At 52.9% G+C, this 56,394-nt stretch carries 59 protein-coding genes and 1 other annotated feature (2 of these 60 cut by a window edge); of the genes, 35 read left to right on the top strand and 24 right to left on the bottom strand.

From position 1 onward, the window contains the following. Window positions 1-1,799 carry the 3' portion of a DNA topoisomerase III gene (gene topB / locus OGV80_RS11480; RefSeq protein ID WP_043016627.1) on the top strand. 148 nt of this gene lie to the left of the window's left edge, so 1,799 of the gene's 1,947 nt are visible here — the last part of the coding sequence; the start codon falls outside the window, past its left edge; it ends in the stop codon at window positions 1,797-1,799. Window positions 1,800-1,888: 89 nt separating this feature from the next. Here topB and gdhA read toward each other — a convergent pair whose 3' ends face one another. Beyond that, on the bottom strand, window positions 1,889-3,232 hold the full coding sequence (gene gdhA, locus OGV80_RS11475) for an NADP-specific glutamate dehydrogenase (RefSeq protein WP_003832501.1): 1,344 nt from the start codon (window positions 3,230-3,232) through the stop codon (window positions 1,889-1,891). Window positions 3,233-3,469: 237 nt separating this feature from the next. Between gdhA and OGV80_RS11470 the strand changes: the two genes are divergently transcribed. Beyond that, window positions 3,470-3,745, top strand: a complete 276-nt coding sequence (locus OGV80_RS11470; RefSeq protein WP_043016626.1) for a YnjH family protein — start codon at window positions 3,470-3,472, stop codon at window positions 3,743-3,745. Here the strand turns inward: OGV80_RS11470 and OGV80_RS11465 are convergent. Next, a complete protein-coding gene (locus OGV80_RS11465) occupies window positions 3,705-4,118 on the bottom strand; it encodes a pyrimidine (deoxy)nucleoside triphosphate diphosphatase (RefSeq protein WP_087053174.1) in 414 nt (137 codons plus the stop codon). The two genes, OGV80_RS11470 and OGV80_RS11465, sit on opposite strands and share 41 nt — an antisense overlap. Before the next feature lie 79 nt (window positions 4,119-4,197). On the opposite strand from OGV80_RS11465, the gene OGV80_RS11460 reads away from it, so the two are divergent. Both OGV80_RS11460 and OGV80_RS11455 read left to right on the top strand, forming a co-directional pair. Continuing rightward, window positions 4,198-4,767, top strand: coding sequence for a carboxymuconolactone decarboxylase family protein (locus tag OGV80_RS11460; protein ID WP_043016624.1), 570 nt, complete (start codon window positions 4,198-4,200; stop codon window positions 4,765-4,767). Continuing rightward, a complete protein-coding gene (locus tag OGV80_RS11455) occupies window positions 4,760-5,383 on the top strand; it encodes a CDP-alcohol phosphatidyltransferase family protein (RefSeq protein ID WP_087053175.1) in 624 nt (207 codons plus the stop codon). The genes OGV80_RS11460 and OGV80_RS11455 overlap by 8 nt, the downstream gene beginning before the upstream one ends. Before the next feature lie 44 nt (window positions 5,384-5,427). Here OGV80_RS11455 and OGV80_RS11450 read toward each other — a convergent pair whose 3' ends face one another. The 7 genes from OGV80_RS11450 to xthA all read right to left on the bottom strand — a co-directional run bounded on the left by OGV80_RS11450 (window position 5,428) and on the right by xthA (window position 12,557). Continuing rightward, the gene (locus OGV80_RS11450) at window positions 5,428-6,735 is read right to left on the bottom strand and encodes a sulfurtransferase (RefSeq protein WP_087053176.1); all 1,308 of its coding nucleotides are present in this window, start codon (window positions 6,733-6,735) and stop codon (window positions 5,428-5,430) included. Between the two features lie 87 nt (window positions 6,736-6,822). Further along, window positions 6,823-7,455, bottom strand: a complete 633-nt coding sequence (locus OGV80_RS11445) for an ATP-binding cassette domain-containing protein (RefSeq protein ID WP_047411753.1) — start codon at window positions 7,453-7,455, stop codon at window positions 6,823-6,825. After that, the gene (locus OGV80_RS11440) at window positions 7,455-8,990 is read right to left on the bottom strand and encodes an ABC transporter permease family protein (RefSeq protein ID WP_087053177.1); all 1,536 of its coding nucleotides are present in this window, start codon (window positions 8,988-8,990) and stop codon (window positions 7,455-7,457) included. Before OGV80_RS11440 ends, OGV80_RS11445 begins: the two co-directional genes overlap by 1 nt. Next, complete coding sequence (locus tag OGV80_RS11435; protein ID WP_087053178.1) at window positions 8,963-10,132, bottom strand: ABC transporter substrate-binding protein; 1,170 nt, start codon at window positions 10,130-10,132, stop codon at window positions 8,963-8,965. Before OGV80_RS11435 ends, OGV80_RS11440 begins: the two co-directional genes overlap by 28 nt. 31 nt (window positions 10,133-10,163) lie before the next feature. Further along, complete coding sequence (locus tag OGV80_RS11430; RefSeq protein ID WP_087053179.1) at window positions 10,164-10,874, bottom strand: TVP38/TMEM64 family protein; 711 nt, start codon at window positions 10,872-10,874, stop codon at window positions 10,164-10,166. After that, window positions 10,862-11,527, bottom strand: coding sequence for a TVP38/TMEM64 family protein (locus OGV80_RS11425; protein WP_167373451.1), 666 nt, complete (start codon window positions 11,525-11,527; stop codon window positions 10,862-10,864). Before OGV80_RS11425 ends, OGV80_RS11430 begins: the two co-directional genes overlap by 13 nt. A gap of 223 nt (window positions 11,528-11,750) precedes the next feature. Continuing rightward, on the bottom strand, window positions 11,751-12,557 hold the full coding sequence (gene xthA, locus OGV80_RS11420; protein WP_043016615.1) for an exodeoxyribonuclease III: 807 nt from the start codon (window positions 12,555-12,557) through the stop codon (window positions 11,751-11,753). A gap of 444 nt (window positions 12,558-13,001) precedes the next feature. Between xthA and astC the strand changes: the two genes are divergently transcribed. The 7 genes from astC to ves all read left to right on the top strand — a co-directional run bounded on the left by astC (window position 13,002) and on the right by ves (window position 20,783). Further along, the gene (gene astC, locus OGV80_RS11415) at window positions 13,002-14,222 is read left to right on the top strand and encodes a succinylornithine/acetylornithine transaminase (protein WP_003840894.1); all 1,221 of its coding nucleotides are present in this window, start codon (window positions 13,002-13,004) and stop codon (window positions 14,220-14,222) included. Beyond that, on the top strand, window positions 14,219-15,253 hold the full coding sequence (gene astA / locus OGV80_RS11410; RefSeq protein ID WP_043016613.1) for an arginine N-succinyltransferase: 1,035 nt from the start codon (window positions 14,219-14,221) through the stop codon (window positions 15,251-15,253). The genes astC and astA overlap by 4 nt, the downstream gene beginning before the upstream one ends. Continuing rightward, window positions 15,250-16,728, top strand: a complete 1,479-nt coding sequence (gene astD / locus OGV80_RS11405; RefSeq protein WP_043016612.1) for a succinylglutamate-semialdehyde dehydrogenase — start codon at window positions 15,250-15,252, stop codon at window positions 16,726-16,728. Before astA ends, astD begins: the two co-directional genes overlap by 4 nt. Next, entirely contained in the window at window positions 16,725-18,068 is a 1,344-nt protein-coding gene (gene astB, locus OGV80_RS11400; RefSeq protein ID WP_286514920.1) for an N-succinylarginine dihydrolase, read from the top strand. Before astD ends, astB begins: the two co-directional genes overlap by 4 nt. Next, complete coding sequence (astE, locus tag OGV80_RS11395; RefSeq protein WP_087053181.1) at window positions 18,061-19,026, top strand: succinylglutamate desuccinylase; 966 nt, start codon at window positions 18,061-18,063, stop codon at window positions 19,024-19,026. Before astB ends, astE begins: the two co-directional genes overlap by 8 nt. A 348-nt stretch (window positions 19,027-19,374) precedes the next feature. Further along, a complete protein-coding gene (spy, locus tag OGV80_RS11390) occupies window positions 19,375-19,860 on the top strand; it encodes an ATP-independent periplasmic protein-refolding chaperone Spy (protein ID WP_003030629.1) in 486 nt (161 codons plus the stop codon). 347 nt (window positions 19,861-20,207) lie between these two features. Continuing rightward, window positions 20,208-20,783, top strand: coding sequence for an environmental stress-induced protein Ves (ves, locus tag OGV80_RS11385; RefSeq protein WP_003030626.1), 576 nt, complete (start codon window positions 20,208-20,210; stop codon window positions 20,781-20,783). Here ves and cho read toward each other — a convergent pair. Both cho and nadE read right to left on the bottom strand, forming a co-directional pair. Then, window positions 20,743-21,657 (bottom strand): excinuclease Cho, encoded by a 915-nt coding sequence (gene cho / locus OGV80_RS11380; RefSeq protein WP_087053182.1) that lies wholly within the window; start codon window positions 21,655-21,657, stop codon window positions 20,743-20,745. The two genes, ves and cho, sit on opposite strands and share 41 nt — an antisense overlap. Window positions 21,658-21,762: 105 nt before the next feature. Then, window positions 21,763-22,593, bottom strand: coding sequence for an NAD(+) synthase (gene nadE, locus OGV80_RS11375; protein ID WP_043016607.1), 831 nt, complete (start codon window positions 22,591-22,593; stop codon window positions 21,763-21,765). 335 nt (window positions 22,594-22,928) lie between these two features. Here nadE and osmE point away from each other — a divergent pair, with 335 nt between their 5' ends. The 7 genes from osmE to chbG all read left to right on the top strand — a co-directional run bounded on the left by osmE (window position 22,929) and on the right by chbG (window position 28,841). Continuing rightward, window positions 22,929-23,270: an osmotically-inducible lipoprotein OsmE gene (osmE, locus tag OGV80_RS11370; RefSeq protein ID WP_003030621.1), complete on the top strand. Its 342-nt coding sequence runs from the start codon at window positions 22,929-22,931 to the stop codon at window positions 23,268-23,270. Between the two features lie 298 nt (window positions 23,271-23,568). After that, a complete protein-coding gene (gene chbB, locus OGV80_RS11365) occupies window positions 23,569-23,889 on the top strand; it encodes a PTS N,N'-diacetylchitobiose transporter subunit IIB (protein ID WP_003030620.1) in 321 nt (106 codons plus the stop codon). 87 nt (window positions 23,890-23,976) lie between these two features. After that, window positions 23,977-25,335 carry a PTS N,N'-diacetylchitobiose transporter subunit IIC gene (gene chbC, locus OGV80_RS11360; RefSeq protein WP_003030619.1) on the top strand — a complete coding sequence of 453 codons (1,359 nt, stop codon included), beginning with the start codon at window positions 23,977-23,979 and terminating at the stop codon, window positions 25,333-25,335. Between the two features lie 54 nt (window positions 25,336-25,389). Further along, window positions 25,390-25,737 (top strand): PTS N,N'-diacetylchitobiose transporter subunit IIA, encoded by a 348-nt coding sequence (gene chbA / locus OGV80_RS11355; RefSeq protein ID WP_003030618.1) that lies wholly within the window; start codon window positions 25,390-25,392, stop codon window positions 25,735-25,737. Window positions 25,738-25,747: 10 nt separating this feature from the next. Continuing rightward, window positions 25,748-26,590, top strand: coding sequence for a transcriptional regulator ChbR (chbR, locus tag OGV80_RS11350; protein ID WP_087050652.1), 843 nt, complete (start codon window positions 25,748-25,750; stop codon window positions 26,588-26,590). Window positions 26,591-26,714: 124 nt separating this feature from the next. Beyond that, the gene (locus OGV80_RS11345) at window positions 26,715-28,070 is read left to right on the top strand and encodes a 6-phospho-beta-glucosidase (RefSeq protein ID WP_043016604.1); all 1,356 of its coding nucleotides are present in this window, start codon (window positions 26,715-26,717) and stop codon (window positions 28,068-28,070) included. A gap of 12 nt (window positions 28,071-28,082) precedes the next feature. Continuing rightward, window positions 28,083-28,841 (top strand): chitin disaccharide deacetylase, encoded by a 759-nt coding sequence (chbG, locus tag OGV80_RS11340; RefSeq protein WP_172863099.1) that lies wholly within the window; start codon window positions 28,083-28,085, stop codon window positions 28,839-28,841. Between the two features lie 36 nt (window positions 28,842-28,877). Here chbG and katE read toward each other — a convergent pair whose 3' ends face one another. Further along, window positions 28,878-31,136 (bottom strand): catalase HPII, encoded by a 2,259-nt coding sequence (katE, locus tag OGV80_RS11335; protein ID WP_286514917.1) that lies wholly within the window; start codon window positions 31,134-31,136, stop codon window positions 28,878-28,880. Between the two features lie 192 nt (window positions 31,137-31,328). Between katE and cedA the strand changes: the two genes are divergently transcribed. Further along, window positions 31,329-31,592 carry a cell division activator CedA gene (gene cedA / locus OGV80_RS11330; protein WP_072025560.1) on the top strand — a complete coding sequence of 88 codons (264 nt, stop codon included), beginning with the start codon at window positions 31,329-31,331 and terminating at the stop codon, window positions 31,590-31,592. Between the two features lie 65 nt (window positions 31,593-31,657). On the opposite strand, the gene tcyP is transcribed toward cedA, so the two are convergent. The 4 genes from tcyP to hxpB all read right to left on the bottom strand — a co-directional run bounded on the left by tcyP (window position 31,658) and on the right by hxpB (window position 35,444). Beyond that, on the bottom strand, window positions 31,658-33,049 hold the full coding sequence (gene tcyP / locus OGV80_RS11325) for a cystine/sulfocysteine:cation symporter (protein ID WP_043016601.1): 1,392 nt from the start codon (window positions 33,047-33,049) through the stop codon (window positions 31,658-31,660). Between the two features lie 135 nt (window positions 33,050-33,184). Continuing rightward, entirely contained in the window at window positions 33,185-33,784 is a 600-nt protein-coding gene (locus tag OGV80_RS11320) for a metal-dependent hydrolase (protein WP_087050648.1), read from the bottom strand. Between the two features lie 83 nt (window positions 33,785-33,867). After that, on the bottom strand, window positions 33,868-34,629 hold the full coding sequence (gene kduD, locus OGV80_RS11315) for a 2-dehydro-3-deoxy-D-gluconate 5-dehydrogenase KduD (protein ID WP_043017928.1): 762 nt from the start codon (window positions 34,627-34,629) through the stop codon (window positions 33,868-33,870). Window positions 34,630-34,775: 146 nt separating this feature from the next. After that, on the bottom strand, window positions 34,776-35,444 hold the full coding sequence (hxpB, locus tag OGV80_RS11310; protein WP_199995119.1) for a hexitol phosphatase HxpB: 669 nt from the start codon (window positions 35,442-35,444) through the stop codon (window positions 34,776-34,778). Window positions 35,445-35,611: 167 nt separating this feature from the next. Here hxpB and OGV80_RS11305 point away from each other — a divergent pair, with 167 nt between their 5' ends. Further along, window positions 35,612-36,148, top strand: coding sequence for a YniB family protein (locus tag OGV80_RS11305; RefSeq protein WP_043016599.1), 537 nt, complete (start codon window positions 35,612-35,614; stop codon window positions 36,146-36,148). A gap of 53 nt (window positions 36,149-36,201) precedes the next feature. Here the strand turns inward: OGV80_RS11305 and OGV80_RS11300 are convergent, their stop codons facing one another. Both OGV80_RS11300 and pfkB read right to left on the bottom strand, forming a co-directional pair. Then, window positions 36,202-37,062: a fructosamine kinase family protein gene (locus tag OGV80_RS11300; RefSeq protein ID WP_043016598.1), complete on the bottom strand. Its 861-nt coding sequence runs from the start codon at window positions 37,060-37,062 to the stop codon at window positions 36,202-36,204. 270 nt (window positions 37,063-37,332) lie between these two features. Next, window positions 37,333-38,262, bottom strand: a complete 930-nt coding sequence (gene pfkB, locus OGV80_RS11295; RefSeq protein WP_043016597.1) for a 6-phosphofructokinase II — start codon at window positions 38,260-38,262, stop codon at window positions 37,333-37,335. Window positions 38,263-38,549: 287 nt separating this feature from the next. Here pfkB and OGV80_RS11290 point away from each other — a divergent pair, with 287 nt between their 5' ends. Then, on the top strand, window positions 38,550-39,308 hold the full coding sequence (locus tag OGV80_RS11290; RefSeq protein ID WP_003030592.1) for a DUF481 domain-containing protein: 759 nt from the start codon (window positions 38,550-38,552) through the stop codon (window positions 39,306-39,308). A gap of 166 nt (window positions 39,309-39,474) precedes the next feature. Here the strand turns inward: OGV80_RS11290 and yniD are convergent, their stop codons facing one another. Continuing rightward, the gene (yniD, locus tag OGV80_RS11285; RefSeq protein ID WP_003030590.1) at window positions 39,475-39,582 is read right to left on the bottom strand and encodes a small membrane protein YniD; all 108 of its coding nucleotides are present in this window, start codon (window positions 39,580-39,582) and stop codon (window positions 39,475-39,477) included. A 304-nt stretch (window positions 39,583-39,886) separates the two neighbouring features. On the opposite strand from yniD, the gene thrS reads away from it, so the two are divergent. From thrS to selO, 14 genes are all read left to right on the top strand, one after another. Continuing rightward, window positions 39,887-41,815, top strand: coding sequence for a threonine--tRNA ligase (thrS, locus tag OGV80_RS11280; protein WP_003832572.1), 1,929 nt, complete (start codon window positions 39,887-39,889; stop codon window positions 41,813-41,815). Window positions 41,816-41,818: 3 nt separating this feature from the next. Further along, window positions 41,819-42,361 (top strand): translation initiation factor IF-3, encoded by a 543-nt coding sequence (infC, locus tag OGV80_RS11275; RefSeq protein WP_048997935.1) that lies wholly within the window; start codon window positions 41,819-41,821, stop codon window positions 42,359-42,361. Between the two features lie 96 nt (window positions 42,362-42,457). Continuing rightward, on the top strand, window positions 42,458-42,655 hold the full coding sequence (rpmI, locus tag OGV80_RS11270; RefSeq protein ID WP_003030583.1) for a 50S ribosomal protein L35: 198 nt from the start codon (window positions 42,458-42,460) through the stop codon (window positions 42,653-42,655). Between the two features lie 55 nt (window positions 42,656-42,710). Then, the gene (rplT, locus tag OGV80_RS11265; protein ID WP_003030578.1) at window positions 42,711-43,067 is read left to right on the top strand and encodes a 50S ribosomal protein L20; all 357 of its coding nucleotides are present in this window, start codon (window positions 42,711-42,713) and stop codon (window positions 43,065-43,067) included. 122 nt (window positions 43,068-43,189) lie between these two features. Continuing rightward, window positions 43,190-43,314: a sequence feature (Phe leader region), on the top strand. Further along, window positions 43,195-43,239 carry a pheST operon leader peptide PheM gene (gene pheM, locus OGV80_RS11260; protein ID WP_001386830.1) on the top strand — a complete coding sequence of 15 codons (45 nt, stop codon included), beginning with the start codon at window positions 43,195-43,197 and terminating at the stop codon, window positions 43,237-43,239. Its footprint overlaps the feature before it by 45 nt. A gap of 124 nt (window positions 43,315-43,438) precedes the next feature. Continuing rightward, a complete protein-coding gene (pheS, locus tag OGV80_RS11255; RefSeq protein ID WP_043016596.1) occupies window positions 43,439-44,422 on the top strand; it encodes a phenylalanine--tRNA ligase subunit alpha in 984 nt (327 codons plus the stop codon). 15 nt (window positions 44,423-44,437) lie between these two features. Next, window positions 44,438-46,825, top strand: a complete 2,388-nt coding sequence (gene pheT / locus OGV80_RS11250) for a phenylalanine--tRNA ligase subunit beta (protein ID WP_043016595.1) — start codon at window positions 44,438-44,440, stop codon at window positions 46,823-46,825. A 4-nt stretch (window positions 46,826-46,829) separates the two neighbouring features. Further along, window positions 46,830-47,129 (top strand): integration host factor subunit alpha, encoded by a 300-nt coding sequence (ihfA, locus tag OGV80_RS11245; RefSeq protein WP_003030571.1) that lies wholly within the window; start codon window positions 46,830-46,832, stop codon window positions 47,127-47,129. 121 nt (window positions 47,130-47,250) lie between these two features. Beyond that, the gene (btuC, locus tag OGV80_RS11240) at window positions 47,251-48,231 is read left to right on the top strand and encodes a vitamin B12 ABC transporter permease BtuC (RefSeq protein WP_043016594.1); all 981 of its coding nucleotides are present in this window, start codon (window positions 47,251-47,253) and stop codon (window positions 48,229-48,231) included. 60 nt (window positions 48,232-48,291) lie between these two features. Then, window positions 48,292-48,843 (top strand): glutathione peroxidase, encoded by a 552-nt coding sequence (locus OGV80_RS11235; RefSeq protein ID WP_047411703.1) that lies wholly within the window; start codon window positions 48,292-48,294, stop codon window positions 48,841-48,843. Continuing rightward, window positions 48,843-49,592, top strand: coding sequence for a vitamin B12 ABC transporter ATP-binding protein BtuD (btuD, locus tag OGV80_RS11230; protein WP_080625088.1), 750 nt, complete (start codon window positions 48,843-48,845; stop codon window positions 49,590-49,592). The genes OGV80_RS11235 and btuD overlap by 1 nt, the downstream gene beginning before the upstream one ends. A gap of 77 nt (window positions 49,593-49,669) precedes the next feature. After that, complete coding sequence (locus tag OGV80_RS11225) at window positions 49,670-50,134, top strand: NlpC/P60 family protein (protein ID WP_003832591.1); 465 nt, start codon at window positions 49,670-49,672, stop codon at window positions 50,132-50,134. Between the two features lie 318 nt (window positions 50,135-50,452). Beyond that, complete coding sequence (locus OGV80_RS11220; protein ID WP_047411698.1) at window positions 50,453-51,166, top strand: EAL domain-containing protein; 714 nt, start codon at window positions 50,453-50,455, stop codon at window positions 51,164-51,166. Window positions 51,167-51,227: 61 nt separating this feature from the next. Beyond that, window positions 51,228-52,670 carry a protein adenylyltransferase SelO gene (gene selO, locus OGV80_RS11215; protein WP_286514914.1) on the top strand — a complete coding sequence of 481 codons (1,443 nt, stop codon included), beginning with the start codon at window positions 51,228-51,230 and terminating at the stop codon, window positions 52,668-52,670. On the opposite strand, the gene OGV80_RS11210 is transcribed toward selO, so the two are convergent. The 5 genes in view from OGV80_RS11210 to OGV80_RS11190 are tightly spaced (at most 47 nt apart) and all read right to left on the bottom strand, a layout consistent with a single transcriptional unit that may run on beyond the window. Next, a complete protein-coding gene (locus tag OGV80_RS11210; RefSeq protein ID WP_047411693.1) occupies window positions 52,667-53,446 on the bottom strand; it encodes a heme ABC transporter ATP-binding protein in 780 nt (259 codons plus the stop codon). The genes selO and OGV80_RS11210 overlap by 4 nt on opposite strands. Further along, complete coding sequence (locus OGV80_RS11205; protein ID WP_043016588.1) at window positions 53,439-54,431, bottom strand: FecCD family ABC transporter permease; 993 nt, start codon at window positions 54,429-54,431, stop codon at window positions 53,439-53,441. Before OGV80_RS11205 ends, OGV80_RS11210 begins: the two co-directional genes overlap by 8 nt. Continuing rightward, window positions 54,431-55,252 carry a heme/hemin ABC transporter substrate-binding protein gene (locus OGV80_RS11200; RefSeq protein WP_043016587.1) on the bottom strand — a complete coding sequence of 274 codons (822 nt, stop codon included), beginning with the start codon at window positions 55,250-55,252 and terminating at the stop codon, window positions 54,431-54,433. Before OGV80_RS11200 ends, OGV80_RS11205 begins: the two co-directional genes overlap by 1 nt. Continuing rightward, on the bottom strand, window positions 55,249-56,280 hold the full coding sequence (chuS, locus tag OGV80_RS11195) for a hematinate-forming heme oxygenase ChuS (RefSeq protein ID WP_075146067.1): 1,032 nt from the start codon (window positions 56,278-56,280) through the stop codon (window positions 55,249-55,251). Before chuS ends, OGV80_RS11200 begins: the two co-directional genes overlap by 4 nt. A gap of 47 nt (window positions 56,281-56,327) precedes the next feature. Continuing rightward, a protein-coding gene (locus OGV80_RS11190) for a TonB-dependent hemoglobin/transferrin/lactoferrin family receptor (protein WP_075146068.1) crosses the window boundary here: on the bottom strand, window positions 56,328-56,394 show its 3' end. 1,919 nt of this gene lie beyond the right edge of the window; only the last 67 of its 1,986 coding nucleotides appear in the window; its start codon lies beyond the right edge, outside the window; its stop codon occupies window positions 56,328-56,330.

Genomic DNA, 56,394 nt, shown 5'->3' with positions numbered 1-56,394 from the left:
AGCCAGATGCCTACGACAGTCGCTATGCTCGCTGGAGTCTGGTCGATCTGCCGATTGTCCCGGAAAAGTGGCAACTGCAGCCGCGTCCCTCGGTGACCAAACAGCTCAATGTCATTAAGCGCTTTTTACATGAGGCCAGCGAAGTCATTCACGCAGGTGACCCCGACCGTGAAGGACAACTGCTGGTGGATGAGGTACTTGATTACCTGCAACTGGCCCCTGAAAAGCGCCAGCAGGTGCAACGCTGCCTGATTAACGACCTCAACCCGCAGGCCGTCGAGCGGGCTATTGAGCGCCTGCGCGCCAACAGTGAGTTCATTCCGCTGTGCGTGTCGGCACTGGCGCGGGCGCGGGCGGACTGGCTGTACGGTATCAATATGACGCGCGCTTACACCATTCTTGGGCGTAACGCGGGCTATCAGGGCGTACTTTCGGTCGGGCGCGTACAAACGCCGGTGCTCGGCCTGGTTGTGCGTCGCGATGAAGAGATTGAAAACTTCGTCGCCAAAGATTTCTTCGAGGTAAAAGCGCATATCGTGACGCCTGCCGATGAGCGATTTACCGCTATCTGGCAACCGAGCGAAGCGTGTGAGCCGTATCAGGATGAAGAAGGGCGCTTGCTGAATCGTACCCTGGCTGAACACGTGGTAAACCGCATTAACGGCCAGCCGGCGATAGTCACCAGTTATAACGATAAACGGGAATCAGAATCTGCGCCGCTGCCGTTTTCGCTGTCGGCGTTGCAGATTGAAGCGGCGAAACGCTTCGGCTTAAGTGCGCAAAACGTTCTGGATATCTGCCAGAAGCTGTATGAAACCCATAAGCTGATTACCTATCCGCGTTCGGATAGCCGTTATTTGCCGGAAGAACACTTTGCCGGACGTCACGCGGTGTTGAACGCGATTAGCGTTCATGCCCCCGATTTGCTCCCGCAACCAGCGGTCAATCCTGATACGCGAAACCGCTGCTGGGACGATAAAAAAGTGGATGCGCACCACGCCATCATTCCTACCGCACGCAGTTCGTCCATCAACCTGAACGATAACGAAGCGAAAATTTACAACCTGATTGCCCGTCAGTATCTGATGCAGTTCTGTGCGGACGCGGTCTTCAGGAAGTGCGTTATTGAGTTGGATATCGCCAAAGGAAAGTTTGTCGCCAAAGCGCGTTTTCTGGCGGAGGCCGGATGGCGCACGCTGCTTGGCAACAAAGAGCGCGATGAAGATAACGACGGGACGCCGCTGCCGGTGGTGGCAAAAGACGATGAGCTGCTGTGCGAAAAAGGCGAAGTGGTTGAACGTCAGACCCAGCCCCCGCGGCACTTTACTGATGCCACGCTGCTGTCAGCGATGACCGGGATTGCGCGCTTTGTGCAGGATAAAGATCTGAAAAAGATCCTGCGTGCCACGGATGGATTAGGAACGGAAGCGACGCGCGCCGGGATTATCGAGCTGCTGTTTAAACGCGGATTCCTGGTAAAAAAAGGGCGTTATATCCATTCTACCGACGCGGGAAAAGCGCTGTTTCACTCGCTGCCCGAAATGGCGACGCGTCCGGACATGACCGCGCACTGGGAATCTATCCTGACCCAAATCAGTGAAAAGCAGTGTCGTTATCAGGACTTCATGCAGCCGTTGGTGGGAACGCTGTATCAGCTTATCGATCAGGCGCGCAGCACGCCGGTACGACGCTTCCGTGGCATTGCCGCTCCGGGCGGTAGTGGTGGCGATAAGAAAAAGAGCGCGCCGCGTAAACGTACGGCGAAAAAAAGCCCGCCATCCGAAGAGGCAGGCGTGTAAGTCTGTAGGCCTGATAAGCGTAGCGCCATCAGGCTTTGCCGGATGCGGCACTCGCGCCTTATCCGGCCTACGGATCTACAGAGACAATATTAAATCACACCCTGGCCCAACATCGCGTCGGCAACTTTCACGAATCCCGCGATGTTGGCGCCACGTACGTAGTTGGTTTGCTTGCTTTCGCCGCCATACTCGACGCAGGCATGGTGAATATCCAGCATGATGTGATGCAGACGCGCATCCACTTTCTCCGCCTTCCAGCCCAGACGAGCGGCGTTTTGCGCCATTTCCAGACCAGATGTCGCTACGCCACCGGCGTTGGCTGCTTTACCCGGTGCGAACAGGACGCCCGCTTCGAGGAACAGGTCGGTGGCTTCGATGGTGGTCGGCATGTTGGCCCCTTCGGCGACAGCTTTCACACCGTTGGCGATCAGCACGCGCGCCGCATCGACATCCAGTTCGTTCTGAGTGGCGCACGGCAGGGCGATATCAACCGGAACCGACCACGGCTGTTTGCCTTCCAGATAGGTCAGGCCAAACTCACGAGCGTAATCCGCCACGCGACCGTCACGGCTGTCTTTGATCGCGCACAGACGCGCCAGTTTTTCTTTGGTAAAGCCGCTTTCGTCAACCACGGTACCGCTGGAATCGGAGGCGGTAACGACGCGGGCGCCAAACTCCATAGCTTTTTCAATGGCGAATTGCGCCACGTTACCGGAACCAGAGACCGCTACGCGCATGCCTTCAAAGCCCAGACCATGGCGTTTCAGCATTGCTTCGGTGAAGTACACAAGGCCGTAGCCGGTGGCTTCCGGGCGAATCAGGCTGCCGCCAAAAGAGAGACCTTTACCGGTAAAGACACAGGCGCTGTTGTTGGACAGTTTTTTCATCATCCCGGCCATAAAGCCGACTTCACGACCGCCCACCCCGATATCGCCCGCCGGAACGTCGGTATCGGGGCCTAAATGGCGGAACAGTTCGGTCATCAGCGCCTGGCAGAAGCGCATGATTTCGCCTTCGCTTTTCCCTTTCGGATCGAAATCGCTCCCGCCTTTACCACCGCCCATTGGTAACGTGGTGAGGGCGTTCTTAAACGTCTGCTCGAAGCCAAGGAATTTCAGGATCGACAGATTCACGGAAGGGTGAAAACGCATACCGCCTTTGTACGGGCCAATGGCGGAGCTGAACTGCACACGCCACGCGCGGTTAACCTGTACCTGATTGCGATCGTCCAGCCAGACTACGCGGAACTGGATCACGCGCTCCGGTTCAACCAGACGTTCCAGCAATGACATCTGACGATAACGTGGGTTTTGTTCGAGGAAGGGCCACAGTGTCGTCATTACCTCACGAACGGCTTGCGCGAACTCGGTCTGATTCGGGTCGCGCTTTTGCACATGGTTAAGGAATGACTCCAGAGAACATGTCTGATCCATAGATATAAGAACCTCTTATGTATTGATATGGTTATATTTTTGATTTTTGTGTTAAGTGTTTTGCAGTTTTTGACTATAACATCAGCAGTGTGACGGGACGCAAGAAAAAATTAACCCCGCTAAGTAAATTAATATTGCGCCGCGGGTCATAACCAAAAACGATGACGGAAGGGGCTAAAGTTTCTGCCGATTTATACCGTTATACTGAGCATAACTGTCAGTCAAAAAGGAAAGAATATGCGCCGTTTAATCGTGGCAGGAGCGTTGGCAATAATGTCCAGCGCGACGCTGGCAAATCAGCTTTATCGCCCGGACGTGCAGGTGAATGTGCCGCCGGAAGTATTCAGTTCCAGCGGTCAGCGGGCGCAACCCTGTAGTCAGTGCTGTATTTATCAGGATCAAAACTACTCAGAAGGGGCGGTGATTAAGGCGGATGGCGTTCTGTTGCAGTGCCAGCGTGATGATAAAACGATCAGCACGAATCCGCTGGTCTGGCGGCGCGTAAAAGGATAAACGCTTCTAACAACGGGATATCGGCAGGTGCCAGCGGATAACGCAGCGCCTCTTCGGGTGAACACCAGACGATATCCTGATGCTCATACGCCTTCAGTTCTCCCTGATATGACGGCACATGCCAGGCATGTAAGTGAATCAGTCGGCCTGAAACCTCGCGTTGATGGCTGGCAATGTAGTGCCCAACGACCGCCTCGATGCCCAACTCTTCACGCAGTTCACGGACCAGCGCCTCGGGCTGACTTTCGCCAGACTCAACCTTACCGCCGGCAAACTCCCACATACCTGACTGATCCGCATGCTGCGGACGTTGAGCCAGTAAAATTTTGCCATCACGTTCTATGATAGCGGCGACCACGTCGAGGGTTTTCATTATATTCATCAAGATCTAACGGCAGAAAGTGACATACTATCGTTATCTTCGTTTTATCTAAAGTATTCAGGAGCAACCGTTGAACGATCCTCAGTCGTGGGTAAAACCGTTAACGCGTATCCCTTTCAGTTTAAAACCGCTCGTTGCGACGCAGAAAAAGCATTATGGCGATGTGCTGCATCCCACGCGCTGGTGGGGGCGGATGCCATTTCTGTTCTGGCTGGTAGCGCTGTTTGTTGGATTTCTGGAGCGTAAAAAGGCGCGCTTAACGCCGGTGATGCGCGCATTGCTAATGACCCGCGTATCTCAGGTGTGCCACTGCGCTTTCTGCGTTGATGCCAACAGTTTACGGCTGGCTGAACGCTGCGGCGCGCTGGATAAAGTCTTGCAGGTTGCCAACTGGCAAGAATCGACGCTGTTCAGTGCAGAAGAGCGCGTAGCGCTGGCCTATGCGGATGCGGTGACCGCAACGCCTCCACAGGTTGACGATGCGCTGAAAGCGCAGATGAAGCAGTATTTTACCGATACCGCCATCACTGAAATGACCGCGCTGATTGCGTTTCAAAATCTCTCGGCGCGTTTTAATGCCGCACTCGATATCCCCTCCCAGGGACTGTGCGACAGTTATAAAGGACGCCCGCATGCTTGACCGTCATCTTCACCCGCGATTAAAACCGCTTTTGCATCGCTGCGTGGGGGTCATTGATAAACCCGCGATTACTCCGGACGGACTTACGCTTGTCGGTTTTGCCATTGGTGTGCTGGCGTTGCCATTTCTGGCGCTAGGCTGGTATCTGGCGGCGCTGGTGGCCATTGTGCTCAATCGGCTGTTTGATGGGCTGGATGGGGCGCTGGCTCGGCGTAGAGGGCTTACCGATGCGGGAGGATTTCTCGATATCTCGCTTGATTTTCTGTTTTACGCTTTAGTGCCGTTTGGTTTTATTCTTGCCGCACCGGCGCAAAATGCGCTGGCAGGCGGCTGGCTGCTGTTCGCGTTTATTGGCACCGGCAGCAGCTTTCTCGCCTTCGCCGCGCTGGCGGCTAAGCATCAGATAGATAACCCTGGCTACGCGCATAAATCGTTTTATTATCTGGGTGGGCTGACCGAAGGAACCGAGACGATTTTGCTGTTTGTGGTGGGATGTCTGTTCCCGGAATATTTTGCCGTGCTGGCGTGGATCTTTGGCGCGCTGTGCTGGATGACGACGTTCACCCGGATCTGGAGCGGGTATCTGACGCTGAAAGCGGTTCAGCGTCAGGCGTAATGTATTGCGTTGCCGGATGCGCTTATCCGGCAATCGTGACCATTTTACTTGCTGGCGTCCGGACCCCGTTCACCGCGGGCGACCGGGTTTTTCGGATTACTGCTCCACTCATACCAGCCGCCGTCGTAAACAGAGACGTTTTTCCAGCCCATCGCGCGGGCATACATAAACGTTTCTGAAGCACGCCAGCCGGTGCCGCAGTAGAAAGAAACCTGCTGGTCTGGCGTGATATTCCACTGTTTCCACATGGCGGCGATGTCATCCGCGCTGCGCATGGTGCCATCCGGATTATGGAAATCTTCCATATGCGTGGAATCGCTGCCTGCGTGGCCCCAGCGTGCGCCTGCGATCTCACCTTTTGGCTTGATGTAGCTATAGCCGCTGGTAGTACCGATAAACTCCGGCCATGAACGAATGCTCACCAACGACGCATCCTGTCGATGCAGCAGGCCGCGAGCCTGTTCCATATCCAGCATCAACTGCGGCTGGGCAGGAATTTTCACGCCGAAATCAGGTTCTGGCTTCACCGTCGGCGGAGTACCACGTTCGACCGGTAAACCTGAGTCGGACCAGGTTTGCCAGCCGCCGTCGAGTAGACGAACATCTTTCACGCCTGCGTACAGCATAATTTGCGCCACGCGCGCGGCGGCATAAACATCGCGTCCATATAAAATCACCGTGGTGTCGTGGCGGATACCGTGTTTCGCCAGCATCGCTTTGAGCTGCTCGTCGGAAACTTTATTCCACAGTGGTTCGCTTTCGACTTCGTTGGTATCAATATAGCCCGCACCGGGGATATGGCTCAGCAGATACAACTTCGGCGCGCCCCAGGCGGCTTCAATCACTTTCCAGTCACCGGTCGGTTTGGCAGTCACGTCTTTACCCTGCTGCAGGTCGTGCAGCCACTGCGGGTAAACCAGTTGTTCGAAGTGCGGCAGACGTTGCAGACGGGCAGGGTCCGTAAACGCATCGCTGAGGGTTGAGATATGGCTAAAGCCGACTTTCTGCAGGCGGGATTTGACGGCCTGCATGTCGCTATCGCTGCCATACAGCGCCACCGGCGCGTCGGTTTTCAGCTGATGTGACTTAACCCAGGCGCTGAGTTGTGCATCATTCATCGTGTCGAGCCAGGCGGCAGACAGGTTCAGCGCGGAAGGTTCGTGTCCTGAAGGACCATTGAGCGACTGCGGCCAGCCGTTGTAAAAAGCGCTCTGACGGGTATCGATCGCCGCGCCTTGCTTTTGCTGTAACTGGTTGAGGGTGAGCGTTTGTGCTGTTTCAGCAGCCCAGGATGAAGCGCAAGCGAGCCCTAAAGCCAGTGCCAGCGCGGTCATTTGAGAAACACGTTTCATCGAATAGCCCGACGTTGAAAAAAGAGGACGACATTCTGTGCCGCCAGTGAAGTAAAAACCTTGCGTTAACGCAGCATATCGCTACATTCACGCCCAGCTTTCCATCTGTAATACACGGCCTGCGGGCGGAACGTCCTGCGCGTCATGGGTAACCTGGACCACCGGTATACCCAGCTTACGGACTTCAGTGAAGACCCACTGGCGAAAGGTATCGCGCAGTGACGCATCCAGCCTGCTAAAGGGTTCATCGAGTAACAGCGCCTGAGGCTGCGCCAGCAGCGCGCGAAGCAGGGCGACGCGCGAACGCTGCCCACCGGAGAGCGAAGCCGGATCGCGTGAATAAAATCCTGACAGGTCCGCGCGAGCGAGGGCGCTTTCTACCTCATGACGCCTGGCGGGACCTTGCAGGCTGGCGGGTAAGGCCAGCAGTAAATTCTGCCCAACGCTGAAATGGTCAAACAGCAGCGCATCCTGGAACAGGATGCCAATCTGGCGCTGCGCGGTAGGCAGGGTGTCAATGCGTCGTTCGTTGAGCCACAGTTCGCCTGACGCCTGAAACTGAGGAGACAGCGCTCCGATCATCCACGAAAATAGCGAAGACTTTCCGCTGCCGGAAGGCCCCATAATAGTGACAATGTCACTTTTATTTACCTGAAAATTAACGTCCTTCACCAGCGCTGTCGCGCCCTGGTACAACGAAACGTCTCGTACGGTAAGCATTAGCGGAGTCCTTGTCGAAAGCGGCCAATCCACGCAGCGAGAAACGCCGTGAGTGCGAAAACTAACAGTGGTAACAGAAGCTGCCATAATGCCTGGGTCGCCAGAATCGCGGTGCTACCACCGCTGCTTAATGCCACCGCTTCGGTGGTCAGCGTCGGATAGCGTCCGGCACCTAACCACAGCGTCGGCATATACTGGGCAATACTGACTGAGAATCCTACCGCGAAGGCAATCAGCGCCGGGCGCACTAGCAGTGGGCATTTCACCTGCCAGAATATCCGCCCCCGCGTCCAGCCCAGCGTTTGTGCAATCAAAATCAATCGCGGATCAATGCGTTGCCACGCCGGTTTGAGAACAAACAGCATCCATGGCATCACCCACAGCAGGTGGCTCCATACAATGGTCGTCATCAGCCCATCCTGTCCGCCATATAATGCCAACAGGTACTGTCCGGTCACCAGCGGCAGCGCAGGCAAAATGAGCGGTAGCCAGACCCAGCGGTGTCCGGTTTGTGGACCCCATTCCAGCCAGGCAAACAGTATCAGCAGCGCCAGCACGCTGGAAAGGAGTCCCAGTTGCAGGCTGTTGCTGAGCGCCTCGCTGTTTAGCGAGGAATAGTTGGCGAGAAGCGCCAGCACCAGCGCACATACCACACCGCTCAGGGGTAAAAGCTGTACCAGCGGGCGTGCGGCCGTAGCGGATGAAAAACGCAGGCGTTCACCGTTGACTGCCGGAATAGTGCGTCGCCAGATGCGCCAGAACAAATAACCCGCCAGCGCAATAATGAGAAGTAACAACACCAGCAGCAGGCTGGCGAGCGCACCTTTAGCCTGCTGTTCAACATCGCCCTGACTGAGCCATTGCCAGCTCAATACGGCAAGCGTTGGCGGATTGCCGGGGCCAAGAACGATTGCCACATCCACAACGGAGAGTGACCAGGCGACAATCGCCAGCATAGCTTTGCCCAACGCCGGGGCGATAGCGGGCAGAACCAGCCACTTCAGGCATTGCAGTCGGCTGTAACCCAGCGAATCCAGCACGATAACCTGCTGCGAAAGTTGTTTTTCACTTAGCAGGGCCGAGAGGATCCATAACAAAAAGGCGCTCTCTTTCACGGCCAGCGTCACGCCAAGTCCAATGCCGTAGCGATCCGGCTGGGGGCTGAAAAACGCAAGCCATTGCCAGAGCAGGCCGCCTTCGGCAAAAACTAACAGCACGCTGGTGGCAAAGGCAACGTGCGGAATTGCCAGCAGCCAGGGAAGACGCGTATACAGACGTACCCAGCCAGCGCCGGGCCACAGGGCGAGGATTGCCAGCAGAGCGATGAGCAGCGCGCCGCCAGCCGCGAGGATTACGGAAACCAGCGTTGCCAGTAACGCCTGCGGGAATTGAGGATCGGTGACTAACGCCAGCCAGTGTGCGGTGTTAAGCGCCGGTGCTATCAGCGACAATGCCGCTGGCGCCAGCGGCAGATATACTGCCGCCATAATGGCCCAGAGTAGCAGTATTAATGCGTACCGTAGCGGCGTAGCCATTCTTGTTCCAGAGCGTTTACCCAGGCTGCATGCGGTTCTGGCAGTACGGCAGGGAGTCCTTGCGGGATCCGTGCCAGCAGCGCATTACGCTGTTCGACAGGTAATTTTTGTGGATCAAGCACCGAAGGATCCCCCCAGACAGTCGGGTCGGCTTTGCGCAGTTGCGCTTCGGGCGAAAGCAGGTAGTTTGCCACGACTTTCGCTCCGGCGCTGGCGCGCGCATTCGCCGGAATGGTGACAAAATGCACGTTGCCGAGCATGCCCTGTGAGAAACCAAAACTATAGCTGCTTTTGGGCAATTCGCCGCTGGCCACTTTTTGCTGTGCGTGGGCAGGGTTAAAGGTTATTGAGAAACGCAGAACGCCACTATTAAGCAGCGCATCCATTCGCGCAGGCGTGGGCGGAAAGTCTTTGCCTTCGCGCCAGAGTACAGGGTGCAACGCATCAAGATAGTGCCATAACGGGGCAGTAACGTCGGCGAAGGTGGTTGCATCGGGAGCGATTTTCAACGCTTGCGGTTTGGTGGTGAGCGATAGTAACAACTGCTCAAGAAACGCTGTTCCGGTAAAATCTGGCGGGCGCGGATAGGTCACGGTACCGGGGTGCGCCTGCGCGAACTCCAGAAGCGCCTGCGGGGATTGCGGCGGCTGCGCGGTGAGGTCGCGCCTGGCAATAAAGGTTAGCTGGGCGCCGCCCCACGGTGATTCAGCCCCCTCCGTTGGAACGGAGAAATCTTCCGTCACCGGTTTTTGGGTATCAACATAGCGCCAGTTAGGCAGCGTTTGCGCCCACTGAGTTTGCAGCAGTCCGGCTTCTTTCAGCGTACGGAAGTTTTCGCCGTTAACCCACAGTAAATCGACAGAGCCACCGGTTTTTCGCCCGGATGTCGCTTCCGTCTGAATGCGTTTTACGGCGTCGGCAGCATCCGCCAGGCGCACGATTTTTAGGTTAATGGCGTAGTGCGTTTTCATCTCACCGCTAACCCAGTCGAGATACTGATTAACTGCATTGTCGCCACCCCAGGCGTTGAACCACACCGTCTGACCGCGGGCATCTTTTTTGATTTGCTGCCAGGTGGCGTCCTGGGCAAACGTCGCCAGCGGGCAGAGCAACAAACTCAGGCACAATAAGCAGTAACGCATAATATCTCCATTGCTAAAAATGGGGGAAGTCTCAGGTTTTTTTCCGTTGATGCTCAAGATAAAGGCTTCTCGCCACGGATATCACTACGCTCAGGGCGAACAGAATGAACAGGCCGGTAACAAACCAAAATGTGCCGCCGGTTAACAGGCTACCCGCCCACGAATAGACGATAGTGGCAGGTAATTGTCCGATGCCGGTGGCGATGAAAAAATGGCGAAAGCGAATCGAGGTCAGGCCTGCTGCATAACTTACCGGGTCGAAGGGCACAAAAGGTAACAGGCGACAGACCAAAATTGTATGCTTGCCATAGCGCTCGAAAAAAGCGTCCATGCTGTTTAGCACCGTTTTTCCGGTCAGTTTTTCCACCGCGCCGCGACCTAAAACGCGGGCAATAAAAAAGCACAGCGCCGCACCCACCATCGCGCTGCTCCAGGACAGTACGCCGCCCCAAAATGCGCCAAACAGTGAGGCATTGGCAAACGTAATAACAAAGGCAGGAAGGGGCGCGACGATGGCCTGCAGGATCATCAGGAAGAACGACACCACCGCGGCCTGGGTTCCGTAAGAACGAATGAAGTTCTCAACAGCATGCTGATCGAGCGTAGCAAACGCCGCCAGGCTGGCGTGGAGAAAGTCGCTCACGCCTGGTATCCACGCCCATGCGATTAGCGCGAGCAGCAGCAGAGCAAGCAAGCTTACCCGGTAATAGCGTGTCAGCCGCGGTGTATTCATTTTGAACATTTACCCGCGCACTCATGCCGGGACGATGGATCGATATGCTTATACCTAGCCCAGGCTTTGGCGGCCTGAACAAGGGCGAATAACACCAGCCCCGCAATGCTGAGCGTACCGATAAATGCCCAGCTAATCCCTTCGCTGGCCAGTTCGTGCGACATCAGCGTATAAATGAAGATGCCGGGCAAGGTGGTTACCGCAGATATCACGGTAAATGACCAGAACGGAATCGCCGTCAGCCCATAAGCGTAGTTTTGAATGTTATAGGGGAACAGCGGCACGAGCCGGGTCAGGATCAGAAAGTCTACTCCGCTATGGGCAATGCCTTTTTCGATAGCCTGAAACGTCGCTGTGTGCCCAACGTATTTTTGCAGTAGATCCCGACCAAGCCAGCGAGCCAGCAAAAACGACAGCGCCGAGGCAACGGTTGCCGCCACTAACGAGATGAGCGTTCCTGTCACGGGACCAAATAGCACCCCGCCGACGATCACCAGGATACTGCCTGGGATCAGACACAGCGCAGCAACAATAAACAACAGGATATAAAGCGTATAGCCGAACATACCGCTTTGGCGGATGACGTCTCGTAAATGATGGAAATTGGTTATCAGGTCGGTCAGACCATAATGATGGAAAACTCCCGTCAGAACGCAGAACAGGACCGCGACAATCAGCAGCCGGTATTCTGCTTTATGCGAACTTCTTTTTCATGGGGGTTCTCCTGTAAAACCGAGTGCAATGCAGCATTTTCGTCAGCGAAAAGTGCGCGGGAAGATATAATAAATTCCCGGCCGTAACAATGTATTACCGTCGCTTTATTGATTTTGCACAGAATAAACAGACTCTCCAGGCCGGGCCCGGAGAGTGAAAAGACGAAGAAGGTCAGACGCGGAATTTAGCCCATACAGGCGCATGATCGGACGGTTTTTCCATGCTGCGAATTTCATAGTCGATGCCGGTTTCTTCGCAGCGCTCCGCCAGTGGGTTGCTCGCCAGCAGAAGATCGATACGCAGGCCACGGTTATCGTCAAAGCCTTTTGAGCGGTAATCAAACCACGAGAACTGGTCGTTCTTTTCAGGATAAGCGTGGCGATAGGTATCTACCAGACCCCAGCCCAGCAGGCGCTCCATCCACTCGCGCTCTTCCGGCAGGAAGGAACATTTACCGGTCCGCAGCCAGCGTTTACGGTTCTCTTCGCCGATGCCGATATCGAGGTCGGTAGGGCTGATATTCATATCGCCCATGATCAACACCGGATTGTCGCGTTTCAGTTCTGTCTCCAGATAGTTTTGTAGGTTCTGATAAAACGCGGCTTTGGCCGGGAATTTAGTTTCATGGTCACGGCTTTCGCCCTGCGGGAAATAGCCGTTGATCACCGTGATGCTGCCCAGCGGGGATGGAATTTCCGCCATGATGATACGACGCTGCGCTTCCTCGCCATCGCCCGGGAAGCCACGACGCACCGCGATTGGCGTTTCTTTCGTTAACAGCGCCACGCCGTAATGACCTTTCTGTCCATGATAAAAGACGTTGTAACCGAGCTTTGCTACCTCTTCGAGAGGGAACATATCGTCGTGGACCTTTGTCTCCTGTAAGCCAATAACATCCGGTTGGTGTTTTTCGACAATGGCTGCCAGTTGATGGGGACGGGCGCGCAGGCCGTTGATATTAAAAGAGACAAATTTCATAGTCGCTGCCACTTTGCAAGATGAATAGTGCAAGGATGGTAGCAGAATTTCCGCAGGCTGACTGCTTCTTGTCACCTGATTCCAACAATGATTGCTAATGGCGTTAACGATGGAGCAAAAACTGCACCGTTTTGGCGCGAAGCGCGTCGGAATAGGGCAATAATTTCCGATAAATTTCGTATACGATCACAATTTCAGAATTATATTTGGCGACTGAATAAAACTGCGTTTTTTCCTCTGTTTAGTCGCCGGATGCGCAAACATATTCACTTTATATGCACATATAGTGAATATCGCCACGTTGTAACCTGTTGATATTCCGTTACCAACCTCTGTTTATGCACTTTTTTCGCTGGCTGGCACGAACCCTGCAATCTACATTTACACCGCAAACACTATATTTATTAACATACAGATAACTTTTTATTTACCGTTGAGGTCGCTATGTCTCTGTCAATTACGCGTGAAAATTTTGATGAATGGATGATGCCCGTATACGCTCCGGCCCCTTTTATTCCGGTGCGTGGTGAAGGTTCACGTCTGTGGGACCAGCAGGGCAAAGAGTATATCGATTTCGCGGGAGGCATTGCGGTTAACGCGCTGGGTCACGCCCATCCGGCATTGCGCGAGGCATTAAATGACCAGGCGAGCAAATTCTGGCATACGGGAAATGGCTACACCAACGAGCCGGTGCTGCGTCTGGCGAAAAAGTTAATTGACGCCACCTTCGCCGAGCGCATTTTCTTCTGTAACTCTGGCGCAGAGGCCAATGAAGCGGCACTAAAACTGGCGCGTAAATATGCTCACGATCGTTTTGGCAGCCAGAAGAGCGGCATTGTAGCGTTTAAAAATGCTTTCCATGGCCGCACGCTCTTTACCGTCAGCGCCGGAGGACAGCCTGCCTATTCACAGGATTTCGCACCGCTGCCGCCGGATATCCGTCATGCCGTATACAACGATCTCGACTCTGCCAGCCAACTGATTGATGACACCACCTGCGCGGTTATCGTGGAGCCGGTGCAGGGTGAAGGCGGCGTGGTGCCGGCAACGAATGCCTTTTTACAGGGGCTGCGTGAATTATGCGATCGCCATAATGCACTGCTGATATTTGATGAAGTTCAGACCGGCGTTGGCCGTACCGGAGAACTGTATGCCTATATGCATTATGGCGTTACGCCGGATCTACTGACGACAGCAAAAGCGCTGGGCGGTGGTTTCCCCATCGGCGCACTGCTGGCGACAGAGCATTGTGCCAGCGTGATGACGGTCGGTACGCACGGTACAACGTACGGCGGAAACCCGCTGGCCACGGCGGTGGCGGGCAAACTGCTGGAAATTGTTAACACGCCGGAAGTGCTCAACGGAGTGAAACAGCGCCACGACTGGTTTGTGGAGCGTATTAACGCCATTAACGAACGTTTTGGACTGTTTAGTGAAATTCGTGGACTCGGACTGCTGATCGGCTGCGTGCTGAACGCGGAATTTGCCGGGAAAGCGAAACTTATCTCGCAAGAAGCGGCCGTTGCCGGGGTGATGGTACTGATTGCTGGTGCTAACGTGGTGCGTTTTGCCCCTGCGTTAAACGTCAGCGAAGAAGAGGTCGCCACCGGGCTGGATCGCTTTGCGCTGGCCTGCGAACGCATTAAAGCAGGAGGTTCATCATGATGGTGATTCGTCCCATTGAACGCGCGGATATCACTGCGTTGATGCAGCTTGCCAGTAAGACCGGCGGCGGATTGACTTCGCTACCGGCGAATGAAGCTACGCTAATGGCGCGTATCGAACGTTCGCTACAAACCTGGCGCGGTGAGTTGCCAAAAAGTGAGCAAGGATATGTGTTTGTGCTGGAAGACAGCGCCAGCGGAACCGTGGCGGGGATTTGCGCCATCGAGGTGGCGGTGGGGCTTAACGACCCCTGGTACAACTACCGGGTCGGTACTCTGGTGCACGCGTCGAAAGAGCTGAACGTATACAACGCGCTGCCGACGCTGTTTCTGAGTAACGATCATACGGGCAGTAGCGAACTTTGCACTCTGTTTCTCGATCCGGACTGGCGTAAAGAGGGCAACGGTTATTTGCTGTCGAAGTCGCGTTTTATGTTTATGGCGGCCTTTCGCGATCGATTCAATGAGAAAGTCGTGGCCGAGATGCGCGGCGTGATCGATGAGCATGGCTACTCTCCGTTCTGGCAAAGCCTCGGCAAACGATTTTTCTCGATGGAGTTTAGCCGGGCGGATTTTCTCTGCGGAACCGGGCAAAAAGCATTCATTGCTGAACTGATGCCTAAGCATCCGATTTATACCCATTTCTTGTCTGATGAAGCGCAAAGCGTGATTGGTCAGGTACATCCGCAAACGGCTCCTGCTCGGGCAGTGCTGGAGAAAGAAGGGTTTCGCTACCGTAACTATGTCGATATTTTCGACGGCGGGCCGACCCTGGAATGTGATATTGACCGGGTGCGGGCTATCCGTAAAAGCCGACTGGTGGAGGTGGCTGAAGGGCAGCCTGCGCCGGGCGATTATCCAGCTTGTCTGGTTGCCAATGAAAATTATCAAAACTTCCGCGTCATGTTGGTTCGTGCCGACCCGGATACTCAGCGTCTGGTACTGACGGCGGCGCAACTGGACGCCCTGAAATGCCATGCGGGCGACCATGTACGTTTTGTGCGTCTTTGTGCAGAGGAGAAAACAGCATGACATTATGGATAAACGGCGACTGGGTGACCGGGCAGGGTGAGCGTCGGGTGAAAACCAATCCGGTAAGCGGTGATGCGCTGTGGCAGGGCAATGATGCCGATGCAACTCAGGTAGCACAGGCATGTCGGGCCGCGCGCGCAGCCTTTACCGGTTGGGCTAAACAGCCCTTTAGCGCCCGTCAGACTATTGTTGAAAAGTTTGCTTCATTGCTGGAAAGCAATAAAGCCGAGCTGACCCAGATTATCGCCCGGGAAACCGGCAAACCTCATTGGGAAGCCGCGACTGAACTGACGGCGATGATCAATAAAATAGCTATCTCCGTGAAAGCTTATCATGCCCGTACCGGAGAGCAGCACAGCGAGTTACCGGATGGCGCGGCAACGTTGCGCCATCGCCCGCACGGCGTACTGGCGGTATTTGGCCCGTATAACTTCCCCGGCCATTTACCCAATGGTCATATTGTTCCGGCACTGCTGGCAGGCAATACGTTGATTTTCAAACCCAGCGAGCTGACGCCGTGGACCGGCGAAGCCGTGACAAAGCTGTGGGAGCTGGCGGGATTGCCGCCGGGCGTGCTGAACCTGGTGCAGGGTGGACGCGAAACGGGGCAGGCGCTGAGCGCGCAGGAAGATCTTGATGGTCTGCTGTTTACCGGCAGTGCCAATACCGGTTATCAACTGCATCGACAGCTATCCGGCCAGCCGGAAAAAATCCTTGCCCTGGAAATGGGGGGCAACAACCCGCTGATTATTGAGAATCCGCAAGATATTGATGCCGCGGTGCATCTGACGATTCAATCCGCGTTTGTTACCGCCGGACAGCGTTGTACCTGCGCCCGCCGCCTGTTAGTTAAAAAAGGCGCGCAGGGGGATGCGTTCCTGGCGCGTCTGGTGGAGGTCAGCCAGCGTTTAATGCCCGGCAACTGGGATGCACAACCGCAGCCGTTTCTTGGCGGACTGATTTCCGAACAGGCCGCGCAGCACGTCTATGATGCCTGGCAGCGCCTGGAGTCATTGGGTGGCCGTACGCTGCTGGCGCCACGTCTGGTGAAAGCCGGAACGTCACTGCTGACCCCTGGTATTATCGAACTGACCGGGGCAGGAAACGTACCTGATGAAGAGGTTTTTGGTCCGCTGCTCGGCGTCTGGCGTTATGACAGCTTTGATGATGCGATTCGTATGGCGAACAACACCCGTTTTGGGCTGTCATGCGGCCTGGTGTCACCCGATCGCAGCCAGTTTGACCAATTGCTGCTGGAGGCGCGGGCTGGGATCGTCAACTGGAATAAGCCGTTAACTGGCGCGGCGAGCACAGCGCCGTTTGGCGGGGTTGGCGCGTCCGGGAACCATCGCGCGAGCGCGTGGTATGCCGCAGATTATTGCGCCTGGCCGATGGCAAGTCTGGAATCACCTGCCTTAACGCTGCCAACGGCGCTTAGCCCCGGACTGGATTTTTCTCGCGAGGACAAGCTATGAAAGCCCGTGAGGTAAATTTTGATGGTCTGGTGGGACTGACCCACCATTATGCGGGGCTGTCATTTGGTAATGAGGCCTCAACCAAACATCGTTTTCAGGTGTCGAACCCGCGTCTGGCGGCGAAACAGGGTCTGCTAAAGATGAAAGCGCTGGCGGATGCGGGATTTCCCCAGGCGGTGATCCCTCCCCACGAACGGCCTTATATTCCGGTATTGCGTCAGTTGGGGTTTCACGGCAGTGACGAACAGGTGCTGGAGAAGGTGGCGCGTCAGGCGCCTCACTGGCTTTCCTGCGCCAGCTCCGCATCGCCTATGTGGGTAGCGAATGCGGCAACGGTCTGCCCTTCGGCAGATTCGCTGGACGGGAAAGTACATCTGACAGTGGCGAATCTGAATAATAAGTTCCACCGTTCGCTGGAAGCGCCAACTACCGAAGCATTGTTACGGGCAATTTTCCGTGATGAGCATAGCTTTGCGGTCCACGGCGCGTTGCCTCAGGTTGCGCTTTTCGGTGATGAAGGGGCGGCAAACCATAACCGCCTCAGTGGAGATTACGGTGACCCTGGCGTACAGCTATTCGTTTACGGTCGTGAAGAAGGGAATGCCTCCCAGCCGAAGCGCTATCCGGCGAGGCAATCCCGTGAGGCCAGCGAAGCGGTCGCACGACTGAATCAGGTTAACCCGCATCAGCGCATTTTTGCCCAGCAAAACCCGGACGTCATCGATCTCGGCGTGTTTCATAACGATGTGATTGCGGTATCGAATCGTCAGGTGCTGTTTTGTCATCAACAGGCATTTGTCAGACAGCAGGCGTTGTTAGAGCAGTTACGCAGCCAGGTGGCTGGATTTACTCCGCTGGAAGTTCCGGCTGCGGAAGTGTCGGTGCAGGATGCGGTCACTACCTATCTGTTTAACAGTCAGTTACTCAGCCGGGATGACGGTTCGATGATGTTCGTCCTGCCGCAGGAATGTCGGGAGCATGCGGGCGTGTGGCGGTATTTGAACCGTCTGCTTGAGGAAGACAATCCGATCGATGACCTGCGGGTATTCGACCTGCGCGAAAGTATGTCCAACGGCGGCGGTCCGGCATGTTTGCGCCTGAGAGTGGTGCTTACCCCACAAGAGCTGCAGGTGGTGAACCCGGCGGTTATCATGAACGACACGCTGTTTAACACGTTGAATAACTGGGTTGACCGTTACTACCGCGATCGTCTTACCGCCGCGGATCTTGCCGACCCGCAGCTGTTGCGCGAGGGGCGTGAAGCGCTGGATACGCTGACGCAATTGCTCAATCTCGGCTCTGTGTATCCTTTCCAGCAGGAGAGGACCAGTCATGGATAATTTTCTGACCCAAACGCTTAACGGGAAAATCCCCGAGCAAATCCAGGGCACAGCACATGGTTTTACCTGGCAGTGGGTGGGGCGCGGGATTCTGGAACTGACGCCGAATGCACCCGTTGAACAGTCTCTGGTGCTGTCTGCGGGGATCCATGGCAATGAAACGGCCCCGGTAGAGATTCTCGAATCATTGCTTTCCAGGCTGTTTAGCGGCGAGCTGGCACTGACATGGCGGCTGCTGGTGATTCTGGGAAACCCGCAGGCGCTGGCAGCGGGAAAACGTTATTGCCATAGTGACCTTAACCGGATGTTTGGCGGTCGTTGGCAGATTTTTGCCGCGAGTGAAGAAACGCACCGCGCCCACGAGCTTGAGCTGTGTCTGGAAGATTTCTATTCGCGGGCAAAAGAGCCAGTACGCTGGCATCTGGATCTGCACACCGCGATCCGCGGGTCACAGCATCTGCGCTTTGGCGTGTTGCCACAACGCAACGTTGCCTGGGACGAAGATTTTCTGGGATGGCTGGGTGATGCAGGGCTGGAGGCGCTGGTTTTCCATCAGACACCTGGCGGCACGTTTACCCATTTTAGCGCCGAACATTTTGGCGCGCTGGCCTGTACGCTGGAGCTGGGTAAAGCGCTACCGTTTGGACAAAACGATCTGGCCCAGTTTTCGCAGACGTCAGATGCGCTGGCGAAGCTGCTGCGGGGCGAGCGAATGGCTTGCGGAGAAACATCCCCGCTGCGTTACCGCGTGGTGTCGCAAATAACGCGGCGTAGCGATGATTTCATTCTCCATATGGATAACCAGACGCTCAATTTTACCCCTTTTAAAGAGGGAACTTTGCTTGCGCAGGACGGGGATGAACGTTTTATCGTCACCCATGATGTTGAATACGTTCTCTTTCCGAACCCTAACGTGGCCTGCGGTTTACGAGCCGGATTGATGCTGGAAAAATTGTGACGAATATATTTGCCCTGCAGGTTTATCCTTAAGGGCATATTTTGCGTGCTGTTTTTATTTATTACAGATTATTCCTGGTGAATTGCTTTCTTAATAATCAGGGTTCAGGTATAGTTCTTCATAATCCCTTCAAAATCATCCTGTTGTAATTTTTCATTGCAAGTCTGCGCAATTAATTCTTTTTTTCTCCATAATTGATGAAAGTTTGTTTTTTACACTTTCACTGTTTTACCGTTGCTCTGATTAATTGACGCTTAAGCCGGTAAAGTTAATCTCGTCAACACGACATCACATTGCATAAGAGTCGCATGAGTGTCGTAAAAATAACTGAAAGAAAGGATAGAAATTATGCGTAAACTGACTGCTCTGTTTGTTGCCTCTACCCTGGCGCTGGGCGCTGCTAACCTGGCACACGCCGCTGACACGACAACAGCTGCGCCAGCGGATGCCAAACCGATGATGCACCACAACGGCAAATTCGCCCCGCATCATGACATGATGTTCAAAGACCTGAACCTGACCGACGCACAGAAACAGCAGATTCGCGAAATCATGAAAGGTCAGCGCGATCAGATGAAACGTCCACCGCTGGAAGAGCGCCGCGCAATGCACGACATCATTGCCAGCGATAGCTTCGATAAAGCAAAAGCAGAAGCGCAAATTGCGAAGATGGAAGAACAGCGCAAAGCCAATATGCTGGCGCATATGGAAACCCAGAACAAGATTTACAACATCCTGACGCCGGAACAGAAAAAGCAGTTTAATGCCAATTTTGAGAAGCGTCTGACAGAACGTGCAGCGCAGAAAGGTAAAATGCCGCAAGCTGCTGAGTAATCGTTCAGCGTCTACACTAAATCATTCACGCTGTGTGTGCTGATTGCCGCGCAGTGTGAAACCAAACTCAAGACCGCCGCTCTTGTCCACAACACGTTTAACGAGGTGGGCAGGATCGGCGGTTTTTTCTTTACCGCCTCTTGCACCGCGCTTGTGACGCGTTATTCTCCTGAAGCCCGCGAAAATTCCACCTGGAAGGCGCTAATTTTTTTGCAAAACACCGGGTTCATCGCTAAGGCAAATCAACTCTGCTGCCGATAACAATAATCTGCAGGGTGAACAAAACAATGATGATTTATGGCTGCCTGTTATGGCGGGCTGCCGTGCTGCGCCTTTCTGGAGGGATGATGGAATACTTTGATATCCGCAAAATGCCGGTCAATCTGTGGCGAAATGGTGCGGGAGAAACGCGTGAAATTTGCTGTTTTCCACCAGCAACACGAGATTTTCACTGGCGGGCGAGTATCGCCTCCATCGCAGCAAACGGTGAGTTTTCTCTTTTTCCCGGTGTAGAACGCGTGATTACCCTGCTGGAAGGCGGAGAAGTGACCCTGGAAGAGTCGAACACCTTCACGCATACCCTGAAACAGCATCAGCCTTTTACCTTTGCCGGTGACAAGGTGGTAAAAGCGAAGCTGACGGAAGGGCAGATGTCGATGGATTTTAATATCATGACCCGACGGGATGTCTGCCAGGCGAAAGTCAGGGTGGCCGATCGCACCTTTACGACCTTTGGTTCGCGCGGCGGTGTGGTGTTCGTTATCAGCGGCGCCTGGCAACTGGGCGATAAGCTGTTGACGGCCGATCAGGGTGCAAGCTGGCACGACGGTAAACACACATTACGACTGCTGGAGCGTGAGGGGAAACTGCTGTTTAGTGAGATTAACTGGATGCCGGGGCATTCTCCGGACGCAGTTCAATAATGTCATATTGACCAGACAGAACAGGCCGGCAGAGAATTTTATAGCCATCATGGTCAAAGCCGGCCGGCATACGCGCCAGTGTTGCCGCTTCATCCAGCGTAGAAACGGCCCCCAGCCACAGCCAGTTATTGATGATATGGTACTGAGTCATTTCAGCGCGCGTTTCCTGCAGCGCAATGGCATTGCTCCATGGCCAGCAGATCACGCGCACTCTTTCCAGTGCTTCTACCAGACGCAAATGATGCGCTTCAGGGCTTTCCTTCCCACAGCAGGCTCCGGCACAGCGTTTAAGCGCGGAGCGAAAACAGGCGCGCCCGCGACTCAGGGGTTCCAGACCCAACAGGCCGTAGCACAGCTTTTGTTCATCGGCGAGACTTTGCAGCGTCTGTAGCGCCGCGCGGCGATTAGCAAACAGACCAAACAGATTGGGGGCGTGGGAGAAATCAATATCTCGTGCGTAGACAACCTGAACAGTCCGCTCGGTAAGCTGCAAGGCACAAAGTTGACGATTGCGTCGCAGTCGTTTGTTAAACAACGGCTGCTGTTCTTTGATAAGCCGTGCTTCCAGCAGCAGGGCGCCAATTTCTCCGGCCGTACAAATCCAGCTAATGCGTTTGGCCTGACGTAGCATGGCCGCTTCGTCTGCGGTACGTAGATGCGCCAGCACGCGGCTGCGAATATTGACGCTTTTACCAATATAAAGCGGCATGGTGTCGCTATCACTGTGAAACAGATAGACGCCGGGCGCGGTGGGAAGCTCACTCAAAAATGGGCGCAGGTGTTCGGGATATTCATAGATTGCCGCTGCCTCAAATGACAGGCGAGGGGCTGATTGACGCTGTACCACTGTTGACTCCGGATGCTGGTTATTCATCCAGTGTAGCAGCTTGAAGGCGATTAAAAAAGCGGCATGAGGTCAGCAGGCTAATGCCGGATTTCGTCAATACTGGCGCTATCCGGCATTATGAAGAGAAAAGGGTTACGCTTTTTTCCAGAAATCATCAAACACGGTGATCGGTGGACGGCGTTTGTGCTCAGTTTTTACGTACCAGCCTTCAATCTTTTTCGCGACGTCGGCAGCCAGCGCTTTTCCTTCCAGATAATCGTCGATGTTGTCGTAGGTGACGCCCAAAGCGGCTTCATCTGGCAGAGAAGGACGATCGTCTTCAAGATCGGCGGTTGGCGCTTTCTTATATAAATGCTCCGGGCAGCCCAGCGCCGCAAGCAACTGTTTACCCTGGCGTTTGTTCAGACGGAATAGAGGGTTAATGTCGGTGCCGCCATCGCCGTATTTAGTGAAAAATCCGGTGATGGCTTCCGCTGCATGATCGGTACCCACGACAACGCCGCTGGTCATGCCGGCGATGCTGTATTGTGCCTTCATGCGCTCACGGGCTTTTTCATTGCCACGCACAAAATCGCTCAGCTCAATACCCGCCTCACGCAGGGCCTGCTCGCTGGCCAGCACCGCGCCCTTGATATTAACAGTGAGCACGCGGTCCGGTTGAATGAAGGCGATGGCATCCTGACAGTCCTGTTCATCGGCCTGAACGCCATACGGTAGGCGCACGGCAATAAACTGCAACGCGTCATTCCCCGTTTCGTTGCGAAGCTCGGATATCGCCATCTGACACAGTTTTCCAGCGAGCGTCGAGTCTTGTCCGCCGCTAATTCCCAACACCAGCGATTTCAGAAAGGGGTAGGTCTGCAGATAGGATTTCAGGAAATCCACGCTGCGGCGAATTTCTTCTTCTGCATTGATGTGCGGTTTTGCGCCAAGCGCCTGAATTATCTCTTGCTGCAGAGTCATTTAACCCCCTCCTAAAATAAAAATGATCAAAAAAATTATGTGTTAAAGCTAACGCGTTGAGGCCCAAACGACAAGGGATCCGAGCCTGATATCGCAGTATTTTGTTTTAATATACCCGTCATACTTCAAGTTGCATGTGCGTTGGCTGCGCTCGTTCTCCCCGGTCACTTACTTTAGTAAGCTCCTGGGGATTCACTCCCTTGCCGCCTTCCTGCAACTCGAATTATTTAAGGTATAGAATTTTCCGAAACTACCTAAGTATCATCTGATTGCTTGAAAAATGCGTTGTTGTGCTCCAGGCTTATATAACACGCTGAAATAAAAGAGGACGGAATATGAACAAGAATCTAACAGGAATTCTGAGCGCAGCGGCTGTTTTGACTATGCTGGCAGGGTGTACGGCCTACGACCGTACCAAAGACCAATTTGTTCAGCCCGTGGTGAAAGATGTGAAGAAAGGGATGAGCCGGGCGCAGGTGGCGCAGATCGCCGGTAAACCTTCTTCTGAAGTCAGTATGATTCATGCACGTGGGACATGCCAGACCTACATCCTGGGTCAACGAGATGGTAAAGCTGAAACCTATTTTGTTGCTCTGGACGACACCGGACACGTGATTAACTCTGGTTATCAGACCTGTGCAGAGTACGACACCGACCCGCAGGCGGCGAAGAAGTAACAACTGTTTATTGCCTGAGCACACAGAAGAACCGGCCATCGCGCCGGTTTTTTTGTGCCACACGATCTTATTTATTGCCGCGAATTATTTGCCCGAAATGTGAGGGGGGTCATAACGACAGGTCAAGGAGAGACAATTTAGTTGGTCAAGGAAATACCATCCATCGGTGCAATCCCGTATACTCATTTCAGCCACCTAAAAAAGTAATTTAGCTGACGCAAGTTACCCAGAGCATGGATGCAGGTTATGGCTTGCGGAGTGTCTGGTTGACAGATAATCGCATATGAGGATCGTTTTAATGGAAAAGAAACACATTTATCTGTTTTGTTCTGCGGGCATGTCGACTTCATTGTTGGTTTCGAAGATGCGTGCTCAGGCCGAAAAATACGAAGTACCGGTTATTATTGAAGCGTTTCCTGAGACGCTGGCCGGAGAAAAAGGTCCTGCGGCCGATGTCGTATTATTAGGTCCACAAATTGCTTATATGTTGCCCGAAATTCAGCGCTTGTTACCCAACAAGCCTGTGGAAGTGATTGACTCGCTGCTGTATGGCAAAGTCGATGGTTTAGGCGTGCTTAAGGCTGCAGTTGCAGCAATTAAAAAAGCCGCAGCAAATTAATTATTTTATTTTAATTTTTCCCGTCAAAGAGTTATTTCATTAACATTCACCGTAATTATCAATTGCGGTATTTAAGGGTATTTTTCTATGAGTAACGCTATTGCTTCACTTGAAAAGGTACTCCTTCCTTTTGCTGTAAAAATTGGAAAGCAGCCACACGTTAATGCAATCAAAAACGGCTTTATTCGTTTAATGCCGTTAACCCTCGCAGGGGCCATGTTTGTATTAATCAATAACGTTTTCCTGAGCTTTGGGGAGGGGTCGTTTTTTTATTCAATGGGTATTCGACTTGATGCCTCAACTATTGAAACGCTGAATAGTTTGAAAGGCATTGGTGGAAACGTCTATAACGGTACGCTGGGTATCATGTCCTTGATGGCGCCGTTCTTTATTGGCATGGCGCTGGCAGAAGAGCGCAAAGTCGATTCACTGGCAGCCGGGCTGTTATCCGTCGCCGCGTTTATGACCGTAACGCCATATAGCGTGGGTGAAGCCTATGCCGTTGGCGCAAACTGGCTCGGCGGTGCCAATATTATTTCCGGTATTATTATCGGCCTCGCGGTCGCGGAAATGTTTACCTTTGTGGTCCGTCGCAATTGGGTTATTAAATTACCTGATAGCGTACCGACATCCGTATCGCGTTCTTTCTCTGCACTGATTCCTGGCTTCCTCATCCTCTCCATTATGGGGATCATCGCCTGGGCGTTGAACACCTGGGGTACGAACTTCCACCAGATCATCATGGATTCCATTTCAACTCCGCTGGCGTCATTGGGCAGCGTGGTGGGCTGGGCCTACGTGATTTTTGTTCCACTGCTGTGGTTCTTCGGTATTCACGGTTCTCTGGCGCTGACCGCGCTGGACAGCGGAATCATGACGCCATGGGCGCTGGAAAACATCTCCATCTACCAACAGTTTGGTTCCGTAGACGCCGCGCTGGAAGCCGGTAAGACGTTCCACGTCTGGGCGAAACCGATGCTCGACTCCTACATCTTCCTTGGAGGGAGCGGGGCAACGCTGGGTCTGATTATCGCTATCTTCCTGGCATCGCGTCGTCCTGACTATCGTCAGGTTGCTAAACTGGCGCTGCCATCAGGTCTGTTCCAGATTAACGAACCTATCCTGTTTGGTCTGCCGATCATCATGAACCCGGTGATGTTTATCCCATTCATTCTGGTTCAGCCGATTCTGGCGGCGATTACGCTGGCAGCTTATTACTCAGGCATTATTCCACCGATTACCAACATTGCACCGTGGACTATGCCAACCGGTTTGGGCGCGTTCTTTAACACCAACGGTAGCGTCGCTGCTCTGCTGGTCGCGCTGTTCAACCTCGGTATTGCAACGCTGGTTTACCTGCCATTCGTGGTGGTAGCCAATAAAGCGCAGAACGTTATTGATCAAGAAGAAAGCGAAGAAGATATCGCTAACGCATTGAAATTCTAAATTTAATCCGGCATGGCTTCACGGTCATGCCGGACTGAACCAGAGGAAAAAAGTATGTTGGATATCGAAAACATCGTCGACACCCAGTCAGAAGCAGAAGAACTTGAAGAAGTGGTGATGGGCCTCATCATTAATTCTGGTCAGGCGCGTAGCCTGGCGTACGGCGCGCTCAAAATGGCCAAGCAAGGTGATTTCGAGTCGGCTAAGGCCATGATGGACCAGTCTCGCCTGGCGCTGAACGAAGCGCACCTCGTGCAAACGAAACTGATTGAAGGCGATCAGGGCGAAGGTAAAATGAAAGTTAGCCTGGTGCTGGTCCACGCGCAGGACCACCTGATGACATCAATGCTGGCGCGTGAGCTGGTGACTGAACTGATTGAGCTTCACGAAAAGCTGAAATAGCGAGGAGTGCATAATGCAGCTACAGATTAACGCACCGGAAATCAAGACCGTCTATGAGCAGCAGCTATTTAATGGCAAAAATTTCCATGTGTTCATCTATAACAAAACTGAGAGCATCAGCGGGCTGCATCAGCATGACTACTATGAATTCACCCTGGTGTTAACCGGGCGCTATTATCAGGAAATCAACGGCAAACGCGTACTGCTCGAACGTGGAGACTTTGTCTTTATCCCGTTGGGATCGCACCACCAAAGTTTTTATGATTTTGGTGCAACAAGGATCCTTAACGTCGGCATCAGTAAACGTTTTTTTGAACAGCACTATCATCCGCTGCTGCCATTTTGTTTTGTTGCATCGCAGGTCTATCACGCGAATAACGCGTTTCTTACCTATATTGAAACGGTTATTGCATCACTGAACTTTCGTGAGAGCGGGCTCGATGAATTTGTAGAAGTGGTCACCTTCTATATTATTAATCGGTTACGCCATCATCGCGAAGAGCAGGTGTTAGATGATATTCCGCAGTGGCTCAAAATAACCGTCGAGACCATGCACGACAAACGGCAGTTTAGCGAGAATGCGCTGGAAAATATGGTACACCTGTCCGCGAAATCCCAGGAGTATCTGACCCGCGCTACCCAGCGTTATTACAGCAAAACGCCGATGCAGATCATCAATGAAATCCGCATTAACTTTGCTAAAAAACAGCTGGAAATGACTAACTACTCTGTAACGGATATTGCTTATGAGTCTGGCTACAGTAGTCCAAGCCTGTTTATTAAAACGTTTAAAAAGCTGACGTCATTTACACCTAATAGCTATCGTAAGAAATTAACTGAATTTAATCAGTAGATATTATTTGCCAATAACCCATTTTTTATAGCTTGCCCAAAATAGCGTCGGGACAGCCACGCTATACCTGACAAACGGGTTGAGCATAATACACGTCAGTGTTTTGACACTGAAGGGAGAAATTATGAGCCAGAAATTAAAAGTCGTCACTATCGGTGGCGGGAGCAGCTACACCCCTGAATTACTTGAAGGCTTTATTAAGCGCTATCATGAATTACCGGTTTCTGAGTTGTGGCTGGTTGATGTCGACGGTGGAAAAGAGAAACTGGACATTATTTTTGACCTTTGCCAGCGAATGATCGACAAAGCGGGTGTGCCGATGAAGTTGTTTAAAACACTGGACCGCCGTGAAGCGCTGAAAGATGCTGATTTCGTTACTACCCAGCTGCGCGTAGGGCAACTAAAAGCCCGTGAAAAGGATGAGCGCATTCCACTGAGTCACGGTTATCTGGGGCAGGAAACTAACGGCGCTGGTGGGCTGTTCAAAGGTTTGCGTACCATTCCGGTTATCTTTGATATTGTGAAAGATGTGGAAGAACTGTGCCCGAATGCGTGGGTGATTAACTTTACTAACCCGGCCGGGATGGTGACTGAAGCGGTCTATCGTCATACGAATTTCAAGAAATTCATCGGCGTGTGTAATATTCCTGTCGGCATGAAAATGTTCATTAGCGATGTGCTGGCGCTTAACGAGAGCGACGACTTATCCATCGATCTGTTTGGTCTCAACCATATGGTCTTTATTAAAGACGTACTGGTGAACGGTACATCACGCTTTGATGAACTGTTGGACGGCGTAGCTTCGGGCCAGTTGAAAGCCTCTACCGTGAAGAACATCTTTGACCTGCCGTTTAGTGAAGGACTGATTCGTTCGCTGAAACTGCTGCCGTGCTCTTATTTGCTCTACTACTTCAAGCCAAAAGAGATGCTGGCGATTGAAATGGGTGAATACTATAAGGGCGGCGCGCGCGCTCAGGTGGTACAGAAAGTGGAGAAACAACTGTTTGATCTCTACAAAAACCCGGATCTGAACGTGAAGCCGAAAGAACTGGAGCAGCGCGGTGGAGCCTATTACTCCGATGCGGCCTGCGAAGTGATCAACGCCATCTACAACGACAAACAGACCGAGCACTATGTCAACGTTCCGCACCATGGGCATGTTGATAATATCCCTGCGGACTGGGCGGTAGAGATGACCTGCACGCTGGGACGTAACGGGGCTACGCCGCATCCACGGATTACCCATTTTGATGAGAAAGTGCTCGGCCTTATCTATACCATTAAAGGCTTCGAGGTCGCGGCGAGCAATGCGGCATTGAGCGGCGAGCTGAATGATGTGCTGCTGGCATTGAACCTGAGTCCGCTGGTGCACTCCGACAGCGATGCCGAGATCCTGGCGCGTGAGCTGATTCTGGCGCATGAAAAATGGCTGCCAAACTTTGCCGGGTGTATTGAAAAACTCAAAAGCGAACAACACTAACTGAGGTCGGCTATGGAACGCGTACTGATTGTAAATGCGGATGATTTTGGCCTGAGTAAAGGACAAAACTACGGCATTGTTGAAGCCTGCCGCAATGGCGTTGTCACCTCGACGACGGCACTGGTTAACGGCGCGGCAATTGACCATGCGGTACAGCTGAGTCGCGACATATCGGAACTTGCCGTCGGCATGCATTTTGTTCTGACGCTGGGCAGGCCGTTGACGGCAATGCCTGGTCTTACTCGTGACGGATTACTGGGGAAATGGATCTGGCAGATGGCTGAAGAAGACATCTTACCGCTGGATGAAATTTCTCAGGAGCTGGCCGCGCAGTATCAGCGTTTTATTGACCTGTTCGGGCGGGAGCCGACGCATCTGGATAGCCATCACCACGTGCATATGTTCCCGCAGATTTTCCCTATAGTGGCCGGGTTTGCTGCCCAAAAAGGGATTGCGTTACGGATCGATCGTCAGGCGGTATTCCAGGCGTCTGACTTTCCACAGACGTTACGGACTTCCCAGGGATTCAGCAGTGAGTTTTACGGCGAGGCGATTTCTGAAGCTCTGTTTTTGCAAACGCTTGACGCGTCAGCAGACCGGGGAGAGTCCTCGCTGGAAGTGATGTGTCACCCAGCCTTTATCGATGACATTATTCGTCAAAGTGCCTACTGTTACCCCCGCTTAACTGAGCTCGACGTGCTGACGTCTTCGTCACTGAAATATGCTATTGCGGAGCGCGGTTATCGTCTTGGCAGTTTTCTGAACGTGTAATTCCTGAGTTTGCGGCGCTTAATGCGCCGCATTTTTTTAGGCAGGAATCGTGTCTATTTTTCCGGCGCGTGACCAGACGCGGTGCGCGGTCATCAGCGTCAGCAGGGTATCCATAAACTGTGCGTTTGCACTGTCCGCTTCAACCACGCCTTCCTCTCCTTCATTTTTGATATTCAACGTTGCTTTAAACTGACGAGCATCGCCAGCCAGGGCGATAGGTTTTAAGTGTTTATACGCTTCGAGTAAGTAATATCGGGCATCACCGTTCGTAACGATATCCGCGAGATTGCCACACGGAACGATAACCGCATCTACCGTCAGGGATGGCGAACCCGCAAAAGTACCGGCGATCGTCAGGGCAGAACCATCATCGGCAACCACATTACCCATTCGGGAATAGAGCAATTTGGCATGTACGCCTTTAGCCTGTAGCGCTTGCATGATGGCGAGCAGGTCGCTCGATTTCACCTGGTCATTAAGTAGGATGGCGACCACACGGCCCTTAATCTCTCCCTGCGAACCCGCATATAAACTGAGTGATGGTGCATTTTTCAAACCGTTGACGTTGGGCGGCGGCGCAATGTTGGTCTGTTCCTTGGTTAGCTCAAAACCGAGATTATCGGCAACCGCTTTGGCGAGGGTCGTGTCAATATGAGCTAACTGTTCGACCACTCTTTCACGAATATAGGGGCGCGTAACTTTACTAAGTTCAAAACTGAATCCACCGATAATATGCTGCTGTTCAATTGGCGTCTGACTTAGCCAGAACAGGCGAGGCTGCGCATAGTATTCGCCAAAAGAGGGGCTGCGTTCGCGGATTTTGTTTCCTTCAATACGTTCCTGATACGACTCGAATCCACCGCGTTTTGGTCCCGGCGGCGTTTCGCGCGGCCAGTTATCATTGATAGAGTTCGGTTCATAGTTGGCAGGATTGGTATCGATGTCCATACGATGCATGCCGTCACGCTGGAAATTATGGTACGGACAGGTTGGGCGATTGATCGGGATTTCATGGAAGTTTGGCCCGCCAAGTCGACTGATTTGGGTATCGGTATAGGAGAACAAGCGGCCCTGCAGCAGGGGATCGTTGGTAAAGTCGATGCCGGGGACGATGTGTCCGGGATGAAACGCGACTTGCTCATTTTCAGCAAAGAAATTATCCGGATTGCGGTTCAGCACCATTTTACCGACGCGTTGCACCGGAACCAGCTCTTCCGGGATAAGCTTGGTCGGATCGAGCAGGTCAAAATCGAACTTAAATTCGTCTTCTTCGGGAATCAACTGTAGCCCCAGTTCATATTCCGGATAATCGCCCGCTTCGATAGCTTCCCACAGATCGCGACGATGAAAATCGGGATCCCGACCGGTAAGTTTTTGCGCTTCATCCCATACCAGCGACGCTTTGCCTGCCAGCGGTTTCCAGTGGAATCGGACAAAGGTGGCTTTCCCTTGCGCATTGATTAACCGGAATGTGTGGATGCCAAAGCCTTCCATCGTGCGATAGCTGCGTGGGATACCCCGGTCGGACATTGCCCACATGACGTTGTGCAACGTTTCCGGCTGTAATGAGACATAATCCCAAAAGGTATCATGCGCGCTTTGGCCCTGTGGGATTGCCCAATGCGGCTCCGGTTTAACCGCATGGACGAAATCCGGGAATTTATGGGCATCCTGAATAAAGAAAACAGGCGTGTTGTTTCCCACCAGATCGAAAATGCCCTCTTCAGTGTAAAACTTGGTCGCAAACCCCCGAATATCTCTGACTGTATCCGCGGAGCCTGCGCCGCCCTGAACCGTAGAAAAACGCACAAAAACCGGTGTGATTTTATTTTCATCACTCAGAAAGTCCGCTTTCGTCGTTGCGCTGAGGCTGGCATAGGGCTGAAAGTAACCGTGAGCGGCAGAACCTCGGGCATGTACGATCCGCTCAGGGATGCGTTCGTGATCAAAGTGGGTGATTTTTTCCCGCAGGATGAAGTCTTCCAGCAGGGTGGGCCCACGGTTTCCGGCGCGCAGAGAGTTTTGATCATCCGCAATGCGCACGCCCTGATTGGTGGTCAGGGCAAAATCCTCGCTTCCTTTGCGAAAACTCTCCAGCGCGTTGAGTTTGTCACTTGTGACGTCAGGCGCTTTTAAGCTGCCAGACGTAGTGGGCTGCATGCCTGGTGGCGTGGGTTCAGGCGCTGGCCGATGTGAACCGTCTGCTGGAGCCAGTGAGTCAAGTCCTGGCTGGGATTCGCTGGCATCATGAACCGGCGCTGAGTGATGGAGTGGGTGCTTATCATTCTGTGACATTAAACTCTTCTCCTGCTTTCATCGCTTAAAGGGTCGTTGTTGCCGTCAAAAGCTTTAACTATAGACCACTCACTCAGTGGCGCAGGAACAGACCGATGGTGTAAAGCGCGATGAACCAGGCAAACAGCGCACGCAAGGCAGGACGTCAGGAGGCAAAATCGGCTAAGATAGCAGTTTTCTGATTTTTAGAATTTGTCTTTAGTGAAGCAACTGATTATGAAACCTCTTCGCCAACAAAATCGTCCGGTTATCAGCTATGTTCCTCGCGTGGAGCCTGCCCCACCAGAGCATGCGGTTAAAATGGATGCGTTTCGTGACGTATGGATACTGCGCGGAAAATATGTCGCTTTTGTCTTAATGGGGGAGGCGTTTCAACGTTCGCCTGCATTTACGGTCCCGGAATCAGCGCAACGCTGGGCTAATCAGGTTCGTCAGGAAAATGAACTGAGCGATTAATGGATATAAAAAAAAACCGCCGGAGCATGACACTCCGGCGGTTTTTTGTTTTTCAACTAACCGGCTTAGCGATGCGCCAGTTCGGCGTTATCGTCGCTGTCCAGAATCGTTTTATCGGTCTGCTTCAGCCATTGGCTGGTCAGCGTACCGGCAGTCATAGAACCGCTTACGTTCAGCGCGGTACGACCCATATCGATCAGCGGTTCAACGGAGATCAGCAGCGCAACCAGCGTGACCGGCAGACCCATAGCAGGCAGGACGATCAGCGCGGCAAACGTTGCTCCGCCACCGACACCCGCAACGCCTGCGGAACTCACGGTCACGATACCGACCAGCGTGGCAATCCACATTGGGTCCAGCGGGTTGATTCCGACGGTCGGCGCGACCATTACTGCCAGCATTGCCGGGTACAGGCCCGCACAACCGTTCTGGCCAATCGTGGCGCCAAAAGAGGCGGCGAAAGAGGCGATAGATTCAGGCACGCCCAGACGACGGGTTTGCGCTTCAACGTTCAACGGAATTGAGGCTGCGCTGGAACGGCTGGTGAAGGCGAAAGTCAGCACCGGCCACACCTTACGGAAGTATTTCAGCGGGCTAACGCCGTTAATACCCAGCAGGATCCCGTGAACCACGAACATGATGCCCAGACCGAGATAAGAGGCCACGACAAAGCTACCCAGCTTGATGATGTCCTGCAGGTTGGAGCCTGCAACCACTTTGGTCATCAGCGCCAGAACGCCGTACGGAGTCAATTGCATCACCAGACGAACCAGCTTCATCACCCAGCTTTGCAGGGTATCGATAGCGACCAGAACGCGCTCGCCTTTTGGTGCATCATCTTTCAGCAGCTTCAGCGCGGCAACACCCAGGAATGCAGCGAAGATAACCACGCTGATAATCGACGTCGGGTTCGCTCCGGTCAGATCGGCAAACGGGTTTTTCGGGATAAAGGATAACACCAGTTGCGGAACGCTGAGGTCGGCAACTTTACCAACATAATTGGTTTCAATCGCATTCAGGCGAGCGGTTTCGGCGCCACCTTGAACCAGACCTTCGGCGGTTAGGCCGAACAGGTTGGTCACCAGAACCCCTACCAGCGCGGCAATCAGCGTGGTAAACAGCAGGGTGCCGATGGTCAGGAAGCTGATTTTACCTAACTGAGAGGCGTTGTGCAGACGTGCGACGGCGCTGAGAATAGACGCAAACACCAGCGGCATGACAATCATCTGCAGCAGTTGGACATAACCGTTGCCGACAATGTTGAACCACTGTACGGAATCTTTAAGAACCTGGCTGTCGGAGCCATAAATGGTGTGCAGGGCGAGGCCAAACACGACACCCATGACCAGACCGACCAGTACTTTTTTTGCCAGACTCCACTGTTTGTGACGGGCTTGCGCCAGCAGCAACAGCAGCACTACGAACACGATAATGTTCGCGATTAATGGAAAGTTCATCCCCGTTCTCCTGATCTTATTATGCGGATCACCGTTTAAAGGTGATTCTGTTGGCGCAAGATTAGCAGAACTGTGACTTGCCTCTTATATTCAAATGGAATTGTTTATGCCAAAAATGACTTTTTGGCTGATTAATTAGTCAACCTGGTGCGTTATAAAACGATTAAACTGCATTTGCAGCGTATTTATCATCTGTGATGACCAGCGCACCGCACTGTTCTCTTGTACGGTCTGCGGCATCCAGATTGCCCACGCGAACAGCGCCATGCACAGAAACCGCTCCAGTTGATTACCTTTCTGCGGCACGAGGATCGGCAGACGAAAACGCCAGCGGCATGGCCAAAGCAGAGGAACGCCCGCCGGGGTTAGCATATCGGCCAGTATATGGCTGAGATAACCAAGAACCATACCTTGTAAGGCATCTGCCGGTATTATCCACGTGTCCGGGACTTTCAGGTAAAACGTGGCTAGCAGGGCAAAGACTGCCAGCAGGCTATGCGTAAACCCGCGATGACCAAATGCCCGGGCAATGGGTTTTGATATCCACTTCAGACGCTGCCCCAGCAGGGATTTGGGATGATCGATATCCGGCAGCAGGCACGTTAAAATGGCTGAAGGAACAATATGCCACCAGTCACCCTGCGCAAGAACGGGCGTTAGCTCGGCATTCTTGGCAAATACCGCACAGGCAATAGAAAAAAGAAGGTGACCTTCCGCCGTCATGATAAAACCCAATAAACTGTCGATTCATACAGTATAGGGGTTTTATACAGTAGGCGGAAGAGGTGACGTTGTAACCCTTTGTCACAAGTGCGCCTTTACCGCGCCAGCCAACCGCCATCCACGGCCAGCGTATAGCCATGTATATAGTCAGAGGCAGGACTGGCGAGGAAAACGACCGGGCCTTTCAGGTCATCTGGCGTGCCCCAGCGTCCGGCGGGAATACGATCGACAATCTCCTGATTACGCTCACTGTCTTCGCGCAACTGCTGTGTGTTATTGGTCGCCATATAGCCGGGAGCGATGGCATTAACATTAATCCCCAGGGGCGCCCATTCATTAGCCAGCAGGCGGGTGATACCCAGCACGCCGCTTTTTGATGCGGTATAGGATGGTACGCGGATACCGCCCTGAAAAGAGAGCATTGAGGCAATGTTAATGATTTTTCCGCCGTTGCCCTGAGCCAGAAACTGGCGCGCCACGGCCTGTGACAGAAAGAAAACGGATTTAAGGTTGAGGTTCATCACGTCATCCCAATCCTTTTCGCTGAAGTCCAGCGCATCCTGACGGCGGATGGTTCCCGCATTGTTAACCAGAATATCGACCCGGCCAAACGCCGCCACCGCTTGTGTCACAATATTGGTGAGCGCATCCTGTTGGCTGAGGTCGGCCTGAATGGCCATAAAGCGCCGACCAAGGCCGTTAATTATCTCTGCGGTTTCATGCGGTATTTTACGATTCACGCCGACGATATCGCAGCCCGCTTCCGCCAGCGCCGCTGCCATACCTTGCCCAAGGCCGGTATCACATCCTGTGACGATAGCGATTTTACCCTCGAGACGAAAAGCTTCCTGAATCATGTTTACCTCAACTATATATGCCATTAACGCTTGCTCTGTAGGGCAAGGATAGGAGAGGTTAAACAGAAATACAATTGGAAATGAAACGATGTTTTAAAAAACAAAAGCAGGGAAAGCGGGCAATCCGAACATTGCCCGTCACAGGATTAGCCGCGCAGATGAAGGGCGGTGAGCTCGGTGAGCGAGGACAGTTTTACGTCGGCCAGTACAAAGCGAGGATCGTCCTGATTTTCATGTGCAGGTACTACGATAGAGCGCATGCGAGCCGCTTTCGAGGCGATCATGCCATTGACGGAATCTTCCAGGGCAACGCAGCTCAATGGATCAATGCCCAGTAGCGCCGCGCAATCGAGATAAACCTGTGGGTGCGGTTTGCTGTAGGGCAGTTTTTCCGCAGAAGCCAGTGCGTCGAAGCTGCTGCGCAGCTCAAACATGGTCAGCACTTTTTCCAGCATATGCAGCGGCGAGGCGGATGCCAGTCCTACTTTGATTCCCTGAGATTTGCACAACGCCACGGCTTCACGCACACCCGGCAGCAACGGCTTTGTTTCTTCTACTAACGCAATTGCCCGGGTAATGATGCGCTCGGTAACTTCCTGACGTGAGGGACCATTCCATGGTTGCTGCGCAAACCACAAATCAACCACCATGTCGATGCGTAAGCCAAGGGTATCGGGAAGTTCATGGCGGCGGGAGATATCAACGCCTAAACTTGCTATCACATCCAGTTCAGCCTGATCCCAAAGCGGTTCAGAATCGACCAGTAATCCATCCATATCGAAAATTGCAGCAAGAATCTGACGCGGGGTTGACATCACAACCTCTCCTGTACGGTGATAAAAGGGATTAAGAGCCAGCCAGAACGGGCTCTAAGCGTTCATTATGGCTTATTCGGCAGTATACCGCCTTTAAAGATCAGGCGAAAACGGTAATCAACGGGTAAACTTAGGCCAAAATGACACGTCTTAATCAAGGGGAACTCATGACGTATCAACAAGCTGGACGCATTGCCATCTTGAAAAGGCTGGTGGGATGGGTGGTTTTCATTCCCGCGCTGATTTCAACGCTGGTTTCAGTACTGAAGTTTATGTATGCGCACAGCGAAAAGCAGGAAGGAATTAACGCAGTCATGCTCGATTTTGCCCATGTGATGATCGACATGATGCGGGTGAACACACCTTTTCTTAACGTGTTTTGGTATAACTCGCCGACGCCCGATTTTCAAAGTGGACTGAATCTCGTCTTTTGGCTGATTTTCATTCTGATTTTTATCGGTCTGGCGTTGCAGGACTCCGGTGCCAGAATGAGTCGTCAGGCGCGTTTTTTACGCGAGGGCGTTGAGGACCAGTTGATTCTGGAACAGGCAAAAGGCAGTGAAGGTTTATCGCGCGCGCAACTTGAGTCGCGTATCGTGGTTCCGCACCATACGATTTTTTTGCAAATATTCCCACTCTATATTTTGCCGGTGATTGTTATCGTGATCGGCTACTTCTTCTTTTCATTGCTGGGCTTTTTGTAAGTGCAGGTCTATCAGGCCTGCCGCGTTGTGAAACGCCAGGCCTGATAAGCAGGCTAAGCCGCCAGTAACCTGTCCAGCGCTTTCTGCGCGACCACCAGATGCTGCCCCCCGAACAAAATTGCCCGATTCAGCAGCGTATAGAGCTGGTAGACAGGCTGCCTGTCGAGAAAATCTAATGGTAGCGGCGAAACAGACTGATAGCCGTCATAGATTTGCGGCGGCTGGTCGGTATGCAACGGCAGCATGGCCAGGTCACACTCTCTGTCCCCCCAGTAGCAGGCAGGGTCAAAGATGTACGGACCGTTTGGACCGAGAGCGCAGTTCCCGGACCACAAATCACCGTGCAGAAGAGACGGCTGCGGTTGATGGGAAGAGAGACGCTGCTGAACATGCTCGACAATGGCGTCTATATTGCCAAACGCAATGCCTTTTTCAGCGGCGAGTTCCAACTGCCAGCCAATACGTTGCTCGGCAAAAAAGGTTGACCAGCGACGTTGCCAGGTGTTGGGCTGGGGCGTGGTAGAGAGCGCATTATCGAAGTCGAGCCCAAACTGCGGCTGATCGCTCCATTCATGCAAATGCGCCAGCTGTTGGCCGAGGATAAAAGCGTTGTGCGCATCAAGCGGACGGGGAGGGAGGAAATCCATCACCAGAAAGCTGTAATCTCTGTCTGCGCCTACCGCCCAGACTTTCGGTACAGATACAGTTTGACTGCGAGAAAGTAGCTCCAACTGATCGGCTTCCGCCGTAAAGCCGGTTAACAGCTCTCTTTCATCGCATTTGACGAAAAAATCGCGCCCCGCATAGCGTAAATGCCATGCGGCGTGGATCTCTCCGCCGGGCAGTTCGTTACGCAGTTCGATTTCGCCTTCACCTAGTTGCTCGCTTAAAAGACGACTGATAGCCTGCCACATGATGTCTCTCCCCATGTTGTCTGCCAGATCATAAGGTTAGCGCAAGAATGCGGTTAAAAAACACGAACTGACGCACACCACTGACGCGTCATCGCTGGAAAGGCACTTAATGTTTGTCGTTCTTCTTCACCTCGCATCGATGTGAAGACGTCCGGTTGCACATGATTCACTTCTTTGTAATCACGTGATTTTTTATCATAGACGTATAACACCCATGCCGACAGTTTTACGGGCAAATCCCCCTGAATCAACACAAGGGGGAAGGTGTCATTACTGAGTAAGATACGAATATATTTTTTGCGTATCGTCTAAGGCGCACAGACGCGTACCCTGATTCAGGGTAGCGGCGCTACCTGCTGCTACACCGTAGCGGACAATATCTTCAAAAGGTACGTTCTCAGCGAGTTTAAGCGTCATGGCCCCGACCATACTGTCGCCCGCGCCTACGGTACTTTGACTTTTCACCGGTGGCGGAACCACCTGGACACAGGTGTCGCGATCAACGCCCAGTGCCCCTTGCGGCCCAAGCGAGACCACTACGCGATGGGCTTTTCCGCTTTGCACGATTTCCTGTGCGGCTTTACGCACGTCATCGGGCTGGGTGAGTTCGCGGTTGACCAGCGCGCTCAGTTCTTTGAGGTTAGGTTTGACCAGTTCGATATTGCCGATAGCCAATGCCGCTGCCAGCGCTTCGCCAGAACTATCGACAATACAGCGAATCCCTTGTTTTTGTGCCGTGGTAACGAGACGGGTCAGCTTCTCAAGCTGTACGCCAGGCGGCAAACTGCCACTAATAACCAGCAGCGCGCCAGACTCTATTTCCAGCACCTGATCCTGAAGTTGGTAGAACTCGTCATCGGTCAGCGCAGCACCTGGCATGACGAAGCGATACTGTTCGCCGCTGGACTCAACGTGCACATGGAGATTTTGTCGGGTCCAGTCTTTGGCTTCGACGGTGGATACGGGAACATTTTCGTCGGCGAGCAGAGCGACAAGATGCTCTCCGGTAGCGCCTCCCGCAGGGAAGATAGCCGTCGCGGTTCCGCCAAGATGGGCAATTGCGCGAGCGACGTTGATGCCGCCGCCGCCGGGTTCAAAAACCGGCGAGGTACAGCGAAGTTTACCTTCCGGGTAGATTTGCGGAGTGATTGTTGCGCTATCGAGAGAGGGCGCAAGTGTTAACGTATAGATACGTACCATCTTTACCTCCTGTTAGGCTGTCCTCAGTCTGGCACTTAACCTCGCGAAAGTGAAGTAATTAACAACATGATTTTTAATATCTTTATTTAAAACATTTGCGTCAAAGATATATAAATAAAAAAACGGTTTAGGAACGCTCTTATTCAAAAAATGAAATAAGAATTTATTGCTATGTTATTCGAGTCTTTTTATAATTTGTTACCTTTCAAGGGTCTTTTGTCATTGATCCATATGAAAGTTTCCGAGACCGTAATGGTCTCTTTTTTTGTTGTACGGACTCTTAATAAATGAAGCTTTTGAAGACAGTGCCCGCAGCATTACTGCTGACGGGTGGCCTGCTTGCGTCAATGCATGCTGCCGCCGATGATTCCGTTTTTACTGTCATGGATGACCCTTCCAGCGCGAAAAAACCCTTTGAAGGTAACCTGAACGCGGGATATCTCGCCCAGTCAGGCAACACAAAAAGTTCTTCTTTAACCGCAGACACCACCATGACCTGGTACGGTGAAACCACGGCGTGGTCTCTGTGGGGAAATGCCAGCAATACCTCTTCAAATGATGAGCGTTCATCAGAGAAATATGCCGTAGGTGGTCGTAGTCGTTACAACATGACCGACTATGACTACCTCTTTGGGCAGGCAAGCTGGTTGACCGACCGTTACAACGGCTATCGCGAGCGTGACGTGCTGACCGCCGGTTATGGTCGCCAGTTCCTTAACGGACCAGTACATAGCTTCCGTTTTGAATTCGGTCCTGGCGTGCGCTATGACGAGCATACGGATGGCACCACCGAAACGCAGCCGTTGGGCTATGCGTCCGGGGCCTATGCGTGGCAGATGACGGACAATACTAAATTTACGCAAGGCGTGTCGGTATTCGGTGCTGACGATACAACGCTCAACTCTGAAACGGCCTTGAACGTTGCCATCAACGAACACTTTGGGTTAAAGGTGGCTTACAACGTCACCTGGAACTCTGAACCACCGGCAACAGCGCCGGAACATACCGATCGTCGTACTACTGTTTCACTCGGCTACCGGATGTAATGACAAACCGGGTCAAATAATTGGCCCGGCTTTTATCTATTAAAGTTAAGGTTATTTAATAGTTAATCTGTGTTTTATTTTTAGTACTTATCAATAACGCGCTATTTTTCAGACAAATTCGATTTAATTGATAAATACATCCGAACCGGAACAGCGCGCCAGTATTTTAACCCCAGATCATCGCTGCCCAACGTAGCATTAGCATTGCCGCACAAATAACGAGTAGGATCACCACCATCTTCCAGTGTTTCTTTGCAAAGCGATTTGTTGGCATTGTTCTTTTCCTGCTCAGATTAGATGACTTTCTGCAAGTGTAACAAAGACGTCAGGGTGTCAGTGAATTGATTTACATCATAGAGTACGCGTTGATTGTTGCTTTGATCGGCTCGAAATGCCGTGTACACTGTGAAACGGTGTTATCAAAAAGCGGGTGTAGGTCCAGTGTAGCCATTGAGGCAATCAGTGACATATTTCGCAGAGTGAAGCGGGAATCAGCCCACACCTTTTTGATAATTTTAAATATTGAATCTTTGTATGTGATCTTACGTGTGGGTCACCACTGCAAATAAGGATATAACATGCCTGTTATTACTCTTCCTGATGGCAGCCAACGCCATTACGACCACGCTGTAAGCCCCATGGATGTTGCGCTGGACATCGGTCCAGGTCTGGCGAAAGCCACTATTGCTGGCCGTGTTGACGGTGAGCTGGTAGATGCTTCCGATCTGATTGAGCATGATGCGAAGCTCTCCATCATCACCGCGAAGGATGAAGAAGGTCTGGAGATCATTCGTCACTCCTGTGCGCACCTGTTAGGGCACGCGATCAAACAACTCTGGCCGCACACCAAAATGGCGATCGGACCGGTTGTTGATAACGGTTTTTACTACGATATCGATCTTGACCGTACGTTAACCCAGGAAGACGTCGACGCGCTCGAGAAGCGGATGCACGAGCTCGCTGAGAAAAACTACGATGTCATTAAGAAGAAAGTCAGTTGGTACGAAGCGCGTGAAACCTTCGTGAAGCGTGGCGAGACCTATAAAGTCTCTATTCTTGATGAAAACATCGCCCATGATGACAAGCCTGGCTTGTACCATCATGAAGAATATGTCGATATGTGCCGTGGCCCGCACGTGCCGAACATGCGTTTCTGCCATCACTTCAAACTGATGAAGACCGCTGGGGCATACTGGCGTGGCGACAGCAATAACAAGATGCTGCAGCGTATTTATGGTACTGCATGGGCAGATAAAAAAGCCCTGAATGCCTATCTGCAACGTCTGGAAGAAGCGGCCAAACGCGACCACCGTAAAATCGGCAAGCAGCTTGACCTGTATCACATGCAGGAAGAAGCGCCGGGTATGGTGTTCTGGCATAACGATGGCTGGACTATCTTCCGTGAACTGGAAGTCTTTGTTCGCTCAAAACTGAAAGAATACCAGTATCAGGAAGTTAAAGGTCCGTTCATGATGGACCGCGTGCTGTGGGAAAAAACAGGTCACTGGGATAACTACAAAGATGCAATGTTCACGACCTCCTCTGAGAACCGTGAATACTGCATTAAGCCCATGAACTGCCCAGGCCACGTGCAGATCTTCAATCAGGGTCTGAAATCCTATCGCGATCTGCCGTTGCGTATGGCAGAGTTTGGTAGCTGCCACCGTAATGAGCCGTCAGGCGCGCTGCATGGCCTGATGCGTGTTCGTGGCTTCACTCAGGATGATGCGCATATCTTCTGTACAGAAGAGCAGATCCGTGATGAAGTTAACGCATGCATTCGTATGGTCTACGATATGTACAGCACCTTTGGCTTCGAGAAAATCGTCGTCAAACTGTCCACTCGCCCCGAAAAACGTATCGGCAGCGATGAAATGTGGGACCGTGCTGAAGCTGACCTGGCCGTTGCGCTGGAAGAAAACAACATCCCGTTTGAGTTCCAACTGGGTGAGGGCGCATTCTACGGTCCGAAAATTGAATTTACCCTGTATGACTGCCTCGATCGTGCATGGCAGTGCGGTACTGTACAGCTGGACTTCTCCCTGCCGTCCCGTTTAAGCGCCTCTTATGTTGGCGAAAATAACGAGCGTCAGGTGCCGGTTATGATTCACCGCGCAATTCTTGGGTCGATGGAACGTTTCATCGGTATCCTGACCGAAGAGTTCGCTGGCTTCTTCCCGACCTGGCTTGCGCCGGTTCAGGTTGTTGTCATGAACATCACCGATTCTCAGTCTGAATACGTTAACGAATTAACGCAGAAACTACAAAATGCGGGTATTCGTGTAAAAGCAGACTTGAGAAATGAGAAGATTGGCTTTAAAATCCGCGAGCACACTTTACGTCGTGTCCCTTACATGTTGGTCTGTGGCGACAAAGAGGTAGAAGCAGGCAAAGTTGCCGTGCGCACCCGTCGTGGCAAAGACTTGGGCAGCCTGGACGTAAATGAAGTGATTGAGAAGCTGCAACAAGAGATTCGCAGCCGCAGTCTTCAACAACTGGAGGAATAAGGTATTAAAGGCGGAAAACGAGTTCAAACGGCACGTCCGAATCGTATCAATGGCGAGATTCGCGCCCTGGAAGTTCGCTTAACAGGTCTGGAAGGCGAAGCTTTGGGTATTGTGAGTCTGAGAGAAGCGATCGAAAAAGCTGAAGAAGCTGGAGTAGATTTAGTTGAAATCAGCCCTAACGCCGAACCGCCAGTTTGTCGTATTATGGACTACGGCAAGTTCCTTTATGAAAAGAGTAAGTCTTCTAAGGAACAGAAGAAAAAGCAAAAAGTTATCCAGGTTAAGGAAATTAAATTCCGTCCTGGTACCGACGATGGCGATTACCAGGTAAAACTCCGCAGCCTGGTACGCTTTCTGGAAGATGGCGATAAGGCTAAGATCACGCTGCGTTTTCGCGGTCGTGAGATGGCCCACCAACAGATCGGTATGGAAGTGCTCAACCGCGTCCGTGACGATCTGAGTGAACTGGCAGTAGTCGAATCCTTCCCTACGAAGATCGAAGGCCGCCAGATGATCATGGTGCTCGCTCCTAAGAAGAAACAGTAAGGCCTTCAAGTAGCAATGTCTGTGGAGCCTGCGGGTTCCACAGCCGTTGTTCGCCTACGTTTCGTTTATTAACAATGCGAAGTGGAAGTTATTAAAATGCCAAAAATTAAGACCGTACGCGGTGCTGCTAAGCGCTTCAAAAAAACCGGTGGTGGTGGATTTAAGCGTAAGCACGCAAACCTGCGTCATATTCTGACCAAAAAATCTACTAAGCGTAAACGTCACCTGCGTCCAAAAGGCCTCGTGTCTAAAGGCGATCTGGGTCTGGTTATCGCGTGCCTGCCGTACGCATAAGCCGTTAACGTTTAATTCATTTTTTTACTAAGAATATAGATACAGGAGAGCACATATGGCTCGCGTAAAACGTGGTGTAGTTGCCCGTGCACGTCACAAGAAAATTTTGAAACAAGCTAAAGGCTACTACGGTGCGCGTTCTCGCGTATACCGCGTTGCCTTCCAGGCTGTTATCAAAGCTGGTCAGTACGCTTATCGTGACCGTCGTCAGAAAAAGCGTCAGTTCCGTCAACTGTGGATTGCGCGTATCAACGCAGCAGCACGTCAGAACGGTATTTCTTACAGCAAATTCATCAACGGCCTGAAAAAAGCCTCTGTTGAAATCGACCGTAAGATCCTGGCTGACATCGCAGTATTCGACAAAGTAGCGTTCACCGCTCTGGTCGAAAAAGCGAAAGCAGCTCTGGCATAAGCCGGTGAAAAGAGGGAGCCTGGCTCCCTCTCTTTTATTTGTAGCGCAATCAATTAGTTGACAATTTATCCGTAAGCCTTTTCAATAACGGTTGTCCGGTTTTTTTACCACACAAGGTAACGCAAGCATGAATGCTGCTATTTTCCGCTTCTTCTTTTACTTTAGCACCTGAACTCAGGAGGCTTGCGCGTGAAAGAAGAAACGGAAAACAGCGCCTAAAAGCCTCCCTGGTGGAGGCTTTTTTTATACGCGTCATCCTTCAAGTTGTCTCTGTATTGGCTGCATTTGCTCTTTTGCCGCGTTGATACAACTTGAATGGTTTTGCGTATAGACGAGCGACTAGTGAATATCGCAACATAACGAGGAAAACCATGTCACATCTCGCAGAGCTGGTTGCCAGTGCAACGGCCGCCATTAACCAGGCTTCAGATGTTGCCGCGTTAGACAATGTCCGCGTCGAATATTTGGGCAAGAAAGGGCACCTGACCCTTCAGATGACTACCCTGCGCGAACTGCCGGCAGAAGAGCGCCCGGCTGCAGGTGCGGTGATAAACGTTGCCAAAGAGCAGGTTCAGCAGGCACTGAACGCGCGTAAAGCCGAATTAGAAAATGCCGCGCTGAATGCCCGTCTGGCTGAAGAAACGATCGATATCTCTTTGCCTGGGCGTCGTATCGAAAACGGCGGTCTGCATCCGGTAACGCGTACTATCGACAGGATTGAAAGTTTCTTCGGTGAGCTGGGCTTTACCGTGGCGACGGGTCCAGAAATCGAAGATGACTATCATAACTTCGATGCGCTGAATATTCCTGGCCATCACCCGGCGCGCGCTGACCACGACACTTTCTGGTTTGACGCGACGCGTCTGCTGCGTACACAGACTTCAGGCGTGCAAATCCGCACCATGAAGGAAAAACAACCGCCGATCCGTATTATCGCTCCGGGCCGTGTATATCGTAACGATTACGATCAGACGCACACCCCAATGTTCCATCAGATGGAAGGGCTGATTGTTGATACCAACATCAACTTCACCAACCTGAAAGGCACGCTGCACGATTTCCTACGCAACTTCTTTGAAGAAGACCTGCAGGTTCGTTTCCGTCCGTCCTACTTCCCGTTCACCGAACCTTCTGCGGAAGTGGACGTGATGGGCAAAAACGGTAAATGGCTGGAAGTGCTGGGTTGCGGGATGGTTCACCCGAACGTGTTGCGTAACGTCGGCATCGATCCGGAAATCTACTCTGGCTTTGCATTCGGTATGGGTATGGAGCGTCTGACCATGCTGCGTTACGGCGTTACCGATCTGCGCTCTTTCTTCGAAAACGATCTGCGTTTCCTCAAACAGTTTAAATAAAGGCAGGATAAAACAATGAAATTCAGTGAACTGTGGTTACGCGAATGGGTAAACCCGGCAATTGATAGCGATGCGCTGTCAAACCAAATCACGATGGCGGGTCTGGAAGTTGACGGTGTGGATCCCGTTTCCGGCGCGTTCAATGGCGTTGTGGTGGGCGAAGTGGTTGAGTGCGCTCAGCACCCGAACGCTGACAAACTACGCGTTACCAAAGTGAATGTCGGCGGCGACCGCCTGCTGGATATCGTCTGCGGTGCGCCAAACTGCCGTCAGGGCCTGAAAGTGGCCGTGGCAACCGTGGGTGCCGTTCTGCCGGGCGATTTCAAAATCAAAGCCGCTAAACTGCGCGGTGAGCCGTCTGAAGGCATGCTGTGCTCGTTTTCCGAGCTGGGTATTTCCGACGATCATAACGGTATTATCGAACTGCCAGCCGATGCACCAATTGGCACCGATATCCGTGAGTACCTGAAGCTTGACGACAACACTATCGAAATCAGCGTTACGCCGAACCGCGCCGACTGCTTAGGCATTATCGGTGTGGCACGTGACGTTGCTGTACTGAACAAAGCCCCGCTGGTTGAGCCAGAAATGGCGCCAGTGGCCGCAACCATTAGCGACGTCCTGCCGATTCAGGTCGAAGCGGTGGAAGCCTGCCCACGCTACCTGGGGCGCGTGGTAAAAGGTATCAACGTTAAAGCGCCAACCCCGTTGTGGATGAAAGAAAAACTGCGTCGTTGCGGTATCCGCTCTATCGATGCCGTGGTTGACGTGACTAACTATGTGCTGCTCGAACTGGGCCAGCCGATGCACGCCTTCGACAAAGACCGCATTGAAGGCGGGATTGTTGTCCGTATGGCAAAAGAGGGGGAGACCCTGGTATTGCTGGACGGCAGCGAAGCGAAGCTGAATGCGGATACGTTGGTGATTGCGGACCATAACAAAGCGCTGGCGATGGGCGGCATCTTTGGTGGCGAACACTCCGGTGTGAATGATGAAACGCAAAACGTCCTGCTGGAATGCGCATTCTTTAGCCCGCTGTCTATTACTGGTCGCGCACGTCGTCACGGTCTGCACACCGATGCATCTCACCGCTATGAGCGTGGTGTTGACCCGGCTCTGCAGCATAAAGCCATGGAACGCGCGACACGCCTGCTGATTGATATCTGCGGCGGCGAAGCGGGTCCAATCATTGATGTGACGAACGAAGCTACGCTGCCAAAACGCGCAACCATTACGCTTCGCCGTAGCAAACTGGATCGTCTGATCGGACACCATATCGCGGATGAGCAGGTGAGCGACATTCTGCGTCGTCTGGGATGTGACGTGACGGAAGGGCAGGATGAGTGGAAAGCGGTAGCGCCGAGCTGGCGTTTCGATATGGAAATCGAAGAAGACCTGGTAGAAGAAGTCGCCCGCGTATACGGTTATGACAATATCCCGAACACGCCAATTCAGGCGGGTCTTATCATGGGTACGCATCGTGAAGCGGATTTGTCGCTGAAACGCGTAAAAACCATGCTGAATGACAAAGGCTACCAGGAAGTCATTACCTACAGCTTCGTCGACCCGAAAGTCCAGTCGCTGCTGCATCCGGGTGAAGAAGCGCTGCTGCTGCCAAGCCCAATCTCTATTGATATGTCGGCAATGCGTTTGTCCCTGTGGACTGGTTTGCTGTCTACGGTAGTGTACAACCAGAACCGTCAGCAGAACCGCGTGCGTATTTTCGAAACGGGTTTACGTTTCGTTCCGGATACGCAGGCCAACCTCGGGATCCGTCAGGATCTGATGCTGGCGGGTGTGATCTGCGGCAACCGTCATGATGAACACTGGAACCTGGCAAAAGAGACCGTTGATTTCTATGATCTGAAAGGCGATCTGGAAGCGGTTCTCGACCTGACCGGCAAACTGGCGGACATTCAGTTCAAAGCTGAAGCGAACCCTGCGCTGCATCCGGGGCAGTCTGCGGCGATTTATCTGAAAGGTGAACGCATTGGTTTCATTGGGGTTGTTCATCCTGAACTGGAACGTAAACTGGATCTGAACGGTCGCACTCTGGTGTTTGAACTGGAGTGGAACAAGCTCGCAGACCGCGTGGTGCCTCAGGCGCGTGAAGTTTCTCGCTTCCCGGCGAACCGTCGCGATATCGCGGTCGTTGTGGCTGAAAACGTTCCCGCTGCGGATATTTTATCCGAGTGTAAGAAAGTTGGCGTAAATCAGGTAGTTGGCGTAAACTTATTTGACGTGTACCGCGGTAAGGGTGTTGCGGAGGGTTATAAGAGCCTCGCTATCAGCCTGATCCTTCAGGATACCAGCCGTACACTTGAAGAAGAGGAGATTGCCGCTACCGTCGCCAAATGTGTAGAGGCATTAAAAGAGCGATTCCAGGCATCATTGAGGGATTGAACCTATGGCGCTTACAAAAGCTGAAATGTCAGAATATCTGTTTGATAAGCTTGGGCTTAGCAAGCGGGATGCCAAAGAACTGGTCGAGCTGTTTTTCGAAGAGATCCGTCGTGCTCTGGAAAATGGTGAGCAGGTAAAACTCTCTGGTTTTGGTAACTTCGATCTGCGTGATAAGAATCAACGTCCGGGACGTAACCCGAAAACGGGCGAAGATATTCCCATTACAGCACGGCGCGTGGTGACCTTCAGACCCGGACAGAAGTTAAAAAGCCGGGTCGAAAACGCAACGCCCAAAGAAGAGTGATTTAACGATACGCAGAGTATGACGCGTATAACTAAAAAGGCCGCTATGCGGCCTTTTTCCTTTTCACTACTGAATCAGCACCGTAGAATCACCTCCATCTCTTTTCAGCAGAATGGAAAACATGCTGACTTTCGCCCATCAACAGCAGCGACGAAACGTGCGCTGGATACTGTCACTGTCAGTACTGATGCTACTGGCAACGATTCTAAGCTTGTGCGCAGGAGAACAGTGGATCGCCCCCGGAGACTGGTTCAGCGCCCGCGGCGATCTGTTCGTCTGGCAAATTCGACTTCCCCGTACTCTTGCCGTTTTGCTGGTAGGCGCTGCGTTGGCCTTATCTGGAGCCGTGATGCAAGCTCTATTTGAAAACCCGCTCGCAGAGCCTGGATTACTGGGCGTGTCTAACGGCGCGGGAGTCGGGCTTATCGCAGCGGTGCTGCTGGGGCAGGGTCAACTCCCCGGCTGGGCGTTGGGCTTATGCGCTATCGCTGGGGCGCTGATTATCACGCTTATTCTGCTACGTTTTGCCCGACGTCATTTGTCTACCAGCCGCCTCTTGTTGGCGGGAGTAGCGCTGGGGATTATCTGTAGCGCGTTGATGACATGGGCCATCTACTTCTCCACGTCTTTTGATTTGCGACAGCTGATGTACTGGATGATGGGGGGCTTTGGTGGCGTAGACTGGCATCAGGCCTGGCTCATGGTGGCTTTGATTCCGGTGCTGGTGTGGATCTGCTGTCAGTCGCAGCCGATGAATATGCTGGCGCTGGGGGAGACTTCCGCACGTCAGCTGGGACTGCCCCTGTGGTTCTGGCGCAACCTGCTGGTGGTCGCCACTGGCTGGATGGTTGGCGTAAGCGTGGCTCTGGCCGGAGCGATTGGCTTTATCGGGCTGGTGATCCCACATATTTTGCGGCTGTGCGGCTTAACCGATCACCGCGTGTTGCTGCCGGGCTGCGCGTTGGCTGGTGCAATCGTACTACTGTTTGCTGATGTTGTCGCGCGTCTGGTGCTGGCCTCGGCTGAGCTGCCAATCGGCGTGGTGACGGCCACTATGGGCGCACCGGTATTTATCTGGCTATTGTTAAAAGCCGCGCGCTAGAACGCGTTGGTTCGGTCTATGATTAAAAACTGAAAATTCACCTGTTGTTCTGGAGATGCTATGCAAAACACTATTCTTGATACAGAAGTGACGACCATCGACGGTGAGGTTACCTCACTGCAGCCGTATTCCGGAAATGTGCTGTTAATCGTCAACGTGGCTTCAAAATGTGGACTGACGCCGCAATACGAGCAACTGGAGAATCTGCAGAAAGACTGGCATCAACAGGGTTTTACTGTCCTTGGGTTCCCTTGTAACCAGTTTCTGGGTCAGGAGCCGGGCAGCGAAGAGGAAATAAAAACGTATTGCAGTACCACCTGGGGCGTTACCTTCCCAATGTTCAGTAAAATTGACGTTAACGGCGAGGGACGCCATCCGCTGTATCAGAAGCTGATTGATGCCGCACCAACGGCCACTGCGCCTGCGGATAGTGGGTTCTATGAGCGTATGGCGAGTAAAGGTCGGGCACCGCTCTACCCGGACGATATTCTATGGAATTTCGAGAAGTTTTTAGTGGGGCGAGATGGTCAGGTATTGCAACGATTCTCACCCGATATGACGCCTGAGGATCCCATTCTGGTGCAATCTATCAAGAAGGCGCTGGCGAACTAATGTCTCGATTGATGCAGCTACAGGACGTAGCGGAATCGACCCGGCTTGGTCCGCTCTCTGGTGAGATAAAAGCCGGAGAGATCCTGCATTTAGTGGGGCCTAACGGTGCTGGAAAGAGCACGCTGTTGGCACGAATGGCGGGCCTGACGACCGGTGAGGGCAGCATCATCTTTGGTGATATGCCGCTGGACGAATGGCCGTCAGCAAAGCTGGCGCAATACCGCGCCTATCTGGCGCAACAGCAAAACCCGCCGTTTGCGATGCCGGTCTGGCATTTTCTGACGCTGCATCAGCCAGACAAAGCGCGCACCGATCTGTTACAGGAAGTCGCTGATGCGCTTGGGCTTGGGGATAAGCTGGGGCGCAGCGTGAATCAGCTCTCCGGCGGTGAGTGGCAGCGCGTGCGCCTGGCTGCGGTTATCCTGCAGATTAGCCCGCAAGCGAATCCATTCGGCCAACTTTTACTGCTGGATGAGCCGATGAACAGCCTGGACGTGGCGCAACAAAACGCGCTGGACCGCTTGTTGAGTCGGCTGTGTCTGCAGGGCATAGCGATTGTCATGAGCAGCCATGACCTTAATCACACCTTACGTCATGCGCATAAGGCCTGGCTCCTCAAACGTGGGAAGTTGCTTGCCAGCGGCGCTCGTGATGCGGTACTCACGCCCGCCAATCTGTCTGCGGCTTATGGCGTGAACTTCCGTCGTTTGGATATTGAAGGCCACAGAATGCTCATATCAACCACTTAAGTTAAATGGGTTCTTGAAAATCATATAATTTCCACGCTAAATTGGCATAAAAATATAATTCAGAGGATTCGTCCTGAATGCGCTTTTGGCTTCTTTTCATCACAGCATTGTTTTTGGCGGGCTGCAGCAGCCATCGTGCTCCTGCGCCAAATGCCCGATTGTCGGATTCTATCGCGGTTATCGCCGGTCTTAATGACCAGCTACAAACCTGGCATGGCACACCCTATCGTTATGGCGGCATGAGCCGTAGCGGGGTGGATTGTTCTGGATTTGTTTTGATGACAATGCGCGATAAATTCGATCTGCAACTCCCGCGTGATACGCGCACGCAATCAAAGATTGGTACCGAAATTGATAAAGACGATTTGCTGCCCGGCGATCTGGTTTTCTTTAAAACCGGGTCTGGGGAAAGTGGTCTGCATGTCGGAATTTACGATACCAATAATCAATTTATTCATGCCTCAACCAGCCGTGGAGTGATGCGCTCGTCCCTGGACAACGTTTACTGGCGTAAAAACTTTTGGCAGGCGCGACGTATTTAATCCTCATTAGTCTCGAGGCCGCTCAGGACTGTGCGGCCTCGGCATTTCCATTTGAAAGTCACTTTTTAATTCTGCCATCAGCCGGACAATACCCCTGAACAGTAAGAGCGTATCTTGCTAAAAATATGATTTATCCCGAGATATTAAAAAGTGCAAAGCTGGATATTCGCTTATAATCAGGATAAGCTAAAAAAAAGGATTCGATTTACTGGCTATAAAGGGAAAAATGAAAGGGCCTCTACTTGCATCAGCAATAACGTATTTCTCCATCCTTTGCTACAGGATGCCGGATAACACCTATGCAGAGGGGCTGGCGCGATGATTGTTTCACTGGATACTCTTTACCATTCAGAGTTTTCTTTTTTGCCTGCGAGAAGCGAAAAAGGCGATCTTGAATACGTCGATATCATCACCAGTTTCGCCAGCGCGGATGGGGATGTGCGTATACCCACTGAGCTGGTCCTACCTCGGATGTCGGATGAAGAGCAATGTCGCTTATTTACCGAAAAGCTTGAATTAATCGAAACGTGCCAACATTTTTTTATTCAGCGAAATGTCCTGGCCTGGATTAATTTAACGCCGGCAATTGCTAATACTTTATTATCAGATGCTAAATTTGCTTCACAAGTTGAACGATTTTCATTTCTGGAACTGGCTATTAATGAAAACTATCCAGAGTTAAATAATGGAAAAGAGAATCCAACGCTGGCCGCGCTGGCGGCGAGATTTCCATTAGTTCTGACAAACTATGGTGCTGGCGGCATATCCACCCGGGCAATTTTTGATGGGCTGTTCAAACGCGTTGTGTTAGATAAAAACTTTGTTCAACAAAGGATTACACATATTTCGTTTGAGCCGTTTATGCGGGCTATTCTGGCACAGTTATCTCCCAGCAGTGAGTCAATCATCATTAGCGGTATCGATACGCCAGAGATGTTAGCGCGCGTACTGCCTTTGGGATTCAGCGCCATACAGGGCGCGCTGTGGCCCGCCGTGCCACCGGCACAGATAATTTCGTTATCCAGAATATAACCCTTTTATTTGCTGGTGTTTAACAGGCTTTTAACAGTCTACACTAGAGACAGGAGGCCCTATGACCCTGTCTTTTACCACTCGCTGGCGTGATGAATTACCAGCAACCTATACAGCACTTTCGCCGACACCCCTGAAAAACGCACGCCTGATCTGGCATAACGATGCGCTGGCGGAGCTATTAGCTATTCCTGAGTCGCTTTTTGATATTCCGAGCGGAGCGGGTGTTTGGGGTGGCGAATCGCTGCTCCCCGGGATGTCGCCTTTAGCGCAAGTGTATAGCGGACATCAGTTTGGCGTCTGGGCAGGCCAGCTTGGCGATGGCCGCGGGATCCTGCTGGGCGAGCAACGGCTCGCTGATGGCTCCACGTTTGACTGGCACCTGAAAGGCGCCGGACTTACGCCTTATTCCCGTATGGGGGATGGGCGCGCCGTACTGCGCTCAACAATTCGCGAAAGCCTGGCCAGCGAAGCGATGCACTACCTGGGCATACCAACCACGCGGGCATTGTCGATTGTTACCAGCGACACGCCGGTGTATCGCGAAACGGTAGAAGCAGGGGCGATGCTCATTCGCGTGGCGCAAAGCCATATGCGTTTTGGCCATTTTGAACACTTCTACTATCGCCGCGAGCCGGAAAAAGTGCGTCAGTTGGCTGATTTTGCAATTCGCCATTATTGGTCGCAATGGCAGGAAGAAGCCGATAAATACCAGCTGTGGTTTAACGATGTTGTCACGCGTACAGCGACGTTAATCGCTGACTGGCAAGCGGTAGGATTTGCGCATGGAGTCATGAACACGGACAACATGTCGATTCTGGGACTGACGATGGATTACGGTCCATTCGGTTTTCTAGATGACTACGAGCCCGATTTTATCTGCAACCACTCGGACAACCAGGGACGATACAGTTTCGATAATCAACCGGCCGCGGCGCTGTGGAACTTGCAACGTCTGGCGCAAACCCTGTCGCCATTTATCCCGGTCGAGACGCTCAATGATGCGCTGGACGGTTACCAACTGGCGCTGTTAACTCGCTACGGTCAGCGGATGCGGCAAAAGCTCGGCTTCTTTAGCGAGCAGAAAGACGATAACGAATTGCTAAGCGAACTGTTTAGTCTGATGGCGAGGGAAAGAAGCGACTATACGCGAACGTTTCGTATGCTCAGCCAAACGGAACAACACAGTGCGCAATCCCCACTGCGCGATGAGTTTATCGACCGCGCGGCGTTTGACGACTGGTTCACGCGGTATCGCTCGCGTCTGCAGCAAGACAACATTGCTGACGCAGTCAGACAAACGCAGATGAAGGTGGCTAATCCGGCGATGGTATTACGTAACTGGCTGGCGCAACGGGCGATTAGTCAGGCAGAGCAGGGGGATTACGCCGAGCTGCATCGGTTGCACCAGGCGTTGCGTACCCCGTTTACCGATCGTGATGATGACTATGTCAGCCGTCCACCTGACTGGGGTAAACGGCTGGAAGTGAGCTGTTCAAGTTAAGGGGCCAGAAACACCTGCGGAGATCCGTTGGCCGGATGCTGGCCAACGTGTACCTGAGCGCCATACCAGCGCTTCAGGTCATCGGCCTGTAGCACGGTCTCAGGCGTTCCCTGCGATACCAACCTGCCATCGTGCAGCAACACTATTCTGTCCGCCCATAGTGCGGCGAGGTTCAGATCGTGAAGCACAATGCACACATGTAGCTCTCCCGAAGCGGTTAGCGTCTTCAGCAAGCGCAACAGGTGCTGCTGGTGATAAAGATCCAGCGCAGAGGTGGGTTCATCAAGGAATAACCAACCGCGAGGCGCGCCGTTGCACCAAAGTTGCGCCAGTGCACGGGCCAACTGCACTCGCTGTTGCTCGCCGCCGGAAAGTGCGGCGTATTGCCGGCCCGCCAACGGTGTGCACCCGGTCATTTCCATTACCTGAGCGATAAGCTGGGGTTCCTGCTGTTGGGTCCAGGGCGCACGTCCCATCGCGATGACGGCCTCTACCGGCCAGTCAAATCCCAGTTGCGTTTGCTGGCGCATTACCGCCCGATGCCGCGACAGCGTTTGGGTAGGCCACTCCTCCAGCGGTTTGCCCGCCAGCACGCAGCGCCCGGTTGCCGGTTTGAGAAAACCGGTCAGCAGGCGCAGCAGGGTGGATTTTCCTGCACCGTTTGGGCCGATGAGCGCCACCAGTTCACCTTTTGCGAGGGCGAGTGATACATCGTCAATTACCGCTCTGCCAGCCACGCGATAATGAATCCCTTCAGCGATGAAATGTTCAGCCATGCGGTCCTCGCTGACGAAAAATAAGCCATAAAAACCACGGTGCGCCGAGAAGACTGGTCAACAGACCGACCGGCATCTCTGCAGGGGCAACCGCCGTACGGGCCAACGTGTCGGCAATCAGTAACAGAAACGCGCCCGCCAGCACGGATCCCGGAATAACGGCCCGATGATCTGAGCCAAGCCACATGCGCATCAGATGCGGGATAACCAACCCGATAAATCCAATTACGCCGCTTACCGCCACGGCTGCGGCAACCAGCAATGCGCTACAAAGCAGCAAAATACGCTGAACGGTACGAACATCTACGCCGAGATAATGCGCCTCTTCCTCACCCAACTGCAGCAGGTTCAGTGCCGGCGCCAGACGCCAGATAATCAGCACCGTCGGGATAGTCAGCGAGGTTACCGCCAGCAGCGTGGACCATTGCGCAGCCCCCAGACTTCCCATTCCCCATAGCGACAGCTGGCGCAGTTGCGCATCATTACTGACCCACGACAGAACGCCAACCGCCGCCCCGCAAAGCGCGTTGATGGCAATACCGACCAGTAGCAGACGCGAGAGTGATCCGTCGCGCTGTTGGCTGAGGATAAAAATCACCACCGTTGCCGCCAGGGCACCCATAAAAGCGGCCAGCATTGGGGCGTACAGCATCAGCAGCGCGGGCAAAGAGACAGGCAGTACCACCCACAGGGCGACGGCGCAGGCAGCGCCGCTGCTTATCCCCAGTAATCCCGGGTCAGCTAGCGGGTTGCGAAACAGTCCCTGCATCACGCAGCCTGCGAGCGCCAGAGAGCCGCCAATCACCAGCGCCAGCAGGACGCGCGGCAGACGAATTGTGAGCCAGATTTGACGCAGTGCCTCATCGCCATCATGCCAGAGCAGACTTACCGGCAGGCGCAACGCGCCAAAACCGGTAGCCAGGATTGTCATCATGACTAATATGAGTGCGAGCGCCCATAAAGAATAACTGATACGTCGGGACATCAGGGCAATTGCTCTGCTTTAGCGCGAAGCTGCAAAATGGCCTGCGGCGTACGCACGCTGAAGCCGAGTAGCGCCATATCATCCACCTGTAACACCTGTTTATTCCGCCCGGCAGGCGTTAGCGCAAGGCCCGGCAGCGCCCACAGGTTATCTTCGCCACCCATCGCCTTAACGCCGTCCTGTGAAATCACCACCAGATCGGGCTGGCTGGCAATGACGCCTTCCTGTGACAGCGGCTGATAGCGGTTAACGCCCTGCATGGCGTTGTGCAAACCGGCGGCACGAATAGCCGCATCGGCTCCGGTTTGCTGGCCCGCCGCCATTGCAGTCATCCCGCCATGATTAAGAATAAACAGCACGCGTTTATTTAGTTCAGATGACGGCAACGCCGCCATTTCCTGACGTAAGCTGGCGCGCAGCGTTTCGCCTTCGGCCTGCCGATGGGTTGCTTCGGCGATGACGCGAATTTTTTCATCAATCACCTCAAGATCGTTGCTCGCCGGGATCGTAACAACCCTGACGTTGCTCTGCTCAAGCTGTTTTAGCGCCAGAGAGGGCTGTGCCTGCGCGCTGGCAAGGACCAGCGTAGGGCGTGTAGCAAGGATCCCTTCGGCGTTGAGCTGGCGTAAGTAACCAACATCCGGTAGCGCGTTTGCTGCTTCAGGCCACTGGCTGGTGCTGTCTCGCGCCACAAGGGAAGACTGTGCTCCCAATGCGTATACAATCTCGGTAACATCGCCACCGAGTGCAACAACCCGTTCCCCGGCAGCAGCCAGCGCTGCAATGGGCAGCAGCGCGATCAGGACCAGCAGTTTTTTCATGCGGCCAGTCCTTTCGGCGTCAGCGCGTCAATCTGTGCACGCCATTGCGTCTGCTCCGGCTCGCCTTCCGTACGTTGACCGTACAACTGGGCAATTTGCGTGCCGTCGGCAGCAAACAGTTCCAGACTGGTGACGTGTCCATCGGCGGTCGGTTTGCGCGTTACCCATGTTTCTGCCACGCTCTCTGCCAGCAGGTGTAAGGTAAATGCCGGGTTGAATATATTCAGCCAGCCTTTCATCGGTACCAATTTTTCAATCACGCCGGTAAAAATCTGTACGCAGCCGCGATTACCCACAAAGATCATGATTTCATTGCCATCCTGACGCGCGGTGTCGAGTAACTGCACCAGTGCACTATTAGAAACTTTACAGGCCAGATCGTCGCCCACCAGATTAAACGCCTGTTGGCGGGTGAGGTCGTGGCGTTTCAGCAGACCGAAGAACTGATGGACATCGGTCATTGCTCGCCACTCTTGATCAACGGTCTGCGCATCGACCGTGACGACGGCGGGAGCAGAATTGTTGGCGGGTTCCAGCACCAGTGGCGGGTTTTCGGCAAAGATGAATCGGGTCAGCAACGCCGCCCAATCCTCAATGAGGGTATTCTGTGTGGCGTAGACCTTCAGCAGAGCATCTCCCTGATGGTCAAAGAACTGGATGCTCTGACGTTCGCCGTGGGCGGTTGTTTCGCTGATATGAAATACGCTTGCCCACTGATTGAGGAACAGGCGCAGGTCGAGGGCGCGCGGATTAAGAACCAGCCCGGCATGACCGTTGAGGTGCTGATTGGTAAAAGCACCCACCTGCTCATGTACCGCGTATTCGTTGCGGCAAATGCATTTGGTTTCGCCTACGGTTTCCAGTGCGCCGAGGATTTCGCGTACTTCGCCACGTAAGCGCCAGGCGTCATGACCGACGCGGGCGAAGGTCAGTTCGGCTTCGCTAATATTCATCAACCCCGCAATGTCACGTGCGTATTTGCCAGGATTTTCTTTCTTCAGTTCCAGCCAGCGTGTGTAATGATTCATTGTCTCTTCCTTCCAGATTGCTACCCCGGCGAACCGGGGAAAAGTGATTACCACTGATAACTCACGAAAATTTTGCCATTACGACCATCCTGCGGAATGCCTTGCGGCGACCAG

This window comes from Citrobacter sp. Ce119, assembly GCF_030334525.1.
GTDB classification, from domain to species: Bacteria; Pseudomonadota; Gammaproteobacteria; order Enterobacterales; family Enterobacteriaceae; genus Citrobacter; species Citrobacter europaeus.
Note: the sequence above shows the minus strand (reverse complement) of the source record. Positions and strands in the feature narration are given on the sequence as shown.

Coding starts and splice junctions, on each gene's coding strand:
- gdhA (WP_003832501.1), bottom strand. CDS start 3,232: ATGGATCAGACATGTTCTCTGGAGTCATTCCTTAACCATGTGCAAAAG.
- OGV80_RS11470 (WP_043016626.1), top strand. CDS start 3,470: ATGCGCCGTTTAATCGTGGCAGGAGCGTTGGCAATAATGTCCAGCGCG.
- OGV80_RS11465 (WP_087053174.1), bottom strand. CDS start 4,118: ATGAAAACCCTCGACGTGGTCGCCGCTATCATAGAACGTGATGGCAAA.
- OGV80_RS11455 (WP_087053175.1), top strand. CDS start 4,760: ATGCTTGACCGTCATCTTCACCCGCGATTAAAACCGCTTTTGCATCGC.
- OGV80_RS11450 (WP_087053176.1), bottom strand. CDS start 6,735: ATGAAACGTGTTTCTCAAATGACCGCGCTGGCACTGGCTTTAGGGCTC.
- OGV80_RS11445 (WP_047411753.1), bottom strand. CDS start 7,455: ATGCTTACCGTACGAGACGTTTCGTTGTACCAGGGCGCGACAGCGCTG.
- OGV80_RS11440 (WP_087053177.1), bottom strand. CDS start 8,990: ATGGCTACGCCGCTACGGTACGCATTAATACTGCTACTCTGGGCCATT.
- OGV80_RS11435 (WP_087053178.1), bottom strand. CDS start 10,132: ATGCGTTACTGCTTATTGTGCCTGAGTTTGTTGCTCTGCCCGCTGGCG.
- OGV80_RS11430 (WP_087053179.1), bottom strand. CDS start 10,874: ATGTTCAAAATGAATACACCGCGGCTGACACGCTATTACCGGGTAAGC.
- xthA (WP_043016615.1), bottom strand. CDS start 12,557: ATGAAATTTGTCTCTTTTAATATCAACGGCCTGCGCGCCCGTCCCCAT.
- astC (WP_003840894.1), top strand. CDS start 13,002: ATGTCTCTGTCAATTACGCGTGAAAATTTTGATGAATGGATGATGCCC.
- astA (WP_043016613.1), top strand. CDS start 14,219: ATGATGGTGATTCGTCCCATTGAACGCGCGGATATCACTGCGTTGATG.
- astD (WP_043016612.1), top strand. CDS start 15,250: ATGACATTATGGATAAACGGCGACTGGGTGACCGGGCAGGGTGAGCGT.
- astB (WP_286514920.1), top strand. CDS start 16,725: ATGAAAGCCCGTGAGGTAAATTTTGATGGTCTGGTGGGACTGACCCAC.
- astE (WP_087053181.1), top strand. CDS start 18,061: ATGGATAATTTTCTGACCCAAACGCTTAACGGGAAAATCCCCGAGCAA.
- spy (WP_003030629.1), top strand. CDS start 19,375: ATGCGTAAACTGACTGCTCTGTTTGTTGCCTCTACCCTGGCGCTGGGC.
- ves (WP_003030626.1), top strand. CDS start 20,208: ATGGAATACTTTGATATCCGCAAAATGCCGGTCAATCTGTGGCGAAAT.
- cho (WP_087053182.1), bottom strand. CDS start 21,657: ATGAATAACCAGCATCCGGAGTCAACAGTGGTACAGCGTCAATCAGCC.
- nadE (WP_043016607.1), bottom strand. CDS start 22,593: ATGACTCTGCAGCAAGAGATAATTCAGGCGCTTGGCGCAAAACCGCAC.
- osmE (WP_003030621.1), top strand. CDS start 22,929: ATGAACAAGAATCTAACAGGAATTCTGAGCGCAGCGGCTGTTTTGACT.
- chbB (WP_003030620.1), top strand. CDS start 23,569: ATGGAAAAGAAACACATTTATCTGTTTTGTTCTGCGGGCATGTCGACT.
- chbC (WP_003030619.1), top strand. CDS start 23,977: ATGAGTAACGCTATTGCTTCACTTGAAAAGGTACTCCTTCCTTTTGCT.
- chbA (WP_003030618.1), top strand. CDS start 25,390: ATGTTGGATATCGAAAACATCGTCGACACCCAGTCAGAAGCAGAAGAA.
- OGV80_RS11345 (WP_043016604.1), top strand. CDS start 26,715: ATGAGCCAGAAATTAAAAGTCGTCACTATCGGTGGCGGGAGCAGCTAC.
- chbG (WP_172863099.1), top strand. CDS start 28,083: ATGGAACGCGTACTGATTGTAAATGCGGATGATTTTGGCCTGAGTAAA.
- katE (WP_286514917.1), bottom strand. CDS start 31,136: ATGTCACAGAATGATAAGCACCCACTCCATCACTCAGCGCCGGTTCAT.
- tcyP (WP_043016601.1), bottom strand. CDS start 33,049: ATGAACTTTCCATTAATCGCGAACATTATCGTGTTCGTAGTGCTGCTG.
- kduD (WP_043017928.1), bottom strand. CDS start 34,629: ATGATTCAGGAAGCTTTTCGTCTCGAGGGTAAAATCGCTATCGTCACA.
- hxpB (WP_199995119.1), bottom strand. CDS start 35,444: ATGTCAACCCCGCGTCAGATTCTTGCTGCAATTTTCGATATGGATGGA.
- OGV80_RS11305 (WP_043016599.1), top strand. CDS start 35,612: ATGACGTATCAACAAGCTGGACGCATTGCCATCTTGAAAAGGCTGGTG.
- OGV80_RS11300 (WP_043016598.1), bottom strand. CDS start 37,062: ATGTGGCAGGCTATCAGTCGTCTTTTAAGCGAGCAACTAGGTGAAGGC.
- pfkB (WP_043016597.1), bottom strand. CDS start 38,262: ATGGTACGTATCTATACGTTAACACTTGCGCCCTCTCTCGATAGCGCA.
- OGV80_RS11290 (WP_003030592.1), top strand. CDS start 38,550: ATGAAGCTTTTGAAGACAGTGCCCGCAGCATTACTGCTGACGGGTGGC.
- yniD (WP_003030590.1), bottom strand. CDS start 39,582: ATGCCAACAAATCGCTTTGCAAAGAAACACTGGAAGATGGTGGTGATC.
- thrS (WP_003832572.1), top strand. CDS start 39,887: ATGCCTGTTATTACTCTTCCTGATGGCAGCCAACGCCATTACGACCAC.
- rpmI (WP_003030583.1), top strand. CDS start 42,458: ATGCCAAAAATTAAGACCGTACGCGGTGCTGCTAAGCGCTTCAAAAAA.
- rplT (WP_003030578.1), top strand. CDS start 42,711: ATGGCTCGCGTAAAACGTGGTGTAGTTGCCCGTGCACGTCACAAGAAA.
- pheS (WP_043016596.1), top strand. CDS start 43,439: ATGTCACATCTCGCAGAGCTGGTTGCCAGTGCAACGGCCGCCATTAAC.
- pheT (WP_043016595.1), top strand. CDS start 44,438: ATGAAATTCAGTGAACTGTGGTTACGCGAATGGGTAAACCCGGCAATT.
- ihfA (WP_003030571.1), top strand. CDS start 46,830: ATGGCGCTTACAAAAGCTGAAATGTCAGAATATCTGTTTGATAAGCTT.
- btuC (WP_043016594.1), top strand. CDS start 47,251: ATGCTGACTTTCGCCCATCAACAGCAGCGACGAAACGTGCGCTGGATA.
- OGV80_RS11235 (WP_047411703.1), top strand. CDS start 48,292: ATGCAAAACACTATTCTTGATACAGAAGTGACGACCATCGACGGTGAG.
- btuD (WP_080625088.1), top strand. CDS start 48,843: ATGTCTCGATTGATGCAGCTACAGGACGTAGCGGAATCGACCCGGCTT.
- OGV80_RS11225 (WP_003832591.1), top strand. CDS start 49,670: ATGCGCTTTTGGCTTCTTTTCATCACAGCATTGTTTTTGGCGGGCTGC.
- OGV80_RS11220 (WP_047411698.1), top strand. CDS start 50,453: ATGATTGTTTCACTGGATACTCTTTACCATTCAGAGTTTTCTTTTTTG.
- selO (WP_286514914.1), top strand. CDS start 51,228: ATGACCCTGTCTTTTACCACTCGCTGGCGTGATGAATTACCAGCAACC.
- OGV80_RS11210 (WP_047411693.1), bottom strand. CDS start 53,446: ATGGCTGAACATTTCATCGCTGAAGGGATTCATTATCGCGTGGCTGGC.
- OGV80_RS11205 (WP_043016588.1), bottom strand. CDS start 54,431: ATGTCCCGACGTATCAGTTATTCTTTATGGGCGCTCGCACTCATATTA.
- OGV80_RS11200 (WP_043016587.1), bottom strand. CDS start 55,252: ATGAAAAAACTGCTGGTCCTGATCGCGCTGCTGCCCATTGCAGCGCTG.
- chuS (WP_075146067.1), bottom strand. CDS start 56,280: ATGAATCATTACACACGCTGGCTGGAACTGAAGAAAGAAAATCCTGGC.